Raw genomic sequence first — 57,671 nt, 5'->3', positions numbered from 1 at the left:
TGATTAGCGATGCTAAAATCAGATTCCTCTTTGTAGGCGAACAGGAGCAGTACGACAAGGCTCGTCGGATTTTCGCTACCTGTCCTACACTCGAACGTATCATCGTATTCGATAAGAACGTACATATCTCGTCACTCGACCTCAGCTCGATGTATTTCGATGATTTCCTGAAGTTAGGCGAGAACTATCCCCGTCAGACCGAAGTTGAGTCGCTTCAGGCTCAGGCTTCGATGGACGATATTGCCAACATCCTTTATACCAGCGGAACAACTGGCGATTCTAAGGGTGTTATCCTTACCTGCGGTCAGTATAATGCCGCAATGATAGCCAACCATAAGTGTGTACCCGTAGGCGAGAACGACAGAGTTCTTAACTTCCTGCCATTCACCCATATCTTTGAGAAGGGTTGGAAGATTCTGTGCCTTACCGAGGGCGCAACACTCATTGTAAACACCTATCCACAAGAGGTTCAGCAGTCGATGAAGGAGACACACCCCACCTGTATGAGTTCCGTTCCCCGTTTCTGGGAGAAGGTATATATGGGTGTTCAGGAGCAGATTGAGAAATCAGGTATGGCCAAGCGCAAACTGTTCCGCCACGCCGAAGCAGTAGGTAAGAAACACAACATCGATTACATTTCAAAAGGCAAGCGCCCACCATTGCTCCTGCACATGGAGTACGAGTTCCTGAATAAAACCGTATTCTCGCTGGTACGTAAGGAGCTGGGCTTAGAGAATGCCCATTTCTTCCCAACAGCAGGTGCTACCGTTAATCCTAAGGTAGAGGAGTTTGTCCACTCTATCGGCATTAACATGATTGTTGGTTACGGTTTGACTGAGAGTCTGGCCACCGTTAGCTGCAATCACCTTGGCAAGCCTTACACCGTTGGTGGTGTTGGTATCCCCATCGAGGGTATCGATATCAAGATCAGCGAAGAGGGCGAGGTACTGCTGAAAGGCCCAACTATCACTCGAGGCTACTATAACCGCGAGGATCTTACCAAGACCGCCTTTACCGAGGATGGTTACTTTAAGACAGGCGACTCAGGTTATCTGAAGGATGGCGAGCTGTTCCTGAAAGAGCGTATTAAGGACCTCTTCAAGACTTCGAACGGAAAGTATATTGCCCCACAGATGATTGAATCTAAGTTGCTGGTTGATAAGTATATCGATCAGATTGCCATCATTGCCGACCAGCGTAAGTTTGTTTCGGCTCTGATTATCCCTGTATATGCCTTATTGGAGGAATATGCCCGCGAGCATAAGATTCCATTCGAGAACAGAGATCAGCTTTGCAAGGACCCACAGATTAACCAGATGATGAAGGAGCGTATTGATACGCTGCAGCAGTCGTTGGCTCACTACGAGCAGATTAAGCGATTCACCATGCTGCCAAACCACTTCACCATGGAGAAGGGCGAACTTACAAATACATTAAAAATCAAGCGTCGCGTACTGAACGAGAACTACAAGAAGGAGATTGACGCGATGTACGCAGAATAAGATATATGATTACTCAGGATCAGCTGAAAGACGTTTTAGAGAGAGCCGATGCGCTGCATCGCTATCTGGAGATAGACAAGAAGAAGATAGAATACGAGGAGGAAGATCTTCGTACGCAGGCTCCTGACTTCTGGGAGGACCGCAAGCGTGCCGAAGAGCAGATGAAGAAGGTTAAAGGCATTAAGAAGTGGCTAGATGGCTATAAAGAGGTTCGCACCTTGGCCGATGAGCTGCAGCTGGCCTTCGACTTCTTCAAGGACGAGATGGTGACCGAAGAGGAGGTGGAAGACACCTATGCTAAAGCCATCAAGGCCATCGAGGATCTGGAGCTGAAGAACATGCTCCGCCAGAAAGAAGACCCTATGGAAGCTGTGCTTAAGATTAACAGCGGCGCTGGTGGTACCGAGGCTCAGGACTGGGCCTCAATGTTGATGCGAATGTATATGCGTTGGGCCGAGGCTCACGGCTATAAGGTAACCATCTCGAACCTGCTTGACGGTGATGAGGCTGGTATTAAGAGTGTAACCATGCAGCTCGAAGGCGGCGATTATGCTTACGGCTATCTGAAGAGCGAGAACGGTGTTCACCGCTTGGTACGTGTATCGCCATTCAACGCTCAGGGTAAGCGTATGACCTCGTTTGCGTCTGTCTTTGTCTCACCTCTGGTTGATGATACCATCGAGGTATATGTAGATCCAGCCAAGCTCTCTTGGGATACTTTCCGCAGTAGTGGTGCTGGTGGTCAGAACGTAAACAAGGTTGAATCAGGTGTACGCTTGCGCTATTGGTATACCGATCCTGATACAGGCGAGGAAGAAGAAATCCTCATTGAGAACACTGAAACCCGCGACCAGCCAAAGAACAAGGAGCGCGCAATGACGCTGCTTAAGTCGCAACTCTACGATCGCGCCATGAAGAAGCGTTTGGAGGCTCAGGCAAAAATCGAGGCTGGCAAGAAGAAGATAGAGTGGGGTAGTCAGATACGTAGCTACGTGTTCGACGACCGCCGCGTAAAAGATCATCGTACCAACTATCAGACCACCGATGTGGATGGTGTGATGGACGGAAAGATCGATGATTTCATCAAGGCCTACCTGATGGAATTCCCTGTTAACGACGACGAACAATAACGAATAACAAATAAAAATCATTAAAACTATGGCTCAAATTGCAAAATCATCAAAGTCTACCCAGAAGAAGGAGGCTTATCAGAAGAAACAAGAAGAAGGTGGCAAGAAAGTGCTGGAGTACATCTTCGGCGCATTACTTATTCTTGCAGTACTGTTTGTAGTATACTCTATTTTCATTGTATCGTAAATGAGCGGACTGGAAATAGAACGCAAATTTCTTGTAAAAAACAACGACTACAAGCGACAGGCTACCAGTAGCAGTCGCATTTGTCAAGGTTATATCTGCAGCGATCGCGGACGTACCGTCAGGGTACGTATCCGTGATAGCCGCGGATATTTAACTATTAAAGGTCCTTCGAACAACGATGGCCTTGCTCGCTATGAGTTCGAAAAGGAGATTTCGCTCGACGAAGCCCAGCATCTGATGGACATCTGCGAGCCAGGCAAGATAGACAAGACACGCTATCTGGTGCCTTGCGGTAAGCATACCTTCGAGGTAGACGAGTTCTATGGTGAGAACGAAGGTTTAGTGATGGCCGAGGTAGAACTTGGTGCTGAGGACGAAACCTTTGAGAAGCCTGATTTCATCGGCAAGGAAGTAACAGGCGATCGCAGATACTACAATTCTTGTCTGCTTAAGAAGCCCTTTACTTCTTGGGACGAAAATACCAAATAAGCGCCCCGATAACAACTGCCGAAGTAACACCAGTAGCATTAGCCGCCAAATCAAGCCAATCGCCACTGCGATGCCCAAACGTACAGTATTCCTGTAACAGCTCCAACACACCACTCATAACGATTGGTGCCAGCCAAGCCCAAAAGAACAGCTTCTCGTAATCTGCCTGCTTATGCTTGCAGGTATACTCTATCCATACTACGATGAACGCACAACCATACATCAGGATATGCACCCATTTATCGGCAAACTCCACATTGTCGAGTGGTGTCTCTGGAAAAAAGGGCACCAATGAAAGAATCCATATCATTGCGATACAGACCATTGAAAAAGGGTACTTTCTTAAGAAATGAAACAAAAAACTCATATTTACTTGCAATTTAGGTGCAAAATTAAGAAATTATTTATACTTTTGCAATCAAATTAAAAGAAAAGTGTATATGTCACAACTTGAAAGGGCAAGTTTTGGTAGTAAATTAGGTGTTATTCTGGCCACAGCAGGTTCTGCTGTTGGCTTAGGCAACATATGGCGCTTTCCGTATATGACAGGACAGAATGGTGGCGCCATTTTCATTATTATCTATGTGTTCTGTATCCTGTTGTTGGGCATTCCATGTATGATAAGCGAGTTTATTATTGGTCGTCATGGTCAGGCAAACACAGCTCGCGCATTCCGCATCATGTCGGGCGATACCATCTGGTCGCTCATTGGCTACATGGGGGTGCTTACAGGTTTTCTTATCTCAGGCTATTATGCTGTGGTATCCGGCTGGTGCCTCGAGTACGTATGGGCCTCGCTTTCAGGCAAACTCTTAGGCAATCCCGACTATATCCAATCGTACTTCGTCACGTTCTCGCAGGATCCTATCAAGCCTGTATTCTGGACGTTTATCATTCTGCTGGCCACCTATATTATTATAGAGAATGGTGTACGCAACGGTATTGAGAAGGCATCAAAGCTTATGATGCCCATATTGTTTATACTGTTGCTCATCATTGTTGTAGCATCGTGCATGCTGCCAAATGCCGAAAAGGGTATCGAGTTCTTATTTAAGCCCGATATTTCGAAACTAAACAGCGATGTATTCCTGGCAGCCTTAGGCCAGTCGTTCTACTCGCTGAGTATTGCAATGGGATGTATCTGCACCTATGCCAGCTACTATTCTAAGCAAACCAATCTCACGGCTTCGGCAGTAAATATCAGTATCATCGATTTCCTGGTAGCCCTGCTGGCCGGACTGATTATCTTCCCTGCAGCCTTCTCTGTAGGAGTTAATCCCGATAGTGGTCCTTCGCTCATATTTATCACGTTGCCTAACGTATTCCACCAGGCATTTGGAAATATTGCAAGTTTAGGATACATTATTTCAGTACTGTTTTATACCTTACTCTCGATGGCAGCACTTACATCACTCATGTCGTTGCACGAAGTAAGCACAGCATTCCTTGAGGAGGAGCTTGGCACCACCCGCAAACGTGCGGCTATGTTTGTAACTATCGGCAGCATTCTGGTTGGTACCGTCTGCTCATTGTCGCTCGGTCCTTGGCAGGACTTTAAATTGTTCGACATGACCATCTTCGACCTCTTCGACTTTGTAACTGGTCAGTTGTTCCTGCCTATCGTGGGCTTCCTTACCTGTATCTTTATCGGCTGGTATGTGCCACATAAAATTGTACGCGATGAGTTTACCAATATGGGCACCTTGCGCAATGAACATCTGTTTCATAGCTACATCTTCCTTGTAAAGTATGTGTGTCCTATCTGCATACTGTTTATATTCCTTCACCAATTCGGACTATTGTAAATGGAGAACAGAGGTACATTTGGCAGCAAACTGGCCATTATCCTGACTACTGCAGGATCGGCCGTAGGATTAGGAAACATCTGGCGCTTTCCATTCATGACGGGTCAGAATGGCGGTGCCGCTTTCATACTTATCTATCTGGGATGTGTGCTGATATTAGGCATACCAGGTATGATTAGCGAATTTGTAGTTGGCCGTTACTCACAATCCAACGCTGCCAGAGCTTATGGCAACGTAGGATTCAGGCGCGCCAAGTATATTGGCTACTTGGGCATTCTTACATCCACCATCATTCTCGGCTTCTATGCCGTTGTGGCTGGCTGGTGCTTGCAATACCTGTATGCCTCGATAACTGGTAAGCTGATTGGTGATACCAGCTACATCATCGAATACTTTAAAAACTTCTCGAGCGACCCCATCCGTCCCTGCTTGTGGGGTGTTGGCTTTGTACTGATTACACACTATGTAGTGGCCAAAGGCGTAAACGATGGTATAGAACGAGCATCCAAGTTGCTCATGCCGCTTTTGCTCATACTGCTGGTTATCATTGTTATTGCATCGTGCCTGCTTCCAGGTGCTTCAAAAGGTATAGAATTCCTGCTGAAACCTGATTTCTCGAAGGTAAGCAGCAATGTATTCCTCGAGGCTTTAGGTCAGGCTTTCTTCTCGTTAAGCTTGGGTACCGCTTGTTTGTGTACTTACGCTTCGTATTTTAAAAAAGATACCAACCTTGTTAAATCAGCTACTCAGATAGCCTTACTCGACTCGATGATAGCCATCTTAGCAGGTTTGATGATATTCCCAGCCGCCTTCTCGGTTGGCGTACAGCCCGATAGCGGTCCATCGCTCATATTCATTACACTGCCTAATGTGTTCCGTCAGGCGTTTGTAGGCATGCCTATCATTGGATTCGTTATCGCCATCCTGTTTTATGCCCTGCTGGTGTTTGCAGCCTTAACATCTACCATCTCTATGCACGAGATTGGTACAGCATTCTTCCACGAAGAGTTGCATCTGCCAAGAAACAAGGCCGCGTGGATACTGACCACCGTTTGTGGACTGATAGCCATATTCTGCTCGCTATCCGTAGGCGCTTACAGTCAGTTGCAGATATTTGGCATGTCGCTGATGGACTTCTGCGACACACTTACAGCACAAATCATGCTACCCACTGGCGCCTTCTTTACCAGCATACTTATCGGATGGTTTGTTGAGCGCAAACTGGTACTCAATGAGTTTACAAACAACGGTTCGCTAAAGGCCACCTTTTTTAGCGCCTATCTGTTCTCTGTTAAGTTCATTGTTCCTCTCTGTATCCTATTAATATTCCTGCATCAGTTCCATATTATATGATACGCGAATTCTTTTATCTGCAGAAGTCCGACCGTAAAGTTATACTCTCGCTGTTAGTAGTCATCGTATCGGTATTCACCATGATATGTCTGACTGGTGGAAATGATACATCGACAACCACCACACAAAAGAATTCGCCCCGTTCAGCTGCCCGCAAAAACCATTACTATGCCAGCAGTCCTAAGAAGGTAGAACGATTCGCCTTCGACCCTAATACAGCTGATAGCACCCAACTGCTGCGTTTAGGATTGCAACCTTGGCAGGTACGCAACATCTATAAATATCGCGCTGCGGGTGGCATTTATCGCCAGCCTATCGATTTTGCCAAGCTTTATGGACTAACCGTTAAGCAATATCGTGAACTGGAGCCTTACATCCGCATCTCCAGCGATTACCTGCCAGCATCTACGCTGGTAAAAGAACGGGCAAGCTATAGTCCGAAAGCAACCAAGGATACAGTAGTTGTCTATCAGCGCCCCACGAAGATAAAGGCTACAGAACATATAGTGCTGAATACTGCCGATAGCACAGCGCTGACAACCATTCCTGGTATCGGTCCTTACTACGCTCGCCGAATTATACAATACGGCAATAGGTTAGGAGGTTACGTGAGTGTAGAACAACTCGATGAAATCGACGATTTCCCGACAGAAGCCAAGCAATATCTGGTGATAAACAACCCTGCACCTAAGAAACTGAACATCAACCAATTATCGCTTAACGAATTAAGACGCCATCCATACATCAACTTTTATATGGCTAAAGCCATCACCGATTATCGCCGTCTGCATGGCACCATCACATCACTAAACGAACTACGACTTATTAAAGACTTTACACCCGAAGTTATTAAGCGCCTTACGCCCTATGTTGCGTACTGATATGTTAATAAATCATAGCGAATGATAGCTGATTCGTGGAAAAGTTGTATATTTGCAAAATAAACTAAAAAACTTTTGAAAGATGTTTGGATTAGGATTCCAGGAAATACTGGTTATTGCACTGATAGTATTGCTGTTCTTTGGCGGCAAGAAGATTCCTGAACTGATGCGTGGCCTGGGTAAAGGCGTAAAAAGCTTCAAGGAGGGAATGAACGAGGTTACAGACTTGAAAGAAGAGGTAGAAAAGGACGAGAAGAAGGATGCGTGATACACCCACAATGACGTTCTGGGATCATCTCGACGAACTGCGTGGGGTGATAGTCAGAGTGTTGGTGGTAACAGTCATTGGAGCATCAGTTGCCTTCTGCTTAAAGGACGAACTCTTTGCCATCGTACTGGCACCACGCTCCAGCGATTTCATCACCTACCAACTATTGGGCGTAGAACCATTCTGTGTTCATCTGATGAACATCGGACTTACAGAACAGTTCATGGTTCACCTTAAAACAGCCTTCTATGCAGGCGTTCTGGTGGCTTCGCCTTATATCATCTACCAACTCTTCCGCTTTGTATCGCCAGCGCTCTATGACAACGAAAGGAAATACGCCACACTGCTCTGCTTTAGCGGCTACTTGATGTTTATGCTGGGCACAGCACTCAACTATCTGCTGATATTCCCGCTTACCGTCAAGTTCCTTGGCACTTATCAGGTTAGTCCCGATGTAGCAAATATGCTCACATTGCAATCGTACATGGATACGTTGCTGATGATGAACCTGGTGATGGGTATTGTGTTCGAACTGCCTGTAGTAAGCTGGCTGTTAGGCAAAATGGGACTGATTAATGCTGCGATGATGCAGAGCTTACGCCGGCATGCTGTAGTGGCAATACTGGTGGTAGCGGCAATTATCACCCCCACTACCGACGCCTTTACGCTCATTGTGGTAGCATTGCCCATCTGGCTGCTCTACGAACTGAGCATCGTAATAGTAAGAATAACCGAATAGATAAATACTTATATAATAAACTTATGCTTCGTAAAATCAGAACCATCCTTGCAGCGGTGATGTTTGTACTGATCACCCTGCTGTTCCTCGACTTTACAGGAACGTTGCACCATTGGCTTTCATGGTGTGCCAAGATTCAGTTCTTGCCCGCAGTGATGGCACTCAATGTGGTAGTGGTAGCAGCATTTTTGATTATTACACTTATTTGTGGCCGCACTTACTGCTCCATCATCTGTCCTATGGGCGTATTTCAGGACATACTAGCCCGACTGAACAGAAAAAAGAACAAATACAGCTATTCGAAAGAGGTTCGCTGGTTGCGTTACCCAGTACTTGTGGTATTTATCATTGCAGGTGTAGCTGGCATCGGCTCTATATTCCAGTTGTTAGCTCCTTATAGCAGCTACGGACGTATCGCCACCATGATATTCCAGCCCGTTTGGAAGATGGGCAACAACATCTTAGCCGAACTGGCTGAGCGCGCCGATAGCTATGCTTTCTACAGCGTTGATACATGGATGCGCTCAATGCCTGTATTCGTGATTGCTGCTGTTACCCTGGTAGTAATATTTATCTTGGCTTGGCGAGGCGGACGTACCTATTGCAACACCATCTGCCCAGTAGGTACCATCCTGTCTTTCTTTGCCCGTTTCTCATGGCTTAAAATCCGATTCGACGAAGATAAGTGCAAGAACTGCTCACTCTGTTCAAAGAACTGCAAAGCATCTTGTATCGATTTTAAGACACACAGTATCGACTATACCCGTTGCGTGGTTTGTGGTAACTGTATCGATAGTTGTAAGTTTGGTGCGCTGAAGTACACAGCTGCCGGCCCGTCAAAAAAGACAAATAAAGCTACCGATGCCAACCCCATCAATACCTCAAAGCGCTCGTTCCTGTTGGCAACAGCCTTGGTAACTACAGCCGCTCTGGCTCAGAAAAAGAAAGAGAAGCTGATGGATGGCGGACTGGCAGAACTGGAAGATAAGGTAGCTCCTGAGCGCCAGACACCGCTCACACCTCCAGGTTCGCTCTCGTTCCAGAATCTGCCCACACGATGCACAGGCTGCCAGCTTTGTGTATCAGAGTGCCCCAACCAGGTGTTGCGTCCTAGTAGCGATTTAATGCACCTGATGCAGCCCACCATGTCGTACGAGCACGGCTATTGTCGCCCAGAGTGTACGCGTTGCTCTGAAGTTTGTCCTGCAGATGCCATCCAGAAGGTTGATAAGGAGGAGAAAACTGCCATCCAGATTGGTCATGCCGTTTGGATTAAGAAGAACTGCGTACCCATTACCGATGGGGTAGAGTGTGGTAACTGTGCCCGCCATTGTCCTTCGGGTGCTATCGAAATGGTTCCACTCGATGAGAACGATGAGGAATCACCAATGGTTCCTGCAATCAACGAGGCTGCATGTATTGGCTGCGGTGCCTGCGAGTATGTTTGTCCGGCTCGTCCATTCTCAGCTATCTATGTTGAGGGACACGAAGTTCACAAGAAGATTTAAGGAGGATAATTTATGGAAAAGAAGAATATAACACGCCGTGCGTTCCTTAAGCTCTTTGGAGCAGGATCAGTAGCTACAGCCGCTACACTTGCAGGATGCAAAAGTGGCAATAAGGCAGGTAGTCAGGCAAAACAAGAATATAGGAACCAGGTTGAACCACCTGTTGGTCAGATGACCTATCGCGTTAACCCAAAGAATAAGGACAAGGTTTCTATTCTGGGCTATGGTATGATGCGCCTGCCATCTAAGGTGGATAACAGCGATGAGTTTGATCAGGACATGATTAACAAGCAAATCGATTATGCCTTGGCTCATGGTCTGAACTACATCGATACATCGCCTGTTTATTGTCAGGGAAAGTCAGAGCGCTGCACAGGTATCGCCCTGAGCCGCCACAAGCGTAGCGAGTACTTTGTGGCCACCAAACTCTCTAACTTCAACCACGACTACTGGTCATTCGAGAAGTCGAAGGAGATGTACCACAACTCTATGAAGGAGCTGCAAGTTGATTACATCGACTACTATCTGCTGCATGCCGTAGGTGGCAGCATGGAGGAGTTTAACGGGCGCTATGTGGATAATGGCATAATGGACTATCTGCTGAAGGAGCGCGAGGCAGGCCGCATTCGTAACCTGGGATTCTCGTTCCACGGTAAGCAGGAAGTGTTCGACGAGGTGCTGGCCCTCGACGAGAAGTACCATTGGGACTTTGTACAGATTGAGCTGAACTATCTGGATTGGGATTATGCCAACGAGATTAGTCAGAGCAACGTAGATGCCAGTTATCTATATGCCGAGCTGCAAAAGAAAGGCATACCTGCAGTTATTATGGAACCGCTGTTAGGAGGCCGATTGGCTAACCTCCCACAGTATCTGATGACAGAACTGAAGAGTCGCGCCCCAGAGCGTAGCGTGGCATCATGGGCTTTCCGCTATGCAGGCACCAACGAGGGTGTACTTACCGTATTGAGCGGTATGACCTATATGGAGCACCTGAAGGATAACCTGCTCTCGTACTGTCCGCTGAAACCGCTTACCGAAGAGGAGATGCGATTCCTTGACAAGGATATCGCTCAGAAGATTGTAGGTCTCGAAAACATTCCTTGCAACGATTGTAAGTACTGCATGCCTTGTCCTTACGGTGTGGATATACCAGCCATCTTTGTACACTACAACAAGTGCAAGAACGAGGGTTCGCTGCCTATGGGAGTGGGCGATGCTGAGTATCGCAAGCATCGTCGCCAGTATCTCATTTCGCTGGACCGTGTAGTTCCTCGCGATCGCCAGCCTGATCATTGCATCCAGTGCGGCCAGTGTGAGCCTCATTGTCCACAAAGCATTCGCATTCCACGCGAACTGGCAAAGATTGATGAGATGATTGAGAGCTTGAAGCGCAACCCAGAGGGCCCAGAAGTATAAAAAGTGTAGAAAATTTGGTTAATTGCCTAATTTGCAGTACCTTTGCACCCGAAATAAACGTTTATAGAAGAAAATGGCATTAAAATGTGGTATTGTAGGACTGCCAAATGTGGGCAAGTCTACCTTGTTTAATTGTCTGTCGAGTGCCAAAGCTCAGGCAGCAAACTTCCCTTTTTGTACAATCGAACCCAATGTGGGTGTAATCACTGTACCTGATGAAAGACTGACCAAACTCGCTGAGTTGGTTCACCCAGGACGTATCGTTCCTGCTACCTGCGAGATTGTAGATATTGCTGGTCTCGTAAAAGGCGCCTCTAAGGGCGAAGGATTAGGCAATAAATTCCTTGGAAATATCCGCGAAACCGATGCTATCATCCACGTGCTGCGTTGTTTCGAGGATGAGAATATCACTCACGTTGATGGCACTATCGACCCCATCCGCGATAAGGAGATTATCGATACAGAGCTTCAGCTGAAGGACCTTGAGACTATCGAGAGCCGCTTGGCTAAGACCGAGAAGGCCGCAGCTGCTGGTAATAAGGACGCTAAGATCGAGGCTACCGTACTGCACGCTTATAAAGAAGTGCTGGAGCAGGGTAAGAATGCCCGTATCGTAGAGTTCGAAAGCAAGGACGAGCAGGATTGCGCTCGCAATCTGTTCCTACTCACTTCAAAGCCTGTGCTTTACGTTTGTAACGTAGGCGAGACTGATGCTAAATCAGGTAATGCCTTTACCAAGAAGGTAGAGGAGCTGGCAAAGGAAGAGGGCGCAGAAACCATGGTGATTGCCGCTAAGACCGAAGAGGATATCGCTGAACTGGAGAGCTACGAGGACAAGCAGATGTTCTTGGAAGAGCTTGGCTTAGAGGAGAGTGGTGTAAACCGCCTGATTAAGAAGGCTTATGCGCTGCTGAACCTCGAAACCTTTATCACCGCTGGTGAGATGGAGGTAAAGGCCTGGACCTATAAGAAGGGCTGGAAGGCTCCACAGTGTGCTGGTGTGATCCACACCGACTTTGAGAAGGGCTTTATCCGTGCCGAAGTAATCAAGTACGACGACTATATCCAGTATGGCTCTGAGGCAGCTGTACGCGAGGCTGGTAAGCTGGCCGTTGAGGGTAAGGAGTACGTAGTACAGGATGGCGACATTATGCATTTCCGCTTTAACGTATGATGAATCTACTCAACTATATCCTTTGGGATCCAAATCTGGTTGCATTTAAACTGGGCCCTTTTTCAATTCGCTGGTACGGACTGATGTGGGTCTTCGGATTGGTTGTGGCCTACCTCTTGGTTCAGCGCCTCTACAAGGAGCAGAAGATTAAGGACGAATATTTCGACCCGCTCGCATTCTACTGTTTCTTCGGCATCCTGATTGGTGCTCGTCTGGGCCATTGCTTATTCTACGAGCCCGATTATTTCCTGACTTCAAGCAAGGGAATAATTGAGATGATACTGCCTATCCGTTTTGGCGATGATGGCAGTTGGCTAGGACAAACATTTGGTTTCCACGTCATCGGCTATGCTGGTTTGGCCTCGCATGGCGGAACTTTAGGCTTGATGATTGCCCTCTGGATGTATGTACGCAGAACCAAACTGAGCATCTGGACGGTGCTCGATAATATAGCAATTGCCACAGGTTCTACGGCCTGCTGTATCCGCTTGGGCAACCTGATGAACTCAGAGATTATCGGCAAGATTACCGATGTACCCTGGGCATTCATCTTCGAGAAAGTTGATGCCGTTCCACGCCATCCAGGACAGCTGTACGAGGCCATCGCCTACGCCATCCTGTTTGTCATCATGTGGACTCTGCATAAAAAGAAGCCTGAGAAGATTGGTACTGGCTGGTATTTCGGATTCTGCCTTACGTATATCTTCACCTTCCGCTTCTTCATCGAATACACCAAGGAGGTACAGGAGGCCTTCGAGGCATCGCTTCCCATCGATATGGGACAGATACTCTCTATTCCCTTTATCATATTGGGAACCTACTGCATGATAAAAGCCAAGAAAAAGGCTTAATAAGACATTTCACTGGTTTCAAACATAGAAACTGCCAGTTCCTTGCAGGGAAACTGGCAGTTTCTTTATTGGGAAATAACTGTTTACAGCAAGGAAACTACTTGCCGGAAACAATCTTTTTGATGTCATTCAACTTGTTGAGAGCCTCGATAGGGGTGAGGTTATTCACATCAAGGCCTAGGATCTCGTCGCGAACCTGACAGAGCACTGGGTCATCAAGCTGGAAGAAACTCAACTGCATACCCTCACGCGAACCAGCAATCTCCTTAGTAGGCTTACCGGCAGTGCCTACCTGGGCATTATCCGATTCAAGCTGCTTCAGAATCACATTAGCACGCTTTACGATGGAGCGAGGCATACCAGCAATCTCGGCTACATGGATACCAAACGAGTGCTCAGAACCACCACGTTCCAATTTACGCAGGAAGATAACCTTGCCATCAACCTCTTTAACTGATACATTGTAGTTCTTGATACGAGAGAAATTCTTCTCCATCTCGTTCAACTCATGGTAGTGAGTAGCAAACAAGGTGCGAGGATGTCCTTTGGCATTCTCGTGCAGATATTCTACTATCGCCCAAGCAATAGAGATACCATCATAGGTACTGGTTCCACGACCTAACTCATCGAAGAGCACCAGCGAGCGACTGCTCACGTTGTTCAGGATGTTCGAAGCCTCGGTCATCTCTACCATAAAGGTAGATTCGCCCAGCGAAATATTATCTGAAGCACCCACACGGGTGAAGATTTTATCCACCAAACCGATTCTGGCGGCCTCTGCAGGCACAAAGCAACCTATCTGGGCCAGCAGCACAATCAATGCAGTTTGGCGCAACAGCGCCGACTTACCGGCCATATTAGGACCTGTGATGATGATAATCTGCTGACGTTCGTTGTCTAACAATATATCGTTGGGCACATAATACTCGCCAAGGGGCAGTTCCTGTTCGATTACAGGATGGCGACCTTGTTTGATATCAATCACCTCCGACGAATCGATTACGGGGCGGATATACTTGTTCTCCTCAGCCGCCTTGGCAAAGCTGAGCAAGCAGTCCAAACGGGCAATGATATTAGCGTTTATCTGAATCTGTGGGATAAACTCCTGCATGCTCATAATCAGATCGTTGAAGAGCTTGCCCTCTAACGACAGAATCTTATCCTCAGCACCCAGAATCTTCTCTTCGTACTCCTTCAGTTCCTGAGTGATATAGCGCTCGGCCTGGGCCAGTGTCTGCTTACGAACCCACTCGGGTGGAACAAGTTCCTTATAGGTATTACGCACCTCAAGATAGTAGCCAAACACGTTGTTATAGCCTATCTTCAAGCTCTGGATACCAGTTTCCTGAGCCTCGCGCTCCTGTATCTTCAGCAGATAATCCTTACCACTATAGGCTATGCTACGCAACTCGTCGAGTTCGGCATTCACACCGTCGCGAATCACGCCACCCTTTGCAACCAACTGTGGGGGATCGTTCTGAATCTCCTTCTCGATACGGTCGCGCAGCGATTCGCAAAGGTTCAGCTGCTCGCCAATACGGTTCAGCGTTGGGTTCTTGGCATACAAACAAGCCGTTTTAATGGGCTGAATGGCCTGCAGGGCAGTCTTGAGCTGCACAACCTCGCGAGGCGATACTCTTCCAACGGCAGCCTTCGAGATAATACGTTCCAAGTCGCCAATATGATGTATCTGATCGTCGATACACTCACGGAACTCGGGCTCGCGATAGTAATACTCTACCACATCCAGTCGCTCGTTAATGGGCTTTTCATCCTTCAGAGGGAAAACCAGCCAGCGGCGCAGTAATCGGCCTCCCATTGGGCTCACCGTCTTATCAATCACATCAAGCAGTGACTTTCCATCCTCTTGCATGGGGTAAACCAACTCCAAGCTGCGGATGGTGAACTTATCCAGTCGCACGTACTTATCCTCTTCGATACGAGAGATAGAAGTGATATGTCCTATCTGAGTGTGCTGTGTCTGCTCGAGATACTGCAGAATGGCACCTGCGGCAATAACACCCGACTGCAGATGATCTACACCAAAGCCTTTCAGGTTCTTTACGTTAAAATGCTGTAATAGTTTCTGCTTACCTGTCTGATCGGTAAACACCCAATCGTCCAACTGGAACGTAAAGTATTTAGTACCAAAGTTGCGCTCAAAATCCTGTTTGCGATTACGATCGTAAAGCACCTCTTTGGGCGAAAAGTTGCCCAGCAGTTTCTCTACATAATCGGCAGTTCCTTCACCTGTCAGAAACTCACCTGTCGAGATATCAAGAAAAGCCACACCAAAGCTCGACTTACCAAAATGGATAGCCGCCAGGAAGTTGTTCTCCTTGTAATTCAGCACGTTATCGCTCATGGCCACACCAGGTGTAACCAACTCGGTAATGCCACGCTTAACAAGCTTTTTTGTGAGTTTGGGATCTTCCAGCTGGTCGCAGATGGCCACACGTTTGCCAGCGCGAATCAGCTTAGGCAGATAGGTATCCAAGGCGTGATGAGGAAAACCAGCCATTTCATCGCCTTTGCCACCAGCACCGTTACTACGATGTGTTAAGGTGATACCTAATATCTTTGAGGCAGTAATAGCGTCTTCGCAATAGGTTTCATAAAAGTCGCCACACCTGAAAAGCATGACTGCATCTGGGTGTTTCGCCTTCAAATCAAAGAACTGTTTCATCATAGGGGTTAGTTCTTTCCCCGCTATTTTTGCCATAACTACCTAAATTTAAATCTGAGCGGCAAAGTTACTCCTTTTTTCGCAAACAGCAAAATTTTAGCCTTAAATAATTGTTATGTTCCCGTTTATTTGTATCTTTGCCAGCAAGATGAAGAAACTCGTTATCATATCGCTGATGCTTTGCTGGATGCTGTCGCTTTCAGCCCAATTCCTAAATTCGGGCGACACCATCGCTATAATCTCGCCATCGAGTGCTACCGATACTGCTACCATTAATGGCGGCATCCGAACCTTAGAGAAGTGGGGCTATCCATGCATCGTGGCGCCCCATGCACTGGCCGATTATCATGGTTTTGCAGGCACTATCGATGAGCGACTTAGCGATTTGCTGTGGGCTTTACGCACACCATCCATCAAGGCCATCATGTGTTCGCGAGGCGGCGATGGGGCTGCCCATCTGCTTTCCCGTATCTCATTAGATACACTCCAGCAGCATCCAAAGATGATTATCGGATTCAGCGATGTGACGGCGTTGCTGTGTGCCCAGGCTAGGGCAGGCGTAATGGGTATTCATGGTTCGATGTGTCATGCATTGAAAACCTACGAGGGCAACGATACCGTGAGTCAGGCTTTACGAGGCATGCTTGCTGGTCATCTGCCCACCTATTGCATTGCTCCCCATCCCTTAAACATAACAGGTAACGCCGAGGGCATTATCGTTGGTGGTAACATGAGCGTTTTCAACGATCTGGCAGGCTCTGATTTCGATCCGCTGTTTATCGATGGAATCGTACTATTTATTGAAGATACAGGCGAGGGCATGAGTAAGGTAGACCGCATGCTGCATAACATCGAGATACGTGGCTTACAGAAACACATCCGAGGCGTTATTGTTGGGCAGTTCAACAAATACAAACACCCCGAAAACGGTTTCGACGACATGTACGCCCTGCTCAACGAGTACCTACAGCATTGGCACATTCCCGTATGCTACAACTTTCCTGTAGGTCATGCCCACCTAAAAAACTTCCCCCTCCTAACAGGCGCCAAAGCCACATTAGAAGTAAACCCCGATGAGGTAGTGCTAGATTACAATAATTCCCATTAGAGGAACATTTTGTTCCCACGTTGGGAATGAAATGTTCCCAAACTGGGAATCAAACATTCCCAAGTTGGGAAAAAATATCGTGCTTTAGATGGCAAGGTGGAGCATAAAATCAAAAAACTGAGTAAAACTATTTATTTTGAGAATAATTATTGTATCTTTGCAGCTGTAATCGGTTCTCCTGATGTGGAGATTAATAGGGAATCGGGTGAGAATCCTGAACAGAATCCCGCCGAAAGGCACCTACCCGTGGCCTTTCCCGCTGCTGTAAGTCGTCCTTTATGAGGCGCAAACATGTATGTCACTGAGATTTTTGGGAAGACGTTTGCTGCCAGACGATAAGTCAGAAGACCTGCCGATGAAACTTTAGCCGCTTGCCTATCTCTGGGGTTAGATGGCGATGGCAGAATAAAAGATGATGAATCGAGCATTCACATTGGCAATGGCTTGCGTGTTGGCGATGACAACGGCAGCACAAAGCAAGTTAGATTCCGTGCAGCATGTGCGGGAGATAATTGTTGTGTCGAAGCCTGCCATGCGCGAGGTGGTACCCAGTCAGAAACTGAAGGGCGAACTGCTGGAACAACTGAACACGCACTCTGTGGCCGATGCATTGCGCTATTTCTCTGGTATCCAACTAAAGGATTATGGCGGCGTGGGCGGCATTAAAACAGTAAACATCCGCTCGATGGGTACGCATCACTTAGGCATCAGCTACGATGGTGTGCAGTTAGGTAATGCGCAGAACGGACAGATTGACTTGGGCCAGTTCTCACTTGATAACGTAGAGGATATCACACTTTATAACGGCCAGAAGAGTGCCATCTTCCAGCCCGCCAGCGATTTTGGAAACGCCGGTTCTATCTATATCCGTACCAAAGCGCCTGATTTCAAGAAAGGCGAGAATACCCATCTGCGATTTAAAACCCAGTATGGTTCAAGCGATATGTTCCGCTTTTCTACCCTTTGGGAGCAGAAACTGTCATCAACCATCAGCTCATCGGTAAGTGCCGGCTTCTTAACAGCCAGCGGTAAGTATAAGTTCCATTACGAGCGAAAATATCCTAACGGACAAACGGCTTGGGACACAACGGCTGTGCGACAGAACGGCGATATACATGCTGAACGTATCGAAGCAAACCTGTTTGGCCGATTGGAGCAGGGTAGTTGGCAGCTTAAGGGTTATCTATATAACTCAGCCCGAGGCATTCCTGGTGCCATCGTAAACAACGTGTGGCGACGTGGTGAGCGCCAACAGGATTTGAACACCTTTGTACAAGCCGATTATAATAAGAATATAGGCGATGGTTTCAGCACCCGATGGCTGGCCAAGTATGCCTATTACAACACCCACTACGTAAACAAGGATACCACCCAGCTACCTGTTGACAATCGTTACAAGCAGCAGGAGTTCTATCTTTCTACAGCCAATGTACTGGAGCTGCTACCCAACTGGAGTGCATCGCTGGCCTACGATTTTAAGTGGAACAAACTGAATGCCGATATCTACAACTTTGCTTACCCCAAACGCATCTCTAATCTGGTAAGCTTAGCCACAGCTATCGACTACAAACACCTGAAGGCGCAAGGCTCTATCCTGGCTACCTTTATCCACGACAAAACCCACCGCAGGGGTGAGTTTGCAAGCTTAAACAGCAGTCATTCGCTATCAAAACTCACGCCGGCGCTATTTGTTAACGTGTATCCCTTCCGAGGCACCTTCTTCTCTATGCGAGCCTACGTAAAAAAGAGTTTCCGCATGCCGACCTTCAACGACCTGTATTATACCGATATGGGTAATGCCAACCTGGTGCCCGAGAGCGCCCTGCAGTACGATGCCGGCTTTGCGCTTAACAAGCACTTTGAGCATGGTATCATTCGCCATGCCGAGATGCACTTCGATGCCTATTATAATACAGTACACGATAAAATTGTGGCTTACCCCAAGGGGCAGCAGTTCCGTTGGACGATGCTGAACTTAGGTAAGGTTCACATCAAGGGAATAGATGTTGAGGCCGAGGCCGATTTCAAGATTGGTAAGGATCTGATAGCTACCACTCGTGCCCAGTACACTTATCAGGATGCACGCGATGTTTCTGATGCCGAAACCTCGTATTATAAGCATCAGATACCCTACATCCCCTGGCACTCAGGTTCTGCTATTCTGGGTCTTACCTATAAGAACTGGAACCTGAACTACTCGTTTATCTATGCAGGCGAACGCTACGACGAGCAGGAGAACATTATCTATAACCACATGGAACCTTGGTACACCAGCGACCTGAGTCTGGGAGTTTGGTGGAAACTAAATAGTGTGCTGATGAAAGCACACTTGGATGTGAACAATCTGTTAGGGCAGGATTACGAGGTAATCGTAAATTACCCCATGCCTGGTCGCAACTATGCACTAACATTAAGCGTTGAGATATGAAGCAGCTAGCGTACTACATATTAACCCTGTTGCTCCTTTCGGCCTGTCGCCAGGATGTGATGATAGTGCCGATGGAGAAAAGCGATCCAGGCGGCAAAACGCAGCAGGGCGATATCATAGGTATGTATCTGCTGAATGAGGGCAATATGGGATCGAACAAGTCGTCGCTCGACTATCTCGACCTGTCGGATTCTACAGCCCACTATTATCGCAACATCTACTCGCAGCGCAACCCAAGTACTGTAATGTCGCTGGGCGATGTGGGCAACGACTGTCAGATATATGGCTCGCGTCTGTGGCTGGTTATCAACTGCTCAAACAAGGTTGAGGTGGCCCGTGCCGATTCGGCTATCAGAATAGGAAAGGTAAACATTCCTAACTGCCGATACGTGACGTTTAACGATCGCTATGCCTACGTGTCATCATATGTGGGAACGGTTTATGCTTCGAGCAACAGTCCGTTGGGTAGCGTGTATAAGGTAGATACACTCACCTTGCAAAAGGTTGACTCTTGTAGTGTAGGCTATCAGCCTGAGGAGATGGCCATTATCGGCAACCAGCTATATGTAGCCAACAGTGGTGGCTATCAAGGTATGACGGGACAGGGTTATGAGAGTACGGTAAGTGTGATAGATATGGCTACCATGCAAGAAACCAGCAAGGTAGAGGTAGCCCCCAACCTGCACCACCTGAAGGCCGATAAGTACAATCAGCTATGGGTAACAGCTCGTGGCGACTATATGTCTGAGGCATCAAGCATCTGGTGGCTGGCACCCGACGAAAACGGCCAGATGAAAGTAGGTGGACACATCGATCAGGCTGTAAGCGATCTTTGTATTGTGGGCGATTCGCTCTATTTCTACGGTTCTCAATGGAGCGAGGTGTCGATGAGTAATACCATCACCTATGGTATCATCAACATAAAAACGCATCAGGTGGTAAGCACCAGTCTGTCGAGTGCACCCGAGATTAGCAAGATACGCATGCCATATGGCATCATTGTAAACCCCGTCCATCGCGATTTTTATCTGATGGATGCCAAGAACTATGTATCGAGTGGCGAGTTGCTGCACTTCCTGCCCGATGGCACCTTCGACTGGAAGGTAAGCACAGGCGATATACCCGCCCACGCAGCATTTTTATTTAAAACAACAAAAAAATGAAGAAGATATTGTTACTATTAATAGCCGCAATTACCATCGGTAATATCCATGCTCAGCGCATGGACGATGTTACTGTGCACTCCAAATACATCCAGGCGGTAGATGAATATCGCCCTGCCCCAGGACAGTATGTAAACGATGTGCCAGAATACGAAGCTGGCGATACCGAGGCCGATATGATTCGTAAGTGTAACAACAATCTGGCAGGTCTTGGTCCTATCGATTCCCATTTGGTGGCACTTGGTGGCTGGGGTGGTTATATCACATTTCACTTCGACCATTCTATCACCAACTTGCCTGGCGAACGCGACTTTGCCGTATGGGGAAACGCCTATCAGGAAATGAAGAATCTGGTGTTTGGTGGTATGAATGAGGCTGGCGTAGTAATGGTGTCGAAGGATGTAAACGGCAACGGAAAGCCCGACGACCCTTGGTACGAAATCAGCGGCAGTTGCGATGTGGATAGCGCAGGCAAGGTAATTTATGGTTACGAGATAACCTACCGTCAGAACCCCATGGGTGATATTCCCTGGACAGATAACCAAGGTAATAGCGGCACCATCGATCGTAATCACTACCACACCCAGGAGTATTACCCCCAGTGGTTGCCAGATAATCTCACCTTCAAAGGCACCCGACTGCCCGATAATATGCTGAATCTGTCCAATCAGGTAGAGGAATCGTTCAGTCCCTACTATTACGTGCTGGTAGGTTTCCGCTATGGCTATGCCGATAATCTGCCCAACTTTAGCGATAATGCCGATGCCACCTCTTATAATTATGAGGGCTGCGGTATTGATATCTCGTGGGCTGTTGATGAGAACCGTCTGCCTGTAAATCTTGATTTCATCGACTTTGTACGTGTATATACAGGTTTGAATCAGAAATGTCCGCAACCCGAGTGGTGGGGCGAAACCTCTACAGAGTTTGCTGGTGCCGAGGATATCCATCTCGAAGCCTCGCTCCAAGCTATCGAGAATGCTTTAAGCGGCATTCGCGCCATCCAGCAGGAAGCATCTTCATCAAGTCCTTTCTACGACCTGCAGGGTCGAAAGGTTACTCCAACCAAGAAGGGTGTCTATATTCAAAACAGAAAGAAGATAGTTATCAATTAATTCATATTAATCACTTAAAACAAAAACAGTTATGAAAACAAACAAATTATTCGGACTTGCAGTCCTTGCGTGCGGTTTCGCACTGTCGTTCACATCATGTACTAATGATGACAATCCAGTTGGTGGTAAGAGACAGGCTACAGTTTCTTTCGAGAACAAGAAGCTTGGTGCTGATGGCTATTGGCGTGGTGACGAATCTGGTACTAAGTTTGATAATTACGGAGCGGAAGCTTTCGCCTGCCAGTATAAGGAAAAGGGGGTAACCTTCCCAGTAAACTACACACCATCATTTGCCAGCTGGACGGGTTTTGCTATCTCTAACCGTACCGCTACTACTTACAAGGATTTGAATCCCGATCAGTTCAATAGCGCAGTTGGCGCCGCAAAGAGTGGCAACAACTACTGTGTAGTTTATACCTTTGGCGAGACTATCGACTTTGGTCGTGCCGTTACCCTGAAGGGCTTCTGGTTTACCAACGAGGCTTGGGCTGTTGATGCTTACCTGAATGGCGATGGTATGACTCCTGGTAAGTTTGAGAAGGACGACTGGTTTAAGTGTATTGTAACTGCAACACTGTCTGATGGATCAACCAAGGATGTTGAGGTATTCCTGGCTAAGGACGGTGAGTATGTAAAGGATTGGCAGTTCTGCGATTTCCAGAGTTTGGAGAAAGTTACCAGCCTGAGCTTTGCATTCGATGGCACAAAGAAAAACGATTGGGGTCCAACAACTCCTACTTACATGTGTATCGACGATATCGAGTTTGAGTATTAATGAGATACATTCAACTATTAATCATAGCAGTATTGCTCACAGCCTGCGGAGGTGCGAAGAAAAACGCACCTCAGCAAGCTGGGGGCGATGCTGTTACCTTTAAATATGCCACACAGATTAGCGTCGAGAAGTTTGATGGCTATACGGTGGCAACTATCAAGAACCCTTGGAAGGAGGGTATGACCCTGCACCGTTATGTGCTGATACCTGCCGACCAGGAAATACCCAACCATATTCCCAGCGGTACTATTGTACGCACACCATTAAAACGCGCCGTAATGTTTACCACCGTGCATTGCGCTATGTTGATGGAGTTTGGCAAACAGGATTGCATATCGGGTGTGGCCGACTTGAAGTACATTAAGATACCTTGGATTCAGGAGCAGGTGGCTAAAGGCAAGATAAGCGATGTGGGCGATGGTATGAGTCCTGTTATCGAGAAAATTATCGACGAACATCCTGATGCCCTCTTTCTGTCGCCTTTCGAAAACAGCGGTGGCTATGGTAAACTCGAAGAGATTAACATCCCCATCATAGAGTGTGCCGACTATATGGAGGCCTCGCCTTTGGCACGTGCCGAGTGGCTGCGTTTCTATGGCATGCTGTTTGGTTGCGAAGAGCGCGCCGATATGCTATTTCAGAGTGTAGATAACAACTACCACCAGCTTAAGGCATTGGCAGCAAAGGCTAAAACAAAGCCATCGGTAGTGGTTGATAAGGTAACAGGTAACGTATGGTATGTGCCTGGTGGCAAGAGCACCATTGGCCAGATGATTAGGGATGCCAACGCACAATATGCTTGGGCCGACGATGAACACAGCGGGTCTATCTCGCTACCTTTCGAAACGGTTCTGGAGCGTGCTGGCGATGCTGATGTGTGGCTTTTCAGATATAGTGGCGATCACGATATTACCTATGATGAACTGCTGAGCGAACATCATGGTTACAATCAGTTTAAAGCGTTTAAGAACCAAACGGCTTATGGTTGTGATGTAGAGCGTTCGTTGTTCTACGAGGAGTCGCCTTTCCACCCTGAAAGACTATTGAGCGATTTTATCCATATTCTGCATCCCGAACTGGATACGATGACCTCGATGCGCTATTTTAAAGAGGTTAATCGCTAACCTCGTTCAAGTGGTCAACATACGCCGTGATAGCTTCTACCAACAGGTCGTTTTCCTCGGGCTGTTGGGTAGTTACGCGAAAGTAGTTGCTGTCTAAACCACGGATGTTCGAGGCATCGCGAATCAAAATGCCGTAGTTGTCTAACAGCCATCGTTTCAACTCTATCGCCGTACTGTTATGAATAGATACCAGCATAAAGTTGGTATCTGTCTTCATGACCTTCAATCCGTCGATAGTCGATAAGTTAGCGTGCAGTCGCATCGTTTCCTGAAGATATACTTTCAGGTCGGGAATCATCTGTATATGGTTCTCAATCAGGTATTTGCCTGCCTCGATAGCCAAGGCGTTAATCGTCCAGGGCTGACGTATCTGTTTCAATCTACCTATAATAATAGGCGAGGCCACGATATAACCCAAGCGCAGACCTGGTATACAAAACGTCTTAGAGAGCGAGTGAACCAGCATCAGGTTAAACACATCCGTCATTTCCTTGGGCTCCAGCATAGGTGCTAAGGTGTAATCAGCATACGACTGATCGATGACATACAGATAGCGTGGATGATTTCGTACGATATGGTTCAGCATACCCTTTACCAGCACGTTGCCAGTAGGGTTGTTAGGGTTACAAATCCAATAGATACGGTCCTTGGGCAGTACATCAAACTCGTCCTTAACGTCGTATGATATAATATGGTTAAACATGCGACAGGCATCCTCGTATTCGCTAAATGTGGGTTGAGGAATGATTGACGACCAACCTTTGTATAGTTGCGCTATCAGATAGATAGCCTCGTTGGCGCCGCTGGTAACCATCACGGTGTTCTCCTTTACACCCAGTTTCTCGGCCAGCAGGCATTCCAAAGTGTGGGCATCGGGCTCAGGATAGTGGCCCACCACATCAAAATGCTGCATCAGGTGTTCTTTTAACTCTGTGTAGTCGGCCTGACTATACACATTCGAGCTGAAATTTATCTTCACCTTGTCGCCATAGCGAAACACATCGTCACCGTGCCCGTATATCATAAGCTTAATAGATATTTATACCTGTTTTGTTACTTTTATTGTCATGGTCTTGGAATCGAAGGCTATACCCTCCCGTTCTATAAACCTGCCTAATGCCCCTTGTTCAGCAAGCGTTTTGGGCGATCCGATAGCTACAGACTCGCCTTGAGTCATCAGCCAGATGGTATCGGCCATCTGCAAAGCCAGTTCCACATCGTGCGTGGATAAGAATATTACTTTGTCGGCCTCGCGACTAATGCGACACAACAGCTGCAACACCTCAACCTTGCTGGGATAGTCGAGAAAAGCTGTTGGCTCGTCAAGATAAATTACAGGTGTTTGTTGGGCCAGCGCTTTGGCTATCATTACCTTCTGGCGTTCGCCATCGCTCAGCGTGTGCACCATACGCTTCTTTAGCGGCTCTATGCCCACCATTGCAATAGCCTCGTCAACCACCTGCAGGTCGTCTTTCGAATAGGTGCCCCAGAATCCTGTGTAGGGCGATCTGCCCAGCGATACCAGCTCGCGAACGGTCATATTCCTCACATCGGGCTTTTCGGTCAGCACCACTCCTATCAGGCGGCTCAGCTGTTTATCGCTGTACTCCGAGAGTTCACGACCTTCCAACAGTATCTCGCCACCTGTTTTGGGTTGGAATGAAGATAGGGTTTTTAGTAGCGTTGATTTGCCTACACCATTAGCACCCAGCAGACAAGTAAGTTCACCGCTTTTGATGGTGCCATCGATGCCCGTAGCCACCGTTTTTATACCGTGTTTTGTCTGGTAGCCAATGCTTAGATTGCGCAGTTCTATAGTTTCGCCCGTCGTCTTCATGGTGCAAAGATAGTAAAAAGTTTGGAAACAGTATCACAATTTGCAAACTTTTTTCTGTTCGCGAGTTTTATCTTAAGCCATCAAGTGAGTAATCAGTATTTTTATACCTATTACTATCAGAATAATACCGCCTAAAAGTTCTGGCTTTAGCTTGCGGGCTATCGACTTGCCGAACCTTACGCCCAACCTGTAGCCTACAAAACTGAACATGAAAGATACCAGACCGATGATTAAAAGCGGGTAAGCTATCTGTGCAAAGGCACGATAGCCTGTACAAGCAAACGATATACCGATGGCCAGCGCATCAATACTTGTAGCAACAGCCAATACTAGCTGGGTACGCAGGTTTTTAGGGTTAAACTGCTGTTCTTCCTCGTCCGAGAACGATTCGCGAATCATTTTTCCACCTAAAAACGCCAGCAAGCCAAAGGCTATCCAATGGTCGATAGCTTCCAATTGCTCGCTAAAGTGGTTGGTAGTCAGCCAGCCTATCAGTGGCATCACGGCCTGGAACAGTCCGAACAGAAAAGCCATACGCAGAATCATCGCCCACAACCAACGGCGAACGATAACACCGCTCACAATCGAAACCGTGAAGCAATCCATAGCCAATGCAACGGCTAACATCCATATATCCAGCGAGTTCATGATAATATTTTGCTCTTTCTTATACTTTAGCTTGCAAAATAACAACTTTTTTTTGAGATAAACAAATTTTTTATTACCTTTGCGCTCAGATTTTTTAACTAATAACCGATTCAAAAAAATGAAGAAGATTCTTTTTCTAGCGTTCCTTATGGTCTCGGCCTCTACGGCTTGGGCAAAACAGGTTGTTATCCAAACCAAGAACACCACGATGGTGCTTGATGTAGAAACGGGTAAACAACCACAGTATGTGTATTATGGTGCAAAACTAAGCGACTACGATTTGCAGAATCTGCAATCCCCTCGTGACGGACGTATGGATGCTTATCCTGCTTATGGCATGAACTGTCCTGCCGAGGCTGCTGTAGCCATGACCCATGCCGATGGCAATATGTCGACAGAGCTTTTTGCAACAGATGTAACCACACAAGGCTCTGTTACTCAGATTACGTTGAAAGATCCCAAATACCCTGTTCAGGTAGTGCTGTGCTATCAGGCACGTTTCGATGAAGATATGATTGAAACCTGGACAGAAATCAAAAACGGCGAGGCCAAACCCATCACTCTTACGCAATTTGCCTCTTGTTCACTGCCCATCCGTCGCGGAAACGTATGGCTTTCGCACTTTGGCGGTTCGTGGGGCAACGAGGCTCGCTTGATTGAGGAGCCTATCCAGCTTGGACAGAAGGTGATTAAGAATAAGGATGGTGTACGCAATGCACATACCGATCATGCCGAAGTGATGTTCTCGCTCGATGGTAAAGGCCGGGAGAACAGCGGCGATGTGATTGGTGCCGCCCTCTGCTACTCAGGCAACTATCAGCTGAAAGTTGAGACCGATGACACAGAGTACCACTACTTCTTTGCTGGCATTAACCCCGATAACTCGGCCTATCATCTTAAGAAAGGCGAGACATTCACTACACCAAAGGTAGCATTCAGCTTCTCAAAGTGTGGTCTCTCAGGTGTATCGCGCAATTTCCACAAGTGGGGCCGCAAATATATGCTGGCTCACGGCAATAAGGAGCGTAAGATACTGCTCAACTCTTGGGAGGGTGTTTACTTCGACATCAACCAGCAGGGTATGGACCAGATGATGGGCGATATAGCCTCGATGGGAGGCGAGCTCTTTGTGATGGACGATGGCTGGTTTGGCGTAAAATATCCTCGTAAGACCGACAACTGTGCCCTTGGCGACTGGGAGGTGGATACCAACAAGCTACCCGAGGGTATCGAAGGTCTGCTTCGCGATGCTAAGAAACACGGCATTAAGTTCGGCATATGGATTGAGCCAGAGATGACCAACTCGGTATCCGAACTCTACGATGCACATCCCGACTGGGTTGTAAAAGCACCTAAGCGAGACGTTGTGAAGGGTCGTGGCGGCACGCAGCTGGTACTCGATCTGGCTAACCCTAAGGTGCAGGACTTTGTGTTCTCGATTGTAGATAACCTGATGACTAAATATCCTGAAATCGATTATATCAAGTGGGATGCCAACATGGCCATCATGAATCATGGTTCGCAGTACCTCACCATGAACGATCAGAGTCATCTTTATATCGAATATCATCGTGGTTTCGAGAAGGTTTGCCAGCGTGTTCGTGCTAAGTATCCCAACCTTACCATTCAGGCCTGTGCCTCTGGTGGCGGTCGTGCCAACTGGGGTGTTCTGCCATACTTCGATGAGTTCTGGGTAAGCGATAATACCGATGCCCTGCAGCGTATCTACATGCAGTGGGGTACCAGCTATTTCTTCCCCGCCATCGCAATGGCTTCACACATTTCGGCCACACCTAACCACACCGTTTTCCGCACCACAGCGCTCAAATATCGTGTTGATGTGGCTATGAGTGGTCGCTTGGGTATGGAGATCCAGCCAAAGAATATGACTGACGACGAGAAGGAACTCTGCCGTAAGGCTATCGCCGAGTATAAGCAGATTCGTCCTATCGTACAGTTTGGCGACATCTATCGCCTGGTTTCGCCTTACGATAAGCAGGGATTGGCATCGCTCATGTATGTGGATGAGCAGAAGTCGAAGTCGGTATTCTTCTGGTGGAAAACCGAATCGTTCCAGAACGAGCATCTGCCACGTGTAAAAATGGCTGGTCTCGATGCCTCTAAGAATTATAAGATTCACGAGTTGAACCGTATCGATCTGCGTCCGATGGATGTCGAGGGTAAGGTGTTCAGTGGTGCCTATCTGATGAATCACGGCCTTGAAATGCCTTATCGTAACGAGCCCGAATGGAGCAAGAAAAACGATTGGAGCAGTCGTGTGTTGTTGCTTGAGGCACAGTAACTTAGGCTAAGAAAAAGGCGCAATATACATTCTTTTCATTAAAATAGGATGTATATTGCGCTTTTTTTCGTATTTTTGCAGCCGAATGGAACTACAACGAAGATTAGAACATTGGCTGATTACGCTGTTCATGCTTTTTGCTATGCAACTTTATGCCTTAGATGTGAAGCATTTTACTTTCTCACATCTGAGTATAGCTGATGGTGTGGATAATCAGCGTATATTTTCTGTTTGCCAAACCACATCTGGTGCCATTTGGTGGTCGTCTATGAAAGGCGTAGGTCGCTATAATGGCTCGAAAGTAAGGATATACCGACTCGACGATGGTACGCCTTTCGCTCATCTTGGCGGGCGTGTTATTAAGATGGCCACTAACGATAAAGCCATTTATGCTTTTGATAATCGTGGCTCCATCTATCTTTTCCAGTCAGTTCTTGATGGTTTTAAACCAGTAGCCAGCATCTCCAAGAAGCTGGGGCACGAGGTGGCATTAAACGATATCCACGTAAAGGATGGCAGCCTGTTCCTGGCCTTGCACGATGGTGTTTATCTGCTGAAGGACACCACACTTACCCAAGTGATGAAGGGAACTTATGTAAACCAGATTGTGCCCATGATGGGTCATCTGCTGTTCTGTGCCCGAGATGGTGTGTATAACGAACGGGGCCAGCGATTGTTACCTTATAATGCTGAGTTCGGCTACTACGATGAAATGTCGGGCCGTTTGTGGGTTGGAGGTTACGAGAATGGCCTGCACTTGGTAACCCTTAATCAGAACGGCAATATTACATCAGATGAGTTTGTACTTATATCAGATAAGAATCTGTATCATAATCCAATCCGCAGCATTTGTCCTTACGATGATGATACCATGCTGATTGGTATTGATGGTCAGGGTGTATATCAGATTAGTCGTGATGGCCGAGGCGGATGCTCCTTGCTCTTCGATGCCAACGAGTCGGAGCATAGCATGTTGCATGGCAACGGCGTTTATGCCATGCTGGTAGATAGTTGGAAAAACATCGTGATAGGTACCTACTCTGGTGGTATCGACATCGCCCGTCCTATCAGCACTACCACAGCCATCTATCAGCATCTGGCAAACAACCAGCAGAGTCTGCTCAACGATAATGTGAACATGGTGATGCCGCTTTCGGCTGACGTGTTGCTGATGGGTACCGATAATGGTATTAGCATTAAGAACCTTACTACTGGGCAATGGCAGCATTGTTGTCAGGGTACAGTTGTGCTTAACGCCAGCAAAAAAGCCGATGGTAGTGTGCTGGTTTCAACCTATGGTAAAGGCGTTATCGTGATTGATAGTCGAGGAAATGTACGTCAGATATACACAAAAGACAATAGTTTTTTGAAAGACGACCATGTTTATGCCACCTTATATGATAAGGATGGTGGTCTGTGGATAGGCTCTTTGAATGGCGATCTGGTATATAGTCCTGTATCGCAAATCAGTCAGAAACAGGCCGAATGTCGCTACTATCCAGTACACGATGTTCAAGCCATTACACAACTCACCTCAGGACAGATTGTGGTTGGTACAGCCTTTGGACTTAAGCTAATTACACCTGGTAGCGCCGAGGTTAAGGAGTTAGACTATACACCTGCTGGTGTAACCGATGTAAACCCATTTGTAACACATCTGCTGGCTTCGGGCATGGAATTATGGATAGCTACCGATGGTGGTGGCGTTTATGTTTACCATCTTGGCAAGCACGTCAGTCGACAGATAACTACAACCAACGGCCTTCCATCTAACTATGTACGCAGCTTGGTTAAAAGCCGCGACGGACGTATATGGATTGCTACGGACGAAGGTTTGGCTTTTGTAAAGTCGGGCGAAGGCGACAAGGTTATTAATGCCAATTACTGTTATGGTTTTAATCGGGAGTACTCGCGTGGAGCAGCTCAGGTACTGCCCGATGGCGATATCGTATTTGGCTCAACTACAGGTGCCATCATCATTCATCCTGAGAATGTACAGCCCCTTAATTATACTGCCAGCATCACTTTCGTTGGTGTTAACTGCGATGTAGATTCGGATAAACTGCAGAATACAAAGGTGTTTAACCTGCTTAACCAAGGCAGGTTAAATCTTTCTTACCGTCAGCGCACGTTCGATCTGCAGTTCGAGAGTGTAAACATGCGTAACCACTTCGATATCGTTTACCGCTACAAGATGGGACGTGGCGAGTGGAGTAAACCCACCGACCAGCAGTATATACGCTTTGTTAATCTCGAGCCAGGCGAGCATCAGCTAACACTACAATGCCTCAGTCGTACAACAGGTACAGTGCTCGACTCCAAAACGCTGATTATTACAATTGCCCAACCTTGGTGGAGCTCGTGGTGGATGTGGTGCATCTATATTGCTTTGGTATTGTTGGCGTTCTATACCGCTTGGCAGGTATATAAACTGCACGAAAAGTACATGCGCCTGACCATCGATCATCTGAAGGCTACCAATGCTTCTACACCTGCATCAGTACCCGCTGCCGACGAGCCCGAAGAGGTGCAGGTTGCTGATAGCGATGAGGCAGAATCCGACTTTGTAGATAAGGCTACCCAACTGATATCCGAACATCTTAGCGACACCGATTATTCTATTGACAGTCTTTGTCGCGAAATGGCTATGAGTCGTACACTGTTCTATGTAAAACTGAAGTCGTTTACAGGTAAATCGCCTCAGGACTTTATCCGTATCATCCGTTTGGAGCGTGCAGCCCAGATGCTGAGAAACGGACGTAGCGTATCAGATGCAGCTACACTTGCAGGCTTCGAAAATGCCAAGTATTTCAGTACAGTATTTAAGAAATACTTCGGCGTATCGCCCTCAAAATACAAGTAAATAAGGTTTGAATTCTGTTACAAAAGGTTTTAAAGCTATCAGAAAATAGCAATGAAACCTTTTTTGCGTAGCATCAAACCCCCATCAGGAAAGGTTTGCATAATTTTGCAAACCAAATAAAACAATCAGATAATTAAAAATGATTTTTGAGTTATTAGTTAGTAGTATTCTTTGCTGTGTAATGGCTGCGCCTGCTAAGGCTCAGCCTACGGCAAAGGAGTGGAACAAAGATGTTGTTGGTTGGAATCTGGGTAACCAGTTTGAGTGTTCGGCTCCAGGACAAGATGGCGAATCGATGGCCATCGGTATGGCCGATAACAGTATCAAGGCCGAAACCGCCTGGGGAAATCCTGTGGTAACCAAGAAAAACATCAAGGCAGTAAAGGAAGCAGGTTTTAATGCCGTTCGTATTCCTATCCGTTGGCAGTGTCACATCACCAATCCTACAGCCATGAGTATCGATAAGGCTTGGCTGGCTCGTGTAAAGGAGGTGGTTAACTGGTGCCTGAGCAACGATCTGAAAGTGATTATCAATACACACCACGATAAGTGGCTTGAGGGGCGCCCCACCAACCAATACAAAGACGAGAACAACCAGAAGTTAGCTCTGCTTTGGCTGAATATAGCCAGCGAGTTTGCCAATTACGACTACCGTGTAGCCTTTGCCGGAACTAATGAAGTACACATTAAGGACAACTGGGGTAAGCCCGAAGCCGAGAATCTGGCTGTGCAGAACTCCTACAATCAAACTTTTGTTGATGTTGTACGTGCTACGGGTGGCAATAATGCCAAACGCCATCTGCTGGTGCAGACGTATGTTTGCAACCCCGACTTCGGAATTAATAACGGCGATTTCATTGTGCCTACTGATATCGAGGGCAATGGCAACGATTATATGAGTGTAGAATTCCATTACTATACCCCCTGGGATTATGCTGGCGAGTGCAAGTATAATTTCTGGGGTGAGCCTTATAAGGCCAAAGGCGAAGCTTCGCCTAACGACGAAAAGACCATGAGCGAGTTTTTCGATAAGGTGGTAAGCACATGGAGTAATCAGGGTTTAGGCGTAGTAATAGGCGAGTGGGGTGTTACCGATCGCCAGAAGAGCGGTCAGACCGATTTGATTCATGAAAACATGACCTACTACTGCCACTTCCTGGTTAGCGAGGCTAAGAAGCGCGGTTTCTCCACCTTTATCTGGGACAATAATAGCTTTGGCAGTGGTTCGGAGCATTTCGGCATCTTCGATCGCAATGCTGGCATGAAGGTTAAGGCACCCTGGGTGCTTCAAGGTATTTTGGATGGCAAGAAATAATATATAAATTCCAATTATAATTTAACTAATTAAACAATGCACATGAAGAAATCAAAAACGCTTCTCAGTCTGCTTTTTGCAGGCATGATGTGGATGCCGTTGACAGCAGGTGCCGTTACAACTAACGGTCATGCTACTTCAGTAGCCCCCGACGACCAGACCATTTCTGGTACCGTAGAGGATGCCAATGGCCCAATGATTGGAGCCACTGTTAAGGTGGTTGGTAGTTCTGCAGGAACTGTTACCGATATCGATGGTAACTTTAAGGTAAAGTGCAAACCCGGCGATATGCTCGAAATCAGCTACATCGGATTTGCTACTAAGCAGGTAAAGGCCAAGCAGGGCATGAAAGTCCTGATGGAGGAAGACAAGACCTTGCTCGACGAGGTTGTTGTTACCGCCCTGGGTATCAAGCGCGATCGTAAGGCTCTGGGTTACGCCCTCTCTGAGGTAAAGGGCGAGGAGCTTACAAAGGCTAAGGAAACCAACGTTATCAACTCGCTTTCGGGTAAAGTAGCAGGTCTGGTAGTTCAGAATACCGCAGGTGGTGCTTCTGGTTCTACCCGTGTACTGCTGCGTGGTAACACCGAAATCAGTGGTAACAACCAGCCTCTCTACGTTATCGATGGTGTGCCCCTTGACAATACCAACTTTGGTAGCGCAGGCACTGAGGGTGGATACGACCTGGGTGATGGTATCTCAGCTATCAACCCCGATGATATCGAGAACATGACCGTACTGAAAGGTCCTGCCGCTTCGGCCCTTTATGGTAGCCGTGCATCACATGGTGTGATTCTGATTACTACCAAGAAGGCCGATAAGGATAAGATCAGCGTTGAGTATAACGGTTCGCTCACATTCGACCAGCAGCTGGCTAAGTGGGACGATATCCAGCAGGTTTATGGTATGGGTTACAGTGGTGCTTACAGCCCAACTGCTACTTCGGGTACCAACTCAAGCTGGGGTGCTAAGGCCGACGATCTGGAGATTGAATATTTCGATCACGTAAAGCGCCCATTCCTGATGTATCCTAACAATACCAGCGAGTTCTTCCGTACTGGTATGACTACCCAGAACACAGCTATCCTGTCTGTTAACTCTGGTAAGACAGGTGTTCGTTTCAGTGTTACCGATATGCGTAACAAGGATATTCTACCTAATACACATATGAGTCGTGATAACTTCAACCTGCGTGTAAACACATCAGCTGGTCCTGTTGATCTCGACTTCACAGCCAACTACACTCGCGAGGATGTTAAGAACCGTCCTGCACTGGGCGACTCTCAGAGCAATATTGGTAAGAACCTGATGACTTTGGCTGGTACCTACAATCAGGCTTGGCTGAAGCACTATCAGACTGAGGATGGCGACTATGCCAACTGGAATGGTAACGACCAGTATAACAAGAACCCTTATTGGGATCTGTATAAGAACGAGAACACCACTGGTAAGGATGTGTTCCGTCTTACAGGTAAGGCCATCTGGAATATCACCGATCACTTGAAGTTGCAGGGTACTATCGGTACCGATATGAACTTCATGTCGTTCCAGGACTTCATCTGCCGCACCACTCCTGGTAAGCAGGCCGGACAGCTGCAGAACCAGAAGTTCACAAACCGCACTCTGAATGCCGAGCTGTTGGCACTCTACAACAACCAGTTTGGCGATTTCGATGTAAACGCTACCCTTGGTGGTAACATCTTCAAGGTAAACAATAAGACTGATATCTTTACTGGTACCGACCAGCAGATGAAGGATATCATTGCTATCATGAACTATGCCGAGCAGAGCATTCTGCAGAATACTTACAAGAAGCAGATTAACTCTATCTTCGGTTCGGCTAGCGTAGGTTATCAGCACACCTACTATCTCGAGGCTACCGTACGTGGTGATAAGTCATCTACTCTGCCTATTAATAATAATGTATATATCTATCCTTCGTTCTCAGGTAGCGTTGTGTTCTCTGAGTTCATCAAGAACAAGAGCTTGATTAACTATGGTAAGATTCGTGCTTCGTGGGCACAGGTAGGTAGCGATACCGATCCTTATCAGCTGGCGCTGAACTACACCACAGGTAAGTACTCTTACGGTGGTTACGTAATTGGTATGATTAACAACAACACCCAGCCTAACAAGGACCTGAAGCCAACCCGTACCAACAGCTTTGAGCTGGGATTGGAGATGAAGTTCTTCAAGGGCCGTCTGGGGCTGGATGTAACTTACTATAACCAGTTGTCAAAGGATCAGATTATCGGTCTGGCTTCTTCATCAACTTCTGGTTATAACTATCGCCTCATCAACGCTGGTGAGATTCAGAACAAGGGTATCGAGATTGCACTCAACGGTCGCGTGCTGCAGATCAAGGATTTCGCATGGGATGCTGGTGCAAACTTCTCAAAGAACACCAATAAGGTTAAGTCGCTCATCGACGGTATGGACTACTTCGAGCTTGAGAAGGCAACCTGGTGTGGTGTTAGCGTAGGTGCCGAGGTTGGTAAGAACTACGGTTCAATCATCGGTAAGGACTTTAAGCGCACAGCCGACGGACAGGTAATTATCAATGCCGAGAGCGGTCTGCCAGTTGTTGACGATCAGACTCACACACTGGGTAACGCCTCATGGGATTGGACTGGTGGTTTCTATTCTACCTTTACTTATAAGAACTTCCGCCTCTCTGCAGGCTTCGACGTTAAGGTTGGTGCCGATCTCTTCTCAATGTCAATGCGTTCGGCCTATGCTACAGGTAAAGCCAGTGGCACACTCGAGGGCCGCGAGGAGTGGTACCGCTCTGAGGAGCTCCGTAAGCAGGCTAATATGACACTCGACGAGTGGCGTGCTGCCGGCAAGTGCGAGGGTCTGATTGTTCCTGGTGTTATCGACAATGGTGATGGTACATACCGTCAGAACGATATTGCCGTTAATCCTGAGTCGTACTGGAAGACAGCTACCGAGAATGCACCTTCGATGTTCATCTACGACAACTCGTATGTAAAGTGCCGCGAAATCACCTTCGGTTACACATTCCCTGAGAAGTGGCTGGGTAAGACCGTGAAGGGCCTGAACGTTTCGTTCGTAGCTCGTAACCCATTCATCGTATGGAAGAACATTCCTAACATCGATCCTGACTCTGGTTACAACACCTCAGGACTTGGTTTGGAGTATGGTTCGCTGCCCTCACGCCGCAGCTATGGTATCAATGTTAATGTTAAATTTTAATGAGTATCAGTTATTATGATTACCAAATATATTAAGAAAACCCTTTTCGCTGGTATGGTTGGCTGTACCTTCCTGGCTACTGCATCTTGCAGCGATAGTTACATGGAGGAGCTCAATACCGACGAGACCAAGGCGTCATCGATTGCTCCAAGCGCCCAGCTCACTACAGCATTGCTGCAGACCTATGGCGACTTCGGACTGATGGACACCTATCGTAGCTACATTACTGGTTTTACACAGCACTTCGCAGGTGGATGGAACGTTAGCAACTATGCTGGTAGCGTACATGCACAGGACGATCAGATGCGCCTGATTTGGGACCAGTACTATGCTGTGGCTATCAAGAATATTGTAGATGCCATCGCAAATTCTGAGGATATGCCAAACACCAATGCCGCTCTGCGCATTCACCGTGTTTACCTCATGTCGGTTCTTACCGATACCTATGGCGATATTCCTTGTACCGAGGCTGGTTTAGGCTTTGTTAAAGGTATTTCTAATCCTAAGTACGATACTCAGGAGGAGATTTATAACTTCTTCTTCGATGAGTTGGCTGCTTGTGTAGATCAGCTTGGTACTGGCACCGATAATATTGGTGGCGACGTTACCAGTCTGTATGGCGATCCTGCAGCTTGGCGTAAGTATGCCAATGCCCTGCGCCTGCGCTTTGCTATGCGCATCAGCGATGTGAACCCTACTAAGGCTCAGCAGGAGTTCGAGAAGGCCCTCTCGGCTAATGGCGGTTATATCGCTTCTGAGGCCGACGATGCCTACATTATCTATACCGACAGCCCCTTTACTCTCTACGACGGCTCACGCGACCTTGATTTCCGTGTAAACGCACTTGGCGAGATTCTGTATGGCCAGGATCCTACTTCGCCTACATTTATCTGCTCCACATTCTTCAATATCTTAAAGGATAACAACGACCCACGCCTTTATCGCATCTGCCGTCACTACATCAACACCAACCGTTCGGAGATTAAGCCCGACCGCGAGTGGAATATCGATGTTACCGACGAGGTTAGAGCTTATCTCGACAAGGTTGATACCTATACCGCTTGTGTACCAGGTGCTGCCTGGTGGAGCGATTGGGTAAATGCACCTGCTAACTCTGAGATTCCTACACTCGAGAAGTATGTAAAGATGTATCCCGAGGCTGGTTTCGATCAGAACAACTTCAATGCACGTATGATTCGTCCATTCCTCTCTATCGACTTTGAGATGCCCGAATGTCCTGGTACACTCATCAACTCAGCCGAGGTAGAGTTCCTGCTGGCCGAGGCTAAGCTCAAGGGATGGAATGTTAACGGTACCGTTGAGGAGCACTTCAAGGCTGGCATCAAGGCTTCGATGGCCTGGATGAACAACCACTATCTGCAGAACAAGGATAAGATTGCCGATGCCGATATCGATGCCTACATCAATGGTTTGATGAACGCTGGCGTGCTTACTGCTAATGCTAAGGAGGCCATCAACACTCAGGCTTATATCCTGCACATGATGAACCCTGCTGAGGCTTGGGCTAACCTGCGTCGTTCCGACTATCCTGTACTGGCCGATCGTACAAAGCTGGCTATCCGTCCCGACTTTACTTACGACGATGCTAATCTGTCAACACCTAATCGCCTGCGTTACCCCATCCTAGAGAACCAGTACAACAGCGAGAACTACAAGGCTGCCATCGAGCGCATGGGTGGCAAGGACGATTGGCACAAGCGTCTCTGGTGGGACACAAGCGATATCAATGTCGAGTAATAATTTTAAAGAAATAATTGCATTATGATTACTAAGAATATATCAAAATATCTCGCCATGTTCTTCATGGTTTGCGGCATGGCTGCTAATACAGCTTGCACATCTGATGAGGATCCGTTCTTCACGGCTGGCGAGGATGATTATCCCCGTATCCTGAATACGGATATCCCCGAAGGTAAGGATGGCGAGCCTGGCGTGCTCATGACCATCGAGCGCACCCAGAACTTCCAGTTCGACGTAATGGTTACCCCCGTTAAGTACACCACCGTTACCTGGCTTATCGACGATGAGCAGGTAGCCGAAGGTCTTTCTATCGACACACCTGTACTGGCTGGCGAGCACCTCGTAAAGATTGTAGCTGCTACCACTAAGGGTCTTGAAACCTCACGTACCTGCAAACTCGTTGTTCTGCCTGCCGAGGGCGATCCCTCACTGGCCAGCGACGGCAAATCACGTTGGCTCACTATCGGTAGCACCAAGACAATCGCTTGCACCAATGCCACTAACGTCACCAAGGTGTTTGTGGGCAAGCAGGAGGCCAGCAACGTAGCGTTCGCTAATGGAAAACTTACCTTTACTGTTCCCAGCATGGCCGAGGGCGAGTACACTGTTGTTATCGAGGCCGATGGCGCACGTTATGGTTGCGGTGTGTTTACAGTTAGCAACACAGAATATGTTGATCCAGGCGTAAAGGAGACCGTACTCTGGGAGGGCAGCACCGAGATTAACTGGGGCGAAGCCAACGTTACTGTTTCAGCTGCCGATATGGCTAATGTGCCTGTAGGCGCTACCATCCGTTTGGTTTACGAAATGGCCGATATGCCTGATGGCTATCATGCTCTGCGTATCACCACACCTTGGTGGGGCGATAATGCCGAGGATCAGATTGTAGCTCAGTTCGACCTCACAGCCGACACACCAAACCCATTCGAGTTCACCTACACCGCTGCCAACAAGGCTATTGTAGATGAGCGTGGTGGTATGCTCATCGTAGGTTATGGTTACAAGCTTACCAAGGTGGTTGCTGTAGAGAATATAGCTCCTGCCGAGACAACCCTTTGGGAAGGCGGCATCGAGATTAACTGGGGCGATGCAAACGTTACTGTCTCAGCTGCCGATATGGCTAATGTGCCTGTTGGCGCTACTGTGCATGTTTACTACCAGATGGCCGATATGCCTGATGGCTATCATGCCCTGCGTATCACCACACCTTGGTGGGGCGATAATGCCGAGGATCAGATTGTTGCCCAGTTCGACCTCACAGCCGACACCGCTAACCCATACGACTTTACCTACACCGAAGCCAACAAGGCAATTGTAGATGAGCGTGGAGGTATGCTCCTTGTAGGCTACGGTTACAAGCTTACCAAGGTAACATTCTCGAAGTAAATAAAACATCTATACTACCATGAAACATCAAGGGCTGGTATTCCTCCACACGGATACCAGCCCTCATTTTGTTTAACCATTATATCACAACTTATTTTAAGGTGATAATTGCGAAATCTCTCAACCTCTCACTCAAATCTTCTGAAACTTGCATAAATACTGGGGATAGAGGAGGATGAGAGGTTTATAAACCTCTCACTGCACCTCTCACTATACCTCTCACTTTTTTATCAGAGATATACGTATTCAGGAATTGGTTATAGGGGGAGGTTGAGTGAGAGGTTAGGTGAGAGGTTGCTCCAACCTCTCATGTGGCTGAAATGCTTTGTATATAAAGGTTTCAAAGGTATTGAGTGAGAGGTTGAGATGTTTTTGCAAAAAAATCATGCCACCATTAATGCTGGCATGAGTACTTATTAGATATGACTCCAGTACGCCTTAGGAAGTACTACAGTACGCTTACTAAAGGACTCGAGTACTCCTACGGAAGGATTTTCATTACAACTGATGGCTATGTATATATGCTTTGACAGCTCGCTGTACCTCAGTACTTTTTGTTTTGTTGGTTATCAGTTGGTAGATCGGTATTACATCGTCGCCAGTCAGCAGTACGAGCGATAGATTATCGTTATTTGCTTGGTTCCACCATTCAGCAATAGCTTTTGATGATTTCTCTTTGCTGAGAGGTAATTGAGCGAATTCAGTTGAAAGCCTTTGCGTGTTGCCACCATGACATTGTACTGATAGTGCGCCACCTTTTGTAGCTTTCGAATCGATAATTTTCCAATAAAACGGGGTTATATACCTCGTTCATACGACGGAACATACTACATAAGAAGCAATCGTCATCGTTTGTATTTTCTTTCAGGCCAGAACGATAGAGTGATAGGATATTTATTCCCATAAGTGCACATTTGAGTACATGGGTGCCAAATCGTTCTACAATACGTTCAGCGCTTTCGTTTTCAAGTGCTTGTTTGAAATCATCAGTCAGGATACGGTCAATATATCGTTCAGTCGGTATCAGCAGTTTCTTTTCATATACAGTATATCTGTCCATATACATCATAAACGAGTAGTTGTCGCCTCGCTCCTTGCTTTCCTTAAACAAAGGATTGCTTGTTAAAGTACCAGCGAAATATACGTCGCCTGGTTCGCCCTCGAGTGTAAATCCTTCTGCTCTACGCAAACCATCCAAGAAAGTCCATGAATACCCAATGCCACTTACCAGACTTCCTGTTCCGCTACTGGCCACAATAGATGTCATCTCGTCTGGTTCTATTTTGTTCAGGTCGATCACATTCTCACGCAGGCATTCGTTGCTAAGATATGGTCCCGTTATATCGTAACCTGAGCCCAGATATTCTTTTGCAGCAAGAGGCATATCGGCCGATAGGTTGGTAATGGTTTCCTCTTCGGGTACAGCAACTTCGCCCTTGTTATTAGGGTCGTTATTATCTACGATATCTTCATTATTACTGCTGCAAGAGACGAGAGAGAAGGCAGTAAGCGCAATACATATTGTTCTCCTGAAATTAATTGTAATCATACCTTATATAATTGGTTATGGTGCAAAAGTACTAATTTCTGTCAATACACAAAAAATAATATCCCTATAATTAATGAGGGGAAACCCTATTATTCTATTATCAAGCGTGCTATATTCTAAAATACTTTAGCAGTTCTTTATACATATCTTGGGCTGTAAGACAAGTATCTGTAAGGTAGCCGTTAATATGTCCCCATTCTCGCAGACCTCTATAATAGAATATCTTCAAATCATCTGTAATAATGAATGGAACAATATTATTGGCTAGGCACTCCTTAAACATCAGCAATCGACCAACGCGACCATTACCATCTTGGAAAGGATGAATCTGTTCAAGCCGCACATGGAAGTCAAGAATATCTTCGAATGATTTCTTGCCTTTATGATTATATTCATCCAATAGGGTTTTCAACTGCTTGTGTACATCCTCTGGTGCACAAGTATCCTGTCCACCAACCTCGTTTGGTAATCGTTTATAATCGCCAACGGCAAACCAATCCTTACGACTATCAGAAGTTCCTGATTTCAGCAACAGATGCAGATGCTTTACCAGATTTTCTGTCAGTTTATCCTCTGTATGATCGATGATATAATCGATACAACGGAAGTGATTAACTGTCTCTACAACGTCATCCACATTTATAGCGCTGTCAGTAACACCAATCGTATTAGTTTCAAAAATATATCGAGTCTGATCGTGGGTAAGCTTGCTACCTTCTATATGATTAGAGTTATAAGTAAGGTCTATCTGGGTGCGATGATAAATACCACCTTTTAGTTTCGATGCCTTCTGCTCTCTCAACGCCTTAAGAAGTGGCGATACCTTTTTATTTTTCTCACCACGCTTGGGCAAAGCAGCATCTGCAGGAATATTCCAAGTCTTTCCTGTTAAGAAAGCCCCCTCTATCTTCCCTTGGGCACAATAATTTCGGGCCGTACGCTCAGAAATACCATACTTTTCTGCAAACTTACTAACTGATATATACTCCATGTTTCAACGCTATCGGCAAGTTTTTACGCCAATTCACGCCACAAATATATAACTTTTTGCCGATACCGGCAAGTTTTTGAAACAAAAACCACTAAATACTTCACTTTTTAACTCAATGAATCATGGAGTCGGTTCCATGATTTCCAGTAAATTCGACAGAACGGCGTTTTTTGTTCCCAAGGTGGGAATGGATTGTTCCCTAACTGGGAATAAAATGTTCCCTAGTTGGGAATAAAGTGTTCCAAAGAAGGGAATATCCCCTAAGGAATAGGTCGAACACCTTGTAGGCATAATCTGAATCACTTGTAGACATAATCTGAATGACTCATAGAAATAACTCGAATACAATAACCTATTTTATATATAGTTTATCGAATTTTTCTCTCATCTCTCAACAAATCGCTCAAAACCCGCATAAACACTAGGGATTCGAGCGATGAGAGATTCTAAAAATCCCTCCCTAATCTCTCACTAATCTCTCACCCGATCCCTCCAGACACACACACCTCAGCCAGATTTTAATATTTAAAGAAAAAACCGAAAATAATAGCCAAAAAACTTGCAAAACTTCCTGTGAGGGTTTCCTGAGAGATTGTTGAGAGATTAGGGAGAGATTCCAAAAATCTCTCACCCATCTCAAATCCTTTGTACACGGGCGTTTCGAGAGATTTCTTGAGAGATGAGAGATTTTTTTAATATGATACAACAAAAGAAAGCCGCAACCCTGAAAAGGTTGCGGCTCTATTTATATAAGAGGTGTATCGCTTATGCGAATGGATTCTCTGTTGGGTAGTAATCGCCCTTGGGGAAGTTGTAGTCGATCTCCTCAACGGGGATGCCCATGTACTTGAGAACCTCCCAGAGATACTTACCCTGATGGCCGAGACAATTTTTCCGCCAATTATTTCTTTGTTTCAGAAAAAATCGTTAACTTTGCCAACCTAAAGTCAAACCATATAAAGTCACAGGTGGTGATTAGATAATGAAACAAACAGAATTACTTTGCAAAACTATTGAGCAAGCGCTTCATCAGGAGATACGCACGCCAAAAGATTTCGACCAGCTGAGAGAACGCATCTTTCTGCGATTACATCAGATGCTTAGTGCCACAACCCTTAAACGTGTGTGGGGCTACTTAGACAATGAGGGCGAACCAAGCGTGAGAACACTCGATACCTTAGCCCAGTTCATTGGTTACAAGAACTATCAGGCGTTTTGCATGCACTCTCCTGCTGATGGCATGGAGCCAAGTAATCTGGCCATGAATCGCCATCTGGATGTAAATGCCGACCTTGCTGTGGGAGAATGCTTAACACTCTATTGGCTACCTGACAGAGTGTGTCATATCCGCTATGAGGGCGATATGCATTTTGTGGTTACAGCATCAGAGAACACTCGTCTGAAAGCAAACGATACCTTTTGCTGTAGTCTGATTATCGAAGGTGAGCCACTATATCTTAGTCAGTTGCAACAGGGCGATCAGGAACAAACCAATTATGTTTGTGGCAAACGGGGAGGCATTAGATATGAGCGATGATGCTTCAAGCTACATAGTAAGTGATTTCGAGGGACTCAGCTCCACCTTCTCCGAGATGGTTGAATTGCCATCTACGGGCTATTGTCGTTTGTACAAAGCCAAACGCTATGGGCGATGGTTTCTGCTCAAATGTCTGAAGCAGGAACTATCATCCGATACCGCCTATCAACAGTTGCTTCGCAAGGAATTCGAGATTATGATGCGCTTGCAGCATCCATCTATCATGCAAGCCATTGGTATGGAGGATGTTTTGATAGCTGACGGGCATTACGAACGATGCCTCATAGCCGAATGGATTGATGGCGAGACGCTGGCTCAATATCTTGAGGCCAATCCCAGTCGTAGCGATCGCCAACGCATAGCTATCGATTTGGCAGAGGCTTTGGCCTACATTCATCACCAACAAGTGGTACATCGCGATCTGAAGCCCTCAAACATCATGATTACCTACAACGGCAGTTATGTGAAGATTATCGACTTCGGACTAGCTGATACCGATAGTCATGCCATACTGAAACAACCTGCTGGCACATTGAAGTATATGGCTCCAGAGCAAGCCACAAAAGCTCTACCAGATGTTCGTAACGATATCTATTCGCTGGGAGTCATACTTCTGGAGATGGATATATATAAAAAGGTGGCTGAGCGATGTCTACGCCCCATCCATCAACGCTATCAGAATATGGACGATCTGCTTGCCTCCCTTCATCAGCAGCGCAAGTGGCATTTCAAGCTTATGGCATCAGCCATGATAGCCCTGGTTGTCATCTTTGCTTTGATAGCAAAAGTGAATGCGATAAGTCATAAAGCCTCTGATTTAGAGAAACATACGGCTGAGCTTAATTTTCAGGTGAAAGTGCTGAACCACGAGATTATTGGCTTCGAGGACCCTGAGGCAAAGCAAAAATGCATCAGCCATTGGGATTATGATCACGATGGTGAACTGAGCTATCAAGAAGCAGCCTCAGTAAAGTCGCTTAGCGATGTGTTTACAAAGGACACGCTGTTGCGATCGTTCCCAGAACTGGAACACTTTACTGGTCTTAACGAAATTGATGCTTGTGCCTTTTGGGATTGCACCCACCTGGAGTCAATCCGCATACCTCGAACGGTACGTTTTATCCGCCAGAGTGCCTTTCGCCATACAGGTCTGCAGATGATAACCATCCCCAGTAGTGTCGTAGCTATAGGCGACCATATACTGGAAGAGTGTCCTGAGCTTGAAACAGTCATCTTCGAATCAGTATTACCCAACACCAACGATGGTGCTCATCATCTGGTTGACTGCCCCAAACTCTCTGCTATCTTTGTGCCAGAGTTCTATATGACAGAAACGAATGAGAAGAAATCTTGGCAGAGTCTCAAACCATATATCCATAAGTATATAGAGTTTCGCGATCCGGCAGTTAAGTCCGTCTGTGTTAGTCATTGGGATAGTAATGGCGATGGCGAATTGTCTATAGACGAGGCTATGGCTGTTACCTCGCTTGGTGGTGCTTTTTCTGGAAATACGGCTATACGCAGCTTTGATGAGTTGCGCTATTTCACAGGCTTGAAAGAGATAGAGGCAAATACTTTTAACGGTTGTTTAAATCTAAAGTCTGTACAACTGCCTCGCTCTGTAGAAACGCTTGGCGAGAATGCCTTTCTGAAATGCGACTTTAACGCGTTTTACATCCCATCTGGCGTCACTCATATTGCCTCTACAGCCTTGGGTGAAAACCATCATCTGTGTAAGGTAGAAATAAGTGCCGATAATCCCGTTTATGATAGTCGCGAAGATTGCAATGCCATTATAGAAACGGCTACCAATCAGATGGTTACAGGTAGTGCTACAGCCTTTATACCCAATAGCGTAACGAGTCTCAGCGACGAATGCTTCAACTGGTTTGATCGCGATGAATTGGTCATCCCTTCTCAGCTAACCCATATAGGTACTTGGGCCTTGACCTGTATCTTCCAACGGATATATTGTATGTCGGACGTACCCCCATTTTATCGACCAGATACTCGCGAGTCCTTTTGGGAGCATCTGCCAGAAATCTATATTCCTTATGGCTCTACAGAAGCCTATTGCCATGCAGAAGGTTGGAAGCTATTAACACATCGTCTTCATGAATTCCCAGCTAAACCAGCACCCGTAACAACAGATTTTTCATACTATTTTAAAACTTGGACCAATTTGGACCAATTAAGTTTCCTGAATTTCGATTAATTTTGCACCGAAATTAAATTTTTCGAGCATATATTAATAACTTAATTCAATTCAAAGTATGAAAACAAAATTCATGTCAGTTTCGATGAGTTTACTCATCGCAGGTTTCACATTGTGCGCTTGTACAGAAGGTCTTGGTGGTGTAGGTGACAACCCAATTACTCCAGAGACTCCAACTACTCCTGATGAGCCAGAGACACCTGAGACACCAACAGAGATTAAGGGTATTCTTTCTGAGATTTCGGTTGAATCTGAGGGCAATAACGGCGTTCTTGCTTTCACTTATGGTGATGATGGTAAGGTTACAAAAGCTGCTTATAAAAGCGTAGATCCATTTACAGGTGATTCTTACGAAGGATTATCATGCACCTTTACCTATGAAACTGATAAAATAACCGTAAAGGCCAAAAGAGACGATAATGTAGAGACTAAGGTCTATACCCTTACCGATGGTGTTGTTACAAAATATGCAGATGATTATGGCTACGATGAGTTTACCTATAAGGATGGTAAACTGATTGGTTTCAAGGCCTGGGAGAAAAATGAAGAGTCAGGTGAAATGGAAACTGATGAATTATTTGATTTTTCTTGGAATGAATATGTTATTGCAAGTTACGAAAGATATGAACTGAATGACCAAGAAGAAAAAGAAGATGTAAATAATTACACCGTAACCTATGGTACAGTTAAGGCTGGCGTTCTTGCTAATATCTTCTTCTATGGTGGTGGAGTTTTTGAGCTTCCTTTCTATGTAGAGGATTTGGCTGAATCAGCTCCTATCTTCGACAAACTTGGCGCAATGCCTGAGTATCTGCCTGAGAAGTTGGTTAGAACTTGGAAAGAAGAAGGAAATGATGTCACAAGAACCATTACTGCAAAATACACCTTGGATAGCAACAACCTTGTTACTAAGGTCGTTGTCAAGGTTGTTGAAGGCGAAAATACCGAAGAAACAACTTACAACCTTAAGTGGAAGTAATCCTATCACAATTTATATAAATCAAAAAAGCCGCAACCTTGAAAGTTGCGGCTTTATTATTTAGAATGTATCGCTTATGCGAATGGATTCTCTGTTGGGTAGAAGTTACCCTTAGGGAAGTTGTAGTCAATCTCCTCAACGGGGATGCCCATGTACTTGAGAACCTCCCACAGGTACTTACCTGCGTGATCGAACATCACAGCGCAGTGGTGTGGGTAGTGCTTCTCGATGAGCACGTGACGATAGAAGCGGCTCATGTTCTTAACACCGAAGATACCGATAGAACCGAATGAGCGTGTAGCTACAGGAATAACCTCACCCTGAGCGATGTAAGCACGGAGCTTGGTGTCGGCTGTGCTCTGCAGACGATAGATAGTAGCTTTGCCTGGCTTGATGTCGCCCTCGAGAGTACCGTTTGTTACCTCTACAGGCAAAGCGCGTGCCATGATGCGCTGGAAGCACATGCTGCAGTTGCAAACCTTAGAAGAAGCGGTGTTACCACAGTGGAAGCCCATGAAGATCTCCTTGTCTGTGTACTCGTCGCACAGGAACTTCTTGCCCTTGATGCTCTCTTCGTACATATCGTTAGGAACGGTGTTGTTGATATCGAGCAGCGTAACGGCATCCTCTGTGATGCAAGTACCGATGAACTCAGACAGTGTTCCGTAGATATCAACCTCGCAGCTAACGGGGATACCGCGGCTGGTGAGACGGCTGTTTACATAGCAAGGAACGAAACCAAACATGGTCTGGAATGCAGGCCAGCACTTGGTGGTGAGTGATACGAACTGGCGGCAGCCCTTGTGAGCCTCGATCCAGTCGGTCAGAGTGAGCTCATACTGAGCGAGCTTAGGCAGAACAGAAGGAATCTTGTTGCCAGCACCCAGCTCATTAGCCATATCCTTCACTACATCGTCGATACGTGGATCGCCCTGGTGTTTCTGGAACGACTCGAGCAGATCGAGCTCTGAGTTCTCCTCGATTTCAACGTCGAGATCATACAGGGCACGGATAGGAGCGTTACAAGCCAGGAAGTTGTTTGGACGAGGACCGAAGCTGATAATCTTCAGGTTCTGCAGACCAACGATAGCGCGAGCGATGGGCAGGAACTCGTGGATGAGCTCAGCGCAGTGGTCAGCATCACCAACTGGCTCCTCTGGGATATAAGCACGAGTCTTACGCAGAGACAGAGCGTGGCTGGCATTCAGCATACCACAGTAAGCATCACCACGACCATCAATCAGGTCGTTCTGAGTTTCCTCGGCAGCAGCACAGAACATAGCTGGGCCATTGAAATACTTAGCCAGCATGGTCTCAGAAATCTCAGGACCGAAGTTACCAAGATATACACAGAGTGCATTACATCCTGCCTTATTGATATCCTCGAGGGCCTGCTGCATGTGGATTTCGCTCTCAACAATGCAGATAGGGCACTCGTAGATGCCATCCTTACCGAATTTCTTCTCATACGCAGCGATAACGGCCTTACGGCGGTTAACAGCTAATGACTCAGGAAAACAGTCGCGAGATACAGCGACGATTCCAACTTTAATTTTAGGTACGTTGTTCATATTAAAATGAGTTTGTTAATAAAGTAATGATTTTCGTTTCAAGCCACAAAGTTATAACTTAATCCCGAAATCACAAAGATTTTTAGAAAAAATAACAGCCGATGATACATTTATAATATAAGGATGATACATTTAAAATATATTTTTGTTATCTTTGCAAACGCAATGGAACAGTTAAGAGACAAATACAAAAGTTTTAAGGCTTGGCAGATAAAGCCTCATGAGGTGGTGAAGCTATCGGCCGAGAAGCATGTTTGTGCCACTTGCGGCACAGAGTTTCATGGCAACTACTGCCCCAGATGCGGACAGAAAGCTGCCATCGGTCGCTACTCGTTCAAGTCGGCTTTTCTGCTGTTTCTGGATGTGTGGGGATTAGGCAACCGAGGTATGTTCCGCACCATTCGCGACTTGCTGTTGCGACCAGGTTACATGATTCGCGACTATCTGAGTGGCATGCAGATGGCGTATTTTCCACCTTTTAAAATGTTCTTCCTTGCTATAGCATTATCTGTACTGGTTAGTTCTGGTTTTAACATCAGAATGATGAATACCTTAGAAAAAACCTCGACCTCGAAACAGCTTAAAAAAGGATTTGATCATTCATTAAATATTGACAAAGAAGACAATATAGACAAAAAATCCTTGAGTGAAGTCGCTATCGATGACACCTTAAATATAACCGGAAAATCCATTCCTGTTAAAAAGAACGAAAATAGCGACATACTAAAACTGAATGGGAAAGAATATAGTTTAAAATTTTTTGATAATATTAAGAAGATATACAACTGGGTTTTGGACAACGACACACTATTACAATTCCTATTATTATTGGTACTTTCTGGCCCGATGTACTTTTTCTTTAGAAAAAACAAAAAATTTCCTGATGTACGCTATTCAGAGTTCTTTGTATCGATGGTTTACATTACAAATATGATGACAATTATCGATATTATAGGAGGATTTTTCCTACCAGGTAATAGTTCTGTAGCTATATTGGCCTCTGCATTGAGCATCATACCACTTAAGCAGTTATACGGATATAGTTATTCTAAAACACTGTTCAAGGTGTGTGCATCTTTTGCAACTCTAATCATAGCGGCTGCTTTACTTATAGCAATAGTTTCGGTTTTAGGTTGGTTATACCTTGAATATATACTTTAAGTATATAATTTTTAGGGTTTTCTCTTGGTATTCTGCTGAAATTGCACTATCTTTGCACCCGCATTAATAATGTACGGAAACAAAATAATATAAAGATACAATGGATTACAATTTCAGAGACATCGAACAGAAATGGCAGAAGCGATGGGTTGAGAATGGAACCTATCGTGTGGTGGAAGACAAGAACAAGAAGAAATTCTATGTACTGAACATGTTCCCCTACCCATCAGGAGCAGGTTTGCACGTAGGTCACCCACTTGGCTATATCGCCAGTGATATCTATGCCCGCTACAAGCGTCAGCAGGGATATAACGTACTGAACCCCATGGGTTACGATGCTTACGGACTGCCCGCCGAGCAGTATGCTATCCAGACTGGTCAGCACCCTGAGAAGACCACTTTCGAGAATATTAACCGTTACCGCTCGCAGCTGGATAAAATAGGTTTCAGTTTCGACTGGGAGCGCGAGGTTCGTACTTGTGATCCTATCTACTATAAGTGGACCCAGTGGGCTTTCCAGCGCATGTTCAAGAGTTACTTCAGCACTTCATCGCACAAGGCCCAGCCAACCATCAAGCTGATTGAGCACTTTGAGCTGATGGGTACCGAGAACTGTAATGCCCTTGGTACAGAGGAGCTGCACTTTACTGCTGCCGAGTGGAACGCCTTCTCAGAGAAGAAAAAGCAGGAGGTACTGATGAACTACCGTATAGCCTATCTGGCCGAGACAATGGTTAACTGGTGCCCTGCACTTGGTACCGTACTTGCCAACGACGAGGTTATTAACGGTGTATCAGAGCGTGGTGGTTATCCTGTAGAGCAGAAGAAGATGCGTCAGTGGTGTCTGCGTGTATCGGCTTACGCACAGCGACTTCTTGACGGACTTGATACTATCGACTGGACCGACTCGCTGAAGGAAACCCAGCGTAACTGGATTGGACGTTCTGAGGGTACTGAGGTTGAGTTTAACGTTGCCGACAGCGATAAGCACTTTACCATCTTTACCACTCGTGCCGATACAATGTTTGGTGTAACCTTCATGGTGCTGGCTCCTGAATCAGATCTCGTAACCGAGCTGACAACTGCCGACCAGAAGGCTGCAGTAAATGAGTATCTGGCTTATGTAAAGAAGCGCACAGAGCGTGAGCGCCAGATGGACCACAAGGTAACAGGTGTGTTCTCGGGTAGCTACGCCATCAATCCATTTACCGACGAAAAGATCCCCATCTGGATTTCAGAATATGTACTGGCTGGTTATGGTACAGGTGCCATTATGGCTGTACCTGCGCACGACAGTCGCGACTACGCCTTTGCCAAGCATTTCAACCTGCCCATCATTCCACTGATTGAAGGTGCTGACGTAAGCGAGGAGAGTTACGATGCCAAGGAGGGTATTGTTTGCAACTCGTCATCAGCTAAGTTCAGCTTGAATGGCTTGACTGTTAAGGAGGCCATCGCTGCCACCAAGAAATATGTTACCGAGCAGGGCTTGGGTCGTGTAAAGGTTAACTACCGTTTGCGCGATGCCATCTTCTCACGTCAGCGCTACTGGGGTGAGCCATTCCCCGTTTACTATAAGGACGACATGCCTTACATGATTCCCAAGGAATGTCTGCCTCTCGAGTTGCCTGAGATTGATGAGTACAAGCCAACCGAGACTGGTGAGCCACCATTGGGACGTGCTAAGATGTGGGCTTGGGATACTAAGACCGACAAGGTGGTATCAAAGGACGAGATCGACAACAAGACCGTATTCCCACTCGAGCTGAACACCATGCCTGGTTTCGCAGGTTCATCAGCCTACTATCTGCGCTATATGGACCCCAAGAACGAGCAGGCGCTTGTTAGCAAGGATGCCGATGAGTACTGGCGTAACGTAGATCTGTACGTAGGTGGTACCGAGCACGCTACAGGTCACCTGATTTACTCACGTTTCTGGAACAAGTTCCTCTTCGATTCAGGTTACAGCTGCGAGGACGAGCCATTCAAGAAGCTGGTTAACCAGGGTATGATTCAGGGTCGTTCTAACTTCGTATATCGTATTGAGGACGAGGGTGCCGATAAGGGTAAGTTTGTAAGCTTGAACCTAAGAGGCAACTATAAGGAAACCACTCCTATCCACGTAGATGTAAACATCGTATCGGCTGATATTCTGGACATTGAGGCCTTTAAGGCTTGGCGACCAGATTATAACAATGCTGAGTTCATCCTCGAAGATGGCAAATACATCTGTGGTTGGGCTATCGAGAAGATGTCGAAGTCGATGTTCAATGTGGTTAATCCCGATATGATTGTAGAGAAGTATGGTGCCGACACCCTGCGTCTTTACGAAATGTTCCTGGGTCCTGTTGAGCAGAGTAAACCTTGGGATACCAACGGTATCGATGGCTGTCACCGCTTCCTGAAGAAGTTCTGGAACCTCTTCCAGAATGGATTCGACGAGGGCGCTGCTACGCCCGAGAACCTGAAGAGCGTACACAAACTTATCAAGAAAGTATCTACCGATATCGAGACATTCAGCTATAACACATCTATCTCGGCCTTCATGATTTGCGTGAACGAGCTGGGCCAGCAGAAGTGTAAGAACAAGGAGATGCTGAAGACACTTGTTATACTGATTGCTCCATTTGCACCCCATATGGCCGAAGAGCTTTGGGAGATGCTGGGTGAGCAGGGTAGTGTATGCGACTCACAGTGGCCAAAGTGGGAAGAGAAATATCTGGTTGAGAGCGAGGCCAAGCTTGGTGTTGCTTTTAACGGTAAGACTCGCTTTGATATGACATTCCCTGCTGATGCCGACAATAAGACCATCGAGGAGGCTGTACTGGCCGATGAGCGTGCCAAGAAGTATATCGAAGGTTTCCAGATAGCAAAGGTTATCATCGTCCCTAAGCGTATGGTGAACATTGTTTTAAAGAAATAATGACAATCGATCATAAGATTATTTGGAACGAGGTCAAGGACTATATGTTTATAGCCCTTGGCCTTTTTCTCTATACAATCGCCTTCACAGTATTCCTGATGCCCTATCAGATTGTGGCAGGAGGTGTCACTGGTTTATCAGCTATTATTTACTACGCTACAGGCTTTCATCTGGAAAACACCTATATCATCATCAACGGTCTGCTACTGATAGTGGCCCTGAAGATACTGGGGTATAAGTTCCTGATGAAGACTATCTTTGCCATTTTTACGCTTTACTTCATGCTGCGATTTGCGCAAGACATCATCCCAAAGCAGGATAATGGCTTGCCATTCAAGCTCATGGGTGAAGGACAGGATTTTATGTCGATGATCATCGGCTGTGTTATCACAGGTATCGCCCTGGCTACCGTATTCCTGCATAATGGCTCTACTGGTGGCACGGATATCATCGCAGCATCAGTCAACAAGTATCACAACGTGTCTTTGGGCTCTGTACTGATAGCAGCCGACTTCTGTATTATCGGTTCTTGTATGTTCTTCCCACAGTTCGGCACCTATCTGGAGCGTGCTCATAAGGTGATGTTCGGTTTCTGTGTGATGGCCATGGAGAACTACGTACTCGACTATGTCATGAATGCCCGCAGGCAGTCGGTACAGTTCTTTATATTCTCACGCAAATGGCAAGAGATAGCCAACGCTATCGGCACCCAGATGAATCATGGTGTGACTATTCTTGATGGTCATGGATGGTACACTGGTAAACAGATGAAAGTGCTCTGCATCCTGGCCAAGAAGAACGAGAGTGTAAACATGTTCCGACTCATCAAGATGATAGACCCTAACGCCTTTGTATCACAGTCGAGCGTTATCGGTGTATATGGTGAGGGATTCGATGAGATGAAAGTAAAAATCAAGAATATCGAAGAAAAGAAAAAGATGAAAATAGTATTTGCCACCAATAATCTGAATAAACTCAGCGAGGTTAGAAAGATTCTTGGCAACAAGTTCGAAGTACTGTCGCTTGGCGAGATAGGCTGTCACGACGACATCCCTGAAAAAGGTCAGACACTGAAGGATAATGCCCTGATAAAAGCCCAATGGGTTTACGATAAGTATCATGTTAACTGCTTTGCCGACGATACAGGCTTAGAGGTAGATGCACTTGGAGGTGCACCTGGTGTTTACAGCGCCAGATATGCCGGCGGTGTAGGACACGACTCTGAGGCTAACATGAAAAAGCTGCTCTCCGAACTCGAGAACAACGATAATCGCAAAGCCCGATTCCGCACCGTTATCGCCCTCATCATTGATGGAAAGGTAACCACCTTTGATGGTATTGTAAACGGTGTTATCACCGAAGGCAAACGAGGTGGCGAAGGTTTTGGATACGATCCTATCTTTATGCCCGAAGGTTATAACAAAACATTTGCCGAGCTGGGTACGGGTATTAAGAATAACATCAGTCATCGCGCCAAAGCCGTGCAGAAACTGGCCGATTATCTATTAAAAAGGTAGTGTATGAAGAGGTTGCTTGCCATCGTATTTACAGTATGCTATTGCTACTTGGCAACAGCGCAAATAGGTACATGGCGCAACTATCTGGCCTACCATGATGTTCAGCAGATATGCAAGGCTAACAACGAGCTGTTTGTGCTGGCATCGAACGATCTTTACCAGTATAATATTGATGATGCGAGTATCACTACCTACGATAAAGTAAACGGGTTAAGTGATACCCGCATCACTCATATAGCCTGGAACCAAAAAGCCAAGCGATTGATAGCCGTTTACGAAAACTCGAATATCGACTTGATAGAACCCGATGGCGACATTATTAATATATCGGCCCTCTATACCAAATCGATAACCGAGGATAAAACAGTTACAGCCATCTCTATCGATGATGTGTATGCTTATCTCACCACCAGCTTTGCTATCATTAAAGTAAATATGCTGAAGGCTGAGATATCGGATACTTATACCAAAAATCATCCCGATTATCCGCACAATCTGCAACCTTATCAGGATGATTACGATAAGTATATCGCTACCGTATCAACCCTGATCCCAGGAGGACCAGCTTATAACCGCTTCTACCAGTCGAAATTCATCAATGGCCGACTCTATACCACAGGTGGTTATTTCCTGCCTGCAATGCCCGATAATGAACTTCCTGGCACAATTCAGGTGTATGATGGTAACAACTGGACGCTGTATCAGGAGCAGATAAACGAGATTACAGGTTATGCTTATGTGGATATCTGCTGTATTGATGCCGATCCTAATGACCCGGAACATGTATTTGCGGGAGGCAGATGCGGACTCTACGAATTTAAGAACGGCAAGCTTATTAACTATTATAATAAGGAGAATAGTCCGTTGATGGCAGCCTTAGACAGGGATAAGCAGCTTGATAACGATTACCTATTAATATTAGGTATAAAGTTCGATGCTAAAGGTCATCTATGGGTGCTTAACAGCTTGGCTAAAGGGGTAAGCTTACTGGAGCTAACATCCGATTATCAATGGATAAGTCATCACCACCAAGAGCTTACCGACGAGAAAGGAATTACAGTACCAGGATTATCGAATATGATGTTTGATAGTCGTGGTTTACTTTGGTTTACTAATAACAACTGGGAGAATCCATCGGTATTCTGTTACGATACCGATCAGGACGTGATACTTAAATACGATCAGATATTAAACCAGGACGATACAAAATATACCATCTATCATATCAACTGTATTACAGAAGATAAAGAAGGTAATATGTGGATAGGTACCGATGTGGGCCCATTTATGATTCAGAAATCAGAGATAGGACAATCTCAGGTTACCTTCTATCAGGTTAAAGTGCCACGTAACGACGGTACGAATTTTGCTGACTATTTGTTGAACGGCATAGCCATTAGCAGTATAGCTGTAGATGGTGGAAATCGTAAATGGTTTGGTACCGAAAGCGCTGGCGTTTTTCTTATTTCGTCAGATAATTTGATACAGGAGCATAACTTTAATATAGATAATTCAAAGCTGCTGTATAACAACATCTCATCTATCGCTATCAACCACCAATCTGGTGAAGTATTCTTCTTATCGGATAACGGCTTATGTTCGTACCAGAGTAATGCAGTAGAACCAAACGAGCAGATGACTAAAGATAACGTGATAGCTTATCCTAATCCAGTTACACCCGATTTTACAGGCTTGGTTACTATCACAGGTTTAAGCTACGATGCTGATGTGAAGATTACAACAGCTACAGGCGCCATTGTAGCCGAAGGACGTAGTAATGGCGGTATGTTTAACTGGGACTGCTGTAACAAGCAAGGAAAACGCGTAGCAAGCGGTGTTTATATGGTGATAACAGCTACATCGGATGGTAAGAAAGGTACCGTTTGTAAAATAGCCGTTATCAACTAAAAAAAATACTGGAGTTAATTAACTCAACTCCAGCATTCTATTAATTGGTTTAACAGCTTCTTTAGCTATCTCAGGATCCACTTCAATCTGCGGACTCATACTCTTTAAACAGTTATAAACCTTTTCGAGTGTATTCAGTTTCATGTAATTACACTCATTACAACTGCATTCTAAGCCACTCTCGCTTATTTCTGGAGGCACAGGGATAAATTCCTTATCAGGACAAGTACGTTGCATCTCGTGCAGAATACCAGCCTCTGTAGCCACAATAAACTGCTTTTTATCGCTCTGCTGGGCATAGTTAAGCATCGTAGCAGTACTTCCCTTTACTTCGGCTACAGCCAATACAGGTGCCTTGCACTCCAAGTGTGCCATCACTACTGCATCGGGATACTGCTTCTTAAGCTCCAGAATCTTAGAAACCGAGAAACGCTCGTGCACATGGCAACCACCATTCCAAAGCAACATATTTCTACCTGTTACCTCGTTGATATAGTTTCCAAGATTATAATCTGGTCCAAATATCAGTTTGGCATCCTTTGGTAACTGATCAACTACCTTCTTGGCATTTCCACTGGTCACCACCACATCAGTCAGCGCCTTAACAGCTGCTGTGGTATTTACATAACTGATAACCTGATAACCAGGATGCTCATCCTTAAACTTCTTCAGGTCTTCGGCCTTACAACTGTCGGCCAGCGAACAGCCAGCTGCCAGATCAGGACAAAGCACAATCTTATCAGGCGATAGCAGCTTACAGGTTTCGGCCATAAAGTGCACACCACACATTACCATCACTTTCGCATCAGTCTCGGCAGCCTTACGCGCCAAAGCCAACGAGTCACCTACAAAATCGGCGATATCCTGAATATCACCAATCGTATAATAGTGAGCCAGGATGATGGCATCCTTCTCCTCACACATCTTACGAATCTCAGCTTTCAGCTCCTTTGTTGTCAACACCATATTATTTTTATATTTCTTTTTTTATTTATTTCTTAAAAATAGAATAAGTAGTATGATATGCCGTGAATATCTTGATAACTTTTTAGCGTTTTTATTGTATAATTGACTATTAACTACAAAAAATCACTTATTAACCATTACTGTTAATTCTTTCTGTCTGATAATGAACCACTAAGCATACTTATCCACAATTTCCAATTTCGGTGCAAAATTAATAAGTTTATTATTTATTTCGGCATAAAAGTGTGGAAAACTTGCGAAAATATACGTAATAAACCTGTGGATATCCCCAAATGTAAGAGTGTAGGGTATAATTAACAAGTTATTAACATAGTTATCCACACACTTATCAACAGGTTTTTCCACAATTATTTGGTAGTTTGTTTTCTATGTAGTAACTTTGCAGGCAGAATGAAGAAGTTACGTACAATAGAAATGGATCGTCTGACTGTCGACGAGTTTAAGCAGGCAGACAAGTTGCCACTCATTGTGGTATTAGATGATGTGCGATCGATGCATAATGTGGGTAGTGTTTTCCGTACGGGTGATGCTTTCCGTATCGAGGCCGTTTATCTTTGTGGTATTACCAGCACACCTCCCATGGCCGAGATTCATAAAACAGCTCTTGGTGCCGAAGATAGTGTAACATGGAAATACTTCGATACAGCACTTCAAGCTGTCGAGACATTGAAGGCTGATGGCTATGAGGTCTATTCAGTTGAACAGGCTCATGGCTCAACCATGCTTCAGAACTTCACACCTATTAATAATAAGAAGTATGCTGTGGTTTTAGGCAACGAGGTAAAAGGTGTGCATCAGGAAGTAATCGATGCTTCGGATGGTTGTTTAGAGATACCTCAGTTTGGTACCAAACACTCTATGAATGTATCAGTAACAGGTGGCATCATCATCTGGCATTTTGCAAAAAATATCATTCTTTAGTAAAAAAGTTGTTGCTTTGATGTCACATTTCTGAACTTTCTGCGTATTAATGATAAAAGCAACAAAGAAAAAGAATGACAACTGACGAGTTTAAACAACAAGCAGAAGGGCTTAGGCTTCAACTAATCAGTGTGGCTCAGAAATATCTGGGCACTACTGATGAGGCTGAGGACATCGTACAGGATACGATGGTGAAGCTCTGGCTGATGCGCGAACAACTGAAATCGCCTATTTCAGCTTTTGCCTGTATGGTTACTCGCAACCTATGTATCGATTGTCTGCGCAGAAAGCATCCCACAGTAGATATCACTCAATTATCTTACGAAGATGATCTGAGCGATGATGGCGAGCAGATAGAACAGATGCTACGCGTTATCGA

Annotated in this window: 42 protein-coding genes, 1 pseudogene and 1 riboswitch (1 of these 44 running past the window's edge); of the genes and pseudogenes, 34 read left to right on the top strand and 9 right to left on the bottom strand. The window is 46.0% G+C overall.

Translation table 11 applies throughout. From position 1 onward, the window contains the following. The 4 genes in view from T499_RS0108295 to T499_RS0108280 are tightly spaced (at most 28 nt apart) and all read left to right on the top strand, a layout consistent with a single transcriptional unit that may run on beyond the window. Window positions 1–1,502, top strand: the 3' portion of a protein-coding gene (locus T499_RS0108295; RefSeq protein ID WP_033150790.1) for an AMP-dependent synthetase/ligase. 307 nt of this gene lie to the left of the window's left edge; the window shows 1,502 of its 1,809 coding nt (coding positions 308–1,809); the start codon falls outside the window, past its left edge; the stop codon is at window positions 1,500–1,502. 5 nt (window positions 1,503–1,507) lie between these two features. Continuing rightward, window positions 1,508–2,632, top strand: coding sequence for a peptide chain release factor 2 (gene prfB / locus T499_RS0108290; RefSeq protein ID WP_013063646.1), 1,125 nt, complete (start codon window positions 1,508–1,510; stop codon window positions 2,630–2,632). A gap of 28 nt (window positions 2,633–2,660) precedes the next feature. Further along, entirely contained in the window at window positions 2,661–2,819 is a 159-nt protein-coding gene (locus tag T499_RS14860; protein ID WP_013064297.1) for a hypothetical protein, read from the top strand. After that, window positions 2,820–3,308: a CYTH domain-containing protein gene (locus T499_RS0108280; protein ID WP_033150605.1), complete on the top strand. Its 489-nt coding sequence runs from the start codon at window positions 2,820–2,822 to the stop codon at window positions 3,306–3,308. Here the strand turns inward: T499_RS0108280 and T499_RS0108275 are convergent. Next, on the bottom strand, window positions 3,280–3,618 hold the full coding sequence (locus tag T499_RS0108275; protein ID WP_232221083.1) for a VanZ family protein: 339 nt from the start codon (window positions 3,616–3,618) through the stop codon (window positions 3,280–3,282). The two genes, T499_RS0108280 and T499_RS0108275, sit on opposite strands and share 29 nt — an antisense overlap. 130 nt (window positions 3,619–3,748) lie before the next feature. Between T499_RS0108275 and T499_RS0108270 the strand changes: the two genes are divergently transcribed. From T499_RS0108270 to lgt, 9 genes are all read left to right on the top strand, one after another. Continuing rightward, window positions 3,749–5,113, top strand: coding sequence for a sodium-dependent transporter (locus T499_RS0108270; protein WP_033150603.1), 1,365 nt, complete (start codon window positions 3,749–3,751; stop codon window positions 5,111–5,113). Next, a complete protein-coding gene (locus T499_RS0108265; RefSeq protein ID WP_033150602.1) occupies window positions 5,114–6,466 on the top strand; it encodes a sodium-dependent transporter in 1,353 nt (450 codons plus the stop codon). Further along, window positions 6,463–7,347 carry a ComEA family DNA-binding protein gene (locus tag T499_RS0108260; RefSeq protein ID WP_033150601.1) on the top strand — a complete coding sequence of 295 codons (885 nt, stop codon included), beginning with the start codon at window positions 6,463–6,465 and terminating at the stop codon, window positions 7,345–7,347. Before T499_RS0108265 ends, T499_RS0108260 begins: the two co-directional genes overlap by 4 nt. Before the next feature lie 82 nt (window positions 7,348–7,429). Next, complete coding sequence (locus tag T499_RS0108255; RefSeq protein ID WP_013063539.1) at window positions 7,430–7,615, top strand: Sec-independent protein translocase subunit TatA/TatB; 186 nt, start codon at window positions 7,430–7,432, stop codon at window positions 7,613–7,615. After that, entirely contained in the window at window positions 7,608–8,354 is a 747-nt protein-coding gene (gene tatC, locus T499_RS0108250) for a twin-arginine translocase subunit TatC (RefSeq protein ID WP_033150600.1), read from the top strand. The genes T499_RS0108255 and tatC overlap by 8 nt, the downstream gene beginning before the upstream one ends. A 23-nt stretch (window positions 8,355–8,377) precedes the next feature. Beyond that, complete coding sequence (locus T499_RS0108245; protein WP_033150599.1) at window positions 8,378–9,862, top strand: 4Fe-4S binding protein; 1,485 nt, start codon at window positions 8,378–8,380, stop codon at window positions 9,860–9,862. A gap of 12 nt (window positions 9,863–9,874) precedes the next feature. Beyond that, entirely contained in the window at window positions 9,875–11,281 is a 1,407-nt protein-coding gene (locus tag T499_RS0108240) for an aldo/keto reductase (protein WP_033150598.1), read from the top strand. A gap of 73 nt (window positions 11,282–11,354) precedes the next feature. Beyond that, window positions 11,355–12,455 (top strand): redox-regulated ATPase YchF, encoded by a 1,101-nt coding sequence (gene ychF, locus T499_RS0108235; RefSeq protein ID WP_013064510.1) that lies wholly within the window; start codon window positions 11,355–11,357, stop codon window positions 12,453–12,455. After that, window positions 12,452–13,306: a prolipoprotein diacylglyceryl transferase gene (gene lgt, locus T499_RS0108230; RefSeq protein WP_033150597.1), complete on the top strand. Its 855-nt coding sequence runs from the start codon at window positions 12,452–12,454 to the stop codon at window positions 13,304–13,306. The genes ychF and lgt overlap by 4 nt, the downstream gene beginning before the upstream one ends. Before the next feature lie 97 nt (window positions 13,307–13,403). Here lgt and mutS read toward each other — a convergent pair whose 3' ends face one another. After that, window positions 13,404–16,028 carry a DNA mismatch repair protein MutS gene (mutS, locus tag T499_RS0108225; protein WP_033150596.1) on the bottom strand — a complete coding sequence of 875 codons (2,625 nt, stop codon included), beginning with the start codon at window positions 16,026–16,028 and terminating at the stop codon, window positions 13,404–13,406. A gap of 112 nt (window positions 16,029–16,140) precedes the next feature. On the opposite strand from mutS, the gene T499_RS0108220 reads away from it, so the two are divergent. The 6 genes from T499_RS0108220 to T499_RS0108195 all read left to right on the top strand — a co-directional run bounded on the left by T499_RS0108220 (window position 16,141) and on the right by T499_RS0108195 (window position 23,705). Further along, entirely contained in the window at window positions 16,141–17,100 is a 960-nt protein-coding gene (locus tag T499_RS0108220) for a S66 peptidase family protein (protein WP_198021276.1), read from the top strand. Window positions 17,101–17,253: 153 nt separating this feature from the next. Next, a riboswitch (cobalamin riboswitch) is annotated at window positions 17,254–17,472 on the top strand. Between the two features lie 43 nt (window positions 17,473–17,515). Continuing rightward, window positions 17,516–19,528, top strand: coding sequence for a TonB-dependent receptor (locus T499_RS0108215; RefSeq protein WP_033150788.1), 2,013 nt, complete (start codon window positions 17,516–17,518; stop codon window positions 19,526–19,528). Beyond that, window positions 19,525–20,691, top strand: a complete 1,167-nt coding sequence (locus T499_RS0108210; protein WP_033150595.1) for a YncE family protein — start codon at window positions 19,525–19,527, stop codon at window positions 20,689–20,691. Before T499_RS0108215 ends, T499_RS0108210 begins: the two co-directional genes overlap by 4 nt. Then, a complete protein-coding gene (locus T499_RS0108205; RefSeq protein WP_033150594.1) occupies window positions 20,688–21,806 on the top strand; it encodes a hypothetical protein in 1,119 nt (372 codons plus the stop codon). The genes T499_RS0108210 and T499_RS0108205 overlap by 4 nt, the downstream gene beginning before the upstream one ends. Window positions 21,807–21,837: 31 nt before the next feature. Then, entirely contained in the window at window positions 21,838–22,581 is a 744-nt protein-coding gene (locus T499_RS0108200; protein ID WP_052173564.1) for a DUF4465 domain-containing protein, read from the top strand. After that, window positions 22,581–23,705, top strand: coding sequence for an ABC transporter substrate-binding protein (locus tag T499_RS0108195; protein ID WP_033150593.1), 1,125 nt, complete (start codon window positions 22,581–22,583; stop codon window positions 23,703–23,705). Before T499_RS0108200 ends, T499_RS0108195 begins: the two co-directional genes overlap by 1 nt. Here T499_RS0108195 and T499_RS0108190 read toward each other — a convergent pair. The 3 genes and pseudogenes from T499_RS0108190 to T499_RS0108180 form a co-directional block, all read right to left on the bottom strand. Continuing rightward, complete coding sequence (locus tag T499_RS0108190; protein ID WP_033150592.1) at window positions 23,695–24,729, bottom strand: pyridoxal phosphate-dependent aminotransferase; 1,035 nt, start codon at window positions 24,727–24,729, stop codon at window positions 23,695–23,697. The two genes, T499_RS0108195 and T499_RS0108190, sit on opposite strands and share 11 nt — an antisense overlap. Before the next feature lie 21 nt (window positions 24,730–24,750). Then, window positions 24,751–25,542, bottom strand: a pseudogene (locus T499_RS0108185) (ABC transporter ATP-binding protein); the annotation flags it as partial. Window positions 25,543–25,614: 72 nt separating this feature from the next. Next, a complete protein-coding gene (locus T499_RS0108180) occupies window positions 25,615–26,190 on the bottom strand; it encodes a manganese efflux pump MntP (protein ID WP_028906439.1) in 576 nt (191 codons plus the stop codon). 118 nt (window positions 26,191–26,308) lie between these two features. On the opposite strand from T499_RS0108180, the gene T499_RS0108175 reads away from it, so the two are divergent. The 6 genes from T499_RS0108175 to T499_RS0108150 all read left to right on the top strand — a co-directional run bounded on the left by T499_RS0108175 (window position 26,309) and on the right by T499_RS0108150 (window position 39,033). After that, the gene (locus T499_RS0108175; RefSeq protein ID WP_033150590.1) at window positions 26,309–28,492 is read left to right on the top strand and encodes an alpha-galactosidase; all 2,184 of its coding nucleotides are present in this window, start codon (window positions 26,309–26,311) and stop codon (window positions 28,490–28,492) included. 85 nt (window positions 28,493–28,577) lie between these two features. Beyond that, a complete protein-coding gene (locus tag T499_RS0108170) occupies window positions 28,578–31,355 on the top strand; it encodes a helix-turn-helix domain-containing protein (protein WP_084163026.1) in 2,778 nt (925 codons plus the stop codon). A gap of 181 nt (window positions 31,356–31,536) precedes the next feature. Further along, on the top strand, window positions 31,537–32,670 hold the full coding sequence (locus T499_RS0108165) for a glycoside hydrolase family 5 protein (protein WP_176763658.1): 1,134 nt from the start codon (window positions 31,537–31,539) through the stop codon (window positions 32,668–32,670). A 36-nt stretch (window positions 32,671–32,706) separates the two neighbouring features. Then, on the top strand, window positions 32,707–35,886 hold the full coding sequence (locus T499_RS0108160) for a SusC/RagA family TonB-linked outer membrane protein (RefSeq protein ID WP_198021275.1): 3,180 nt from the start codon (window positions 32,707–32,709) through the stop codon (window positions 35,884–35,886). Between the two features lie 15 nt (window positions 35,887–35,901). Next, window positions 35,902–37,644, top strand: coding sequence for a SusD/RagB family nutrient-binding outer membrane lipoprotein (locus T499_RS0108155; protein ID WP_033150587.1), 1,743 nt, complete (start codon window positions 35,902–35,904; stop codon window positions 37,642–37,644). A 24-nt stretch (window positions 37,645–37,668) separates the two neighbouring features. Beyond that, a complete protein-coding gene (locus T499_RS0108150; RefSeq protein WP_157054569.1) occupies window positions 37,669–39,033 on the top strand; it encodes a hypothetical protein in 1,365 nt (454 codons plus the stop codon). A 700-nt stretch (window positions 39,034–39,733) separates the two neighbouring features. Here the strand turns inward: T499_RS0108150 and T499_RS0108145 are convergent. Both T499_RS0108145 and T499_RS0108140 read right to left on the bottom strand, forming a co-directional pair. After that, window positions 39,734–40,582, bottom strand: coding sequence for a hypothetical protein (locus tag T499_RS0108145; protein WP_033150586.1), 849 nt, complete (start codon window positions 40,580–40,582; stop codon window positions 39,734–39,736). Between the two features lie 109 nt (window positions 40,583–40,691). Then, complete coding sequence (locus T499_RS0108140) at window positions 40,692–41,573, bottom strand: Fic family protein (protein WP_033150585.1); 882 nt, start codon at window positions 41,571–41,573, stop codon at window positions 40,692–40,694. Window positions 41,574–42,555: 982 nt separating this feature from the next. Between T499_RS0108140 and T499_RS14190 the strand changes: the two genes are divergently transcribed. Genes T499_RS14190 through T499_RS0108125 form a run of 3 tightly spaced genes read left to right on the top strand, consistent with a single transcriptional unit; the run spans window position 42,556 to window position 46,304 of the window. Further along, a complete protein-coding gene (locus T499_RS14190) occupies window positions 42,556–43,110 on the top strand; it encodes a hypothetical protein (protein ID WP_157054568.1) in 555 nt (184 codons plus the stop codon). Beyond that, window positions 43,076–45,325, top strand: a complete 2,250-nt coding sequence (locus T499_RS0108130; RefSeq protein WP_198021274.1) for a protein kinase domain-containing protein — start codon at window positions 43,076–43,078, stop codon at window positions 45,323–45,325. Before T499_RS14190 ends, T499_RS0108130 begins: the two co-directional genes overlap by 35 nt. A 58-nt stretch (window positions 45,326–45,383) precedes the next feature. Then, on the top strand, window positions 45,384–46,304 hold the full coding sequence (locus T499_RS0108125) for a hypothetical protein (protein ID WP_033150583.1): 921 nt from the start codon (window positions 45,384–45,386) through the stop codon (window positions 46,302–46,304). Window positions 46,305–46,378: 74 nt separating this feature from the next. Here the strand turns inward: T499_RS0108125 and T499_RS0108120 are convergent, their stop codons facing one another. Continuing rightward, a complete protein-coding gene (locus T499_RS0108120) occupies window positions 46,379–47,875 on the bottom strand; it encodes an L-fucose/L-arabinose isomerase family protein (protein ID WP_033150582.1) in 1,497 nt (498 codons plus the stop codon). A gap of 165 nt (window positions 47,876–48,040) precedes the next feature. On the opposite strand from T499_RS0108120, the gene T499_RS0108115 reads away from it, so the two are divergent. The 4 genes from T499_RS0108115 (at window position 48,041) to T499_RS0108100 (ending at window position 55,384) form a co-directional block, all read left to right on the top strand. Beyond that, complete coding sequence (locus tag T499_RS0108115) at window positions 48,041–49,036, top strand: DUF3667 domain-containing protein (protein WP_033150581.1); 996 nt, start codon at window positions 48,041–48,043, stop codon at window positions 49,034–49,036. A gap of 100 nt (window positions 49,037–49,136) precedes the next feature. Beyond that, complete coding sequence (gene leuS / locus T499_RS0108110) at window positions 49,137–51,959, top strand: leucine--tRNA ligase (protein WP_033150580.1); 2,823 nt, start codon at window positions 49,137–49,139, stop codon at window positions 51,957–51,959. Next, window positions 51,959–53,476: a non-canonical purine NTP diphosphatase gene (locus T499_RS15055; protein ID WP_073044448.1), complete on the top strand. Its 1,518-nt coding sequence runs from the start codon at window positions 51,959–51,961 to the stop codon at window positions 53,474–53,476. Before leuS ends, T499_RS15055 begins: the two co-directional genes overlap by 1 nt. Before the next feature lie 3 nt (window positions 53,477–53,479). Continuing rightward, complete coding sequence (locus T499_RS0108100) at window positions 53,480–55,384, top strand: type IX secretion system anionic LPS delivery protein PorZ (protein ID WP_033150579.1); 1,905 nt, start codon at window positions 53,480–53,482, stop codon at window positions 55,382–55,384. Between the two features lie 18 nt (window positions 55,385–55,402). On the opposite strand, the gene nadA is transcribed toward T499_RS0108100, so the two are convergent. Further along, complete coding sequence (gene nadA, locus T499_RS0108095) at window positions 55,403–56,350, bottom strand: quinolinate synthase NadA (RefSeq protein ID WP_033150578.1); 948 nt, start codon at window positions 56,348–56,350, stop codon at window positions 55,403–55,405. Between the two features lie 411 nt (window positions 56,351–56,761). Between nadA and T499_RS0108090 the strand changes: the two genes are divergently transcribed. Together T499_RS0108090 and T499_RS0108085 are read left to right on the top strand one after the other, a co-directional pair. Then, on the top strand, window positions 56,762–57,292 hold the full coding sequence (locus tag T499_RS0108090) for an RNA methyltransferase (protein ID WP_033150577.1): 531 nt from the start codon (window positions 56,762–56,764) through the stop codon (window positions 57,290–57,292). Between the two features lie 74 nt (window positions 57,293–57,366). Beyond that, window positions 57,367–57,671: RNA polymerase sigma factor (locus T499_RS0108085; protein ID WP_033150576.1), on the top strand; the 305-nt coding region annotated here is incomplete at its 3' end.

It is taken from the genome of Prevotella sp. RM4 (assembly GCF_000701965.1).
GTDB classification, from domain to species: domain Bacteria; phylum Bacteroidota; class Bacteroidia; order Bacteroidales; family Bacteroidaceae; genus Prevotella; species Prevotella ruminicola.
This window is presented reverse-complemented; position numbering and strand designations above follow the sequence as displayed.

Coding starts and splice junctions, on each gene's coding strand:
- prfB (WP_013063646.1), top strand. CDS start 1,508: ATGATTACTCAGGATCAGCTGAAAGACGTTTTAGAGAGAGCCGATGCG.
- T499_RS14860 (WP_013064297.1), top strand. CDS start 2,661: ATGGCTCAAATTGCAAAATCATCAAAGTCTACCCAGAAGAAGGAGGCT.
- T499_RS0108280 (WP_033150605.1), top strand. CDS start 2,820: ATGAGCGGACTGGAAATAGAACGCAAATTTCTTGTAAAAAACAACGAC.
- T499_RS0108275 (WP_232221083.1), bottom strand. CDS start 3,618: ATGATATGGATTCTTTCATTGGTGCCCTTTTTTCCAGAGACACCACTC.
- T499_RS0108270 (WP_033150603.1), top strand. CDS start 3,749: ATGTCACAACTTGAAAGGGCAAGTTTTGGTAGTAAATTAGGTGTTATT.
- T499_RS0108265 (WP_033150602.1), top strand. CDS start 5,114: ATGGAGAACAGAGGTACATTTGGCAGCAAACTGGCCATTATCCTGACT.
- T499_RS0108260 (WP_033150601.1), top strand. CDS start 6,463: ATGATACGCGAATTCTTTTATCTGCAGAAGTCCGACCGTAAAGTTATA.
- T499_RS0108255 (WP_013063539.1), top strand. CDS start 7,430: ATGTTTGGATTAGGATTCCAGGAAATACTGGTTATTGCACTGATAGTA.
- tatC (WP_033150600.1), top strand. CDS start 7,608: ATGCGTGATACACCCACAATGACGTTCTGGGATCATCTCGACGAACTG.
- T499_RS0108245 (WP_033150599.1), top strand. CDS start 8,378: ATGCTTCGTAAAATCAGAACCATCCTTGCAGCGGTGATGTTTGTACTG.
- T499_RS0108240 (WP_033150598.1), top strand. CDS start 9,875: ATGGAAAAGAAGAATATAACACGCCGTGCGTTCCTTAAGCTCTTTGGA.
- ychF (WP_013064510.1), top strand. CDS start 11,355: ATGGCATTAAAATGTGGTATTGTAGGACTGCCAAATGTGGGCAAGTCT.
- lgt (WP_033150597.1), top strand. CDS start 12,452: ATGATGAATCTACTCAACTATATCCTTTGGGATCCAAATCTGGTTGCA.
- mutS (WP_033150596.1), bottom strand. CDS start 16,028: ATGGCAAAAATAGCGGGGAAAGAACTAACCCCTATGATGAAACAGTTC.
- T499_RS0108220 (WP_198021276.1), top strand. CDS start 16,141: ATGAAGAAACTCGTTATCATATCGCTGATGCTTTGCTGGATGCTGTCG.
- T499_RS0108215 (WP_033150788.1), top strand. CDS start 17,516: ATGAATCGAGCATTCACATTGGCAATGGCTTGCGTGTTGGCGATGACA.
- T499_RS0108210 (WP_033150595.1), top strand. CDS start 19,525: ATGAAGCAGCTAGCGTACTACATATTAACCCTGTTGCTCCTTTCGGCC.
- T499_RS0108205 (WP_033150594.1), top strand. CDS start 20,688: ATGAAGAAGATATTGTTACTATTAATAGCCGCAATTACCATCGGTAAT.
- T499_RS0108200 (WP_052173564.1), top strand. CDS start 21,838: ATGAAAACAAACAAATTATTCGGACTTGCAGTCCTTGCGTGCGGTTTC.
- T499_RS0108195 (WP_033150593.1), top strand. CDS start 22,581: ATGAGATACATTCAACTATTAATCATAGCAGTATTGCTCACAGCCTGC.
- T499_RS0108190 (WP_033150592.1), bottom strand. CDS start 24,729: ATGATATACGGGCACGGTGACGATGTGTTTCGCTATGGCGACAAGGTG.
- T499_RS0108180 (WP_028906439.1), bottom strand. CDS start 26,190: ATGAACTCGCTGGATATATGGATGTTAGCCGTTGCATTGGCTATGGAT.
- T499_RS0108175 (WP_033150590.1), top strand. CDS start 26,309: ATGAAGAAGATTCTTTTTCTAGCGTTCCTTATGGTCTCGGCCTCTACG.
- T499_RS0108170 (WP_084163026.1), top strand. CDS start 28,578: ATGGAACTACAACGAAGATTAGAACATTGGCTGATTACGCTGTTCATG.
- T499_RS0108165 (WP_176763658.1), top strand. CDS start 31,537: ATGGCTGCGCCTGCTAAGGCTCAGCCTACGGCAAAGGAGTGGAACAAA.
- T499_RS0108160 (WP_198021275.1), top strand. CDS start 32,707: ATGCACATGAAGAAATCAAAAACGCTTCTCAGTCTGCTTTTTGCAGGC.
- T499_RS0108155 (WP_033150587.1), top strand. CDS start 35,902: ATGATTACCAAATATATTAAGAAAACCCTTTTCGCTGGTATGGTTGGC.
- T499_RS0108150 (WP_157054569.1), top strand. CDS start 37,669: ATGATTACTAAGAATATATCAAAATATCTCGCCATGTTCTTCATGGTT.
- T499_RS0108145 (WP_033150586.1), bottom strand. CDS start 40,582: ATGATTACAATTAATTTCAGGAGAACAATATGTATTGCGCTTACTGCC.
- T499_RS0108140 (WP_033150585.1), bottom strand. CDS start 41,573: ATGGAGTATATATCAGTTAGTAAGTTTGCAGAAAAGTATGGTATTTCT.
- T499_RS14190 (WP_157054568.1), top strand. CDS start 42,556: ATGAAACAAACAGAATTACTTTGCAAAACTATTGAGCAAGCGCTTCAT.
- T499_RS0108125 (WP_033150583.1), top strand. CDS start 45,384: ATGAAAACAAAATTCATGTCAGTTTCGATGAGTTTACTCATCGCAGGT.
- T499_RS0108120 (WP_033150582.1), bottom strand. CDS start 47,875: ATGAACAACGTACCTAAAATTAAAGTTGGAATCGTCGCTGTATCTCGC.
- T499_RS0108115 (WP_033150581.1), top strand. CDS start 48,041: ATGGAACAGTTAAGAGACAAATACAAAAGTTTTAAGGCTTGGCAGATA.
- leuS (WP_033150580.1), top strand. CDS start 49,137: ATGGATTACAATTTCAGAGACATCGAACAGAAATGGCAGAAGCGATGG.
- T499_RS15055 (WP_073044448.1), top strand. CDS start 51,959: ATGACAATCGATCATAAGATTATTTGGAACGAGGTCAAGGACTATATG.
- T499_RS0108100 (WP_033150579.1), top strand. CDS start 53,480: ATGAAGAGGTTGCTTGCCATCGTATTTACAGTATGCTATTGCTACTTG.
- nadA (WP_033150578.1), bottom strand. CDS start 56,350: ATGGTGTTGACAACAAAGGAGCTGAAAGCTGAGATTCGTAAGATGTGT.
- T499_RS0108090 (WP_033150577.1), top strand. CDS start 56,762: ATGAAGAAGTTACGTACAATAGAAATGGATCGTCTGACTGTCGACGAG.